The sequence below is a fragment of the Paenirhodobacter enshiensis genome (assembly GCF_000740785.1).
GTDB lineage: Bacteria > Pseudomonadota > Alphaproteobacteria > Rhodobacterales > Rhodobacteraceae > Rhodobacter > Rhodobacter enshiensis.
Genome location: NZ_JFZB01000002.1, coordinates 1 through 56,839, shown reverse-complemented (window position 1 = coordinate 56,839; position 56,839 = coordinate 1). Strand labels below are relative to the sequence as shown.

The window sequence follows — 56,839 nt, the reverse complement described above, 5'->3', positions numbered from 1 at the left end:
GAGCTGCGCCTTGAGGAAGGCGCGCGGGAAGTTGCGATCCCACCCCATGACTTCGCCGGTCGAGCGCATTTCCGGCCCGAGCAGCGTATCGACACCCGGGAAGCGGGCGAAGGGCAGCACCGCTTCCTTGACCGAATACCAGGGCGTGATCGGATCGGCGAGGGTGAGCGCATCGGCGAGCGGCAGGGCCGTTTCCGGGCCGACGCCGGCCGGGTAGGGGGCGCGGTGCGGGAAGGCCGACATCGGCTCGCCGGCCATCAGCCGCGCGGCGATGGAGGCGATGGCGCTGTCGGTCGCCTTGGCGACGAAGGGCACGGTGCGCGAGGCGCGCGGGTTCACTTCGAGGACGTAGATGTCGCCATCCTTGATCGCGAACTGCACGTTCATCAGGCCGACCACATGCAGCCCCTTGGCGAGCTGGATGGTCTGGCGCTTCACCTCGGCGATCAGCTCGTCCGACAGCGAGTAGGGCGGCAGCGAGCACGCCGAGTCGCCCGAGTGGACGCCGGCTTCCTCGATATGCTGCATGATGCCGGCGACATGGACGGTCTCGCCGTCCGAAAGGGCGTCGACGTCCATCTCGATGGCGCCCGACAGATAGCTGTCGAGCAGCACCGGGCTGTCGCCCGAGACCACCACGGCGGTGGTGATGTAGCGCTTCAGCTGGTCGAGGTCGCGCACGATTTCCATCGCGCGGCCGCCGAGCACGTAGGACGGGCGGATCACGATCGGGAAGCCGATGCGGCCGGCGATCTCGAAGGCCTCGGCCTCGCTGTGGGCGATGCCGTTCACCGGCTGACGCAGGCCGAGCTGCTGCAGCAGATGCTGGAAGCGCTCGCGGTCCTCGGCGAGGTCGATGGCGTCGGGCGTGGTGCCGAGGATCGGGATCCCCTCGGCCTCGAGCGCATTCGCCAGCTTCAGCGGCGTCTGGCCGCCGAACTGCACGATCACGCCGTGCAGCGTGCCGTTCTCCTGCTCGACGCGCAGGATTTCGAGAACCGATTCGAGGGTGAGCGGTTCGAAATACAGCCGGTCCGAGGTGTCGTAATCGGTCGACACGGTTTCCGGGTTGCAGTTGACCATGATGGTTTCATAGCCGGCATCGGAGAGCGCGAAGCAGGCATGGCAGCAGCAATAGTCGAACTCGATGCCCTGACCGATGCGGTTCGGACCGCCGCCGAGGATGACGACCTTCTTGCGATCCGAGGGCCGCGCCTCGCATTCGACATCGCCCATCGCCGGGGCTTCGTAGGTCGAATACATGTAGGGGGTCTGGGCCTCGAACTCGGCCGCGCAGGTGTCGATGCGCTTGAACACCGCCTTGACGCCGAGGTTGCGGCGCGCGCGGCGCACCTGGGCCTCGTCGCGGCCGGTCAGCTTCGCCAGACGCTTGTCCGAGAAGCCCATCATCTTCAGCTTGCGCAGGCCCTCTTCGGTGAAGGGCAGGCCGGACTTGCGGACCTCGGCCTCGGCATCGACGATCTCGCGGATCCGGTCGAGGAACCACGGATCGAACGAGGTCACGTCGTTGATCTCGGCATTGGTCAGCCCGAGGCGCATCGCCTGGGCGATGTAGCGGATCCGGTCGGGGTTGCGCAGCGCCAGAACCTTGACGATGGCGGCCTTGTCGGGCGCGCCGGGGATCTCGATCTCATCGAGGCCCGACAGCCCGGTTTCCAGCGAGCTGAGCGCCTTTTGCAGCGATTCGTGGAAGGTGCGGCCGATGGCCATCGCCTCGCCCACGGATTTCATCGCGGTGGTCAGTTCGGGCTTGGCGCCGGGGAACTTCTCGAAGGCGAAGCGCGGGATCTTGGTCACGACATAGTCGATCGAGGGCTCGAACGAGGCCGGCGTCACCTTGGTGATGTCATTGTCGAGCTCGTCGAGCGTGTAGCCGATGGCGAGCTTCGCTGCGACCTTGGCGATCGGGAAGCCGGTGGCCTTCGAGGCGAGCGCCGAGGAGCGCGACACGCGCGGGTTCATCTCGATCACCACCATGCGGCCGTCGGCCGGGTTGATCGCCCATTGCACGTTGGAGCCGCCGGTCTCCACGCCGATCTCGCGCAGAACGGCGATCGAGCCGTTGCGCATGATCTGATATTCCTTGTCGGTCAGCGTCAGGGCCGGGGCGACGGTGATCGAGTCGCCGGTGTGCACGCCCATCGGATCGACGTTCTCGATGGCGCAGACGATGATCGCGTTGTCATTCTTGTCGCGCACCACCTCCATCTCGAATTCCTTCCAGCCGAGGAGGGATTCGTCGACGAGGATCTGACCGACCGGCGAGGCGTCCATGCCGTTGTGGCAGATCTCGATGAAGTCGTCGCGGTTGTAGGCGATGCCGCCGCCGGTGCCGCCGAGGGTGAAGGCGGGGCGGATGATCGCCGGCAGGCCGATGTGATCGAGCTGCGCCAGCGCCATCTGCACGCCCTTGTGCAGATCCTTGTGGCCCTTCTCGTCCTTCGGCGCGGTGATGATGGTGGCCTTCGGGTTCTCGAGGCCGATGCGGTCCATCGCCTCGCGGAACAGCGCGCGGTCCTCGGCCATCTCGATGGCGTCGCGGTTGGCGCCGATCAGCTCGACGTTGAACTTGTCGAGAATGCCCATGTCGGCAAGCGCGAGCGCGGTGTTCAGGCCGGTCTGGCCGCCCATCGTCGGCAAGATCGCGTCGGGGCGTTCCTTCTCGATGATCTTGGCGACGACCTCGGGGGTGATCGGCTCGATATAGGTCGCGTCGGCCATGTGCGGATCGGTCATGATCGTCGCGGGGTTCGAGTTCACCAGGATGACCCGGTAGCCCTCTTCGCGCAGCGCTTTGCAGGCCTGGGCGCCGGAGTAGTCGAACTCGCAGGCCTGACCGATCACGATGGGCCCGGCGCCGATGATGAGGATGGACTTCAGGTCTGTTCTCTTCGGCATGATGGGCCCCTTTGATCGGTTGGCAGCAAGAAGCGCAGGGCCCGGCCAGGCTCTGCGCAAATTGATGGGGGTTATAGTCAGGGAACGGCTTTGTGCAAGGGCCAAAGGGGCATTCCGGGGGTCATTCGCCGGGCTTTCGTTCCCGGGGCGGGTCGCGGCGCAGCAGCAGCGCGACGGCAAGAGCGCACAGCCCGGTCCAGAACGCGCTCTGCACCCAGGTGAAGGTGCGCAGCGACAGAAGCTGCGTCGCCGCCGGCGTATCGAGCGCGATTGCCCCGAGCAGAACGGCCGTGGCCGGCAGTGGCGCCATACGGGCGAGGATCGCCGGTGCGATCAGCATCGGCACGATCATGTAATGCAGCCAGCTCAGCGGTCCGAGCAGGAAGATCCCGATGCTGAGCGCCAGCAGGCCGAGCGTCATTTCGGTCTGTCCGCCGGCGCCGCGGGCACGCCAGGCCAGCGCGGTGGCGAGCGTTCCGGCGAGGGCCACGATCCCGGCCCCGGTGCTCACCGGCGCGGAGGGATGACCGAAGGCCAGCCATGCCTGGTCGAAATGAAAGGTCTCTGCCAGCCCGAAATGCGCCAGCAGATCCTGCACCGCGATCCGTGGCGCGGGGTTCATGTAGCCCCACACCATGTTCTCCGATGCCAGCGCCAGCTGATCGAGGAAAGCCCGGTGCAGTGGCCAGCCGAGCCATGCCACCGACAGCACCGCGAGTGCCGCGGCGGTCGCCAGACAGGCAGCCAGAGCCCCGAACCGGCGTCGGGGCAGGAACAGCAGGCACAGCGCGATGGGCAGCAGCTTGATCGCCGCGGCAAGGCCGAGCAGCCCTCCCGCCAGCCGCGGATGCCGGTCGAGAAGGGCGAAACAGGCAAGCGTCAGGAACGAGATCAGGATGTTCGGCTGATTGTAGGCCAGAGCGATCTGCGCCGGCAGAGTGATTGCCAGAACCGCGACCCCCCAGCACCGAAAGGCGGAGCGCGACAGGATGCGGGGCCGGGCGATCCGCTCGGCGAGCAGCACGCAGCCCGCGAGCATCAGCACATTCGCCACCATCGCCAGATCGAGAAACCGCTGCGCGCTCAGCTCGCGGCTGACCGGGGCCATCAGCCCGGCCCAGACCGGCGGATAGGCATAGGAATAGACGACCGCCGCCGGGCGGCCCCGCAGTTCGGCGTCAAGCAGCGGCTGCCATGCGGGCGGGGTGCCGCCGAAGAAGCCCGGTGGGGCGGCATAGACCAGATCGGGCTGCCCCGCGGCGAGGAAATGGCCCGCGAACCACAGTGCCGCCATGTCGCCGCCCCATTGCCCGATGTTGCCGGCGATCGCCAGCACGACCCAGCCCAGAAGCAGCGCCGTCCCGGCGTGATCGCCCACCAGCCCCGCCAGGGTTCTGCCGGTTCCGCGCAAGCGGGCATCCGGGGGTATCCGTGTCGTCATCGTCCGATCCGTCGTTTCGCCTGCGCGCCCCCCGGGGGGCAGTCCGTCCTTCGTGTCGTGTCTGCGCGCAGGCCGGGCGTCACTGCGCCGCCATGCAGTCCGGCCCCGCCGCCTCTCTGGTATCGCCGGCCGGTTCGGTGTCCGGCACGGTATAAAGGTAGTCGCGCGTCAGCGGCACGTCGGTCACCTCGTGGCACAGCTGATACTGAAATACCACCTCGCCGGCATGGCGAAACGCCATTTCGGACGCGATCAGGTAGAACCGCCACATCCGGGTGAAACGCGCATCGTAAAGCGCGCGTGCCTCGTCGAGATGCGCCTCGAACCGGGTCAGCCAGGCGCGCAGCGTCTCGGCGTAATGCACGCGCCAGACCTCCAGATCGGCGATGATCAGCCCCTCTTTCTCGACCGCGGCCGAGGTCTCGGACATCGCCGGGCAATAGCCGCCCGGGAAGATATACTTGCGTACCCAGTCCGAGGTTACCCCCGGCGGATCGGCCCGGCCGATGAAGTGGATCAGCGCCACTCCACCCGGGTTCAGCATCTGCTTCACGTGCCGGAAGTATTCGCGGAAATGCGGGATGCCGACATGCTCGAACATGCCGACCGAGACGATGCGGTCGAACCGTTCTTCGAGGTTGCGATAGTCGCACAGCCGGATGTCGATGCGGTCTTCGAGTCCCGCCTCGCGCACCCGCTGGCGGGCAAGGGCGTGCTGTTCGTGCGAAAGGGTCACGCCGACCACCTGTGCGCCGTAATCGCGTGCGAGCGTCAGCGCCATGCCGCCCCAGCCGCAACCGATGTCGAGAACCTTCATCCCCGGCCGCAGCAGCAGCTTGCGCGCGATATGGGCCTTCTTCGCCTCCTGCGCCTGTTCGAGCGTCATGCCGGGGCGCGGGAAATAGGCGCAGCTGTATTGCCGGTCGGCGTCGAGAAACAGATCGTAAAGCTTGCCCGACAGGTCGTAATGGCTTTCGACGTTGCGCGCGGCGCGGCCGCGCGGGTTGAACTGCGCGAGGCCCCGGGCGAGGAATTTCAGCGCCCGCATCGGGCGCTCGAACCAGGGCATCCCGGAAGGGCGCATGTTGGTCATGATCAGTGCGAGGAAGCCCGACAGGTTGTCGTCGCCAAGCACGAAGGCCTCATCCATGTAGCCCTCGCCGATGCCGAGGTCGGGGTTCAGCACGATCCGTTTCGTCAGCGCGGGATCGCGGATCGTCATGCCGATCGCGGGCCCGGTGCCGTCGCCATAGCCGATCCGGGTGCCGTCGGAATAGGTGACGTCGAGCGTGCCCTTGCGGATCAGGTGCCGCGCGAGGCGGTCGGTCAGCTTGTCCCAGAAGTTCATTGTCCGTCCTCCGTCCTGCGCCGCCGGCTGCCTTCGGTTGCGGGCCGGCGCGCGGGCGGGGCGGGAGAGGCGGGCGTGGGCGGGCCACGCGCCCGTCAGACCGTCCGCGGCCCCGGGGCGCGCGGCAGCGAAACAAGGCGGCAACGATGAAGAGAATGTTAACGGCAGACGGACCTTTGACGAGTCCGATGATGTGTCGAAATGCGTGTATTGGGCAGGTTTTTGCCACCGTGTGGTGAAACGCGCCCAAAAATCCGGCAGTTCCCTTGCGTTTCCGGCCCGATCCCGGAGAGCGTCGCCCCCCGCCACGGGGCCCCCGCACCGTTCCGGCCTTGACTTTCGCCCCCTGTGCGGGTGTATCGGCCCGATGCGGGATCCGCCCGTGAAACCTTGGGGAAATACGCCATGCACGCCTATCGCAGTCACACCTGCGCCCAGCTTTGCGCCGCCAATGCCGGCGAGACCGTTCGCCTGTCGGGATGGGTGCACCGGGTGCGAGATCACGGCGGCGTGCTGTTCATCGACCTGCGCGACCATTACGGCATCACCCAGATCATCTGCGACGCCGACAGCCCCGCCTTCGCCGCGCTGGAGAAAGTGCGCGCCGAATGGGTCATCCGCATTGATGGCACGGTCAAGCTGCGCGCCCCCGAGCTGGTGAACCCCAAGCTCTCCACCGGCGAGATCGAGGTCTACGTGACCGATATGGAAGTCCTCGGCGCCGCCGACGAACTGCCGCTGCCGGTGTTCGGCGATCAGGATTATCCCGAGGAAACCCGCCTCGCCTATCGCTTCCTCGACCTGCGTCGCGAGGGGCTGCACAATAACATGATGCTGCGCTCGAACGTGGTGCGCAGCCTGCGCAACCGCATGTGGTCGACCGGCTTCAACGAATATCAGACGCCGATCATCACCGCCTCCTCGCCCGAGGGCGCGCGTGACTTTCTGGTGCCGTCGCGTCTGCATCCGGGCAAGTTCTACGCGCTGCCGCAGGCGCCGCAGCAGTTCAAGCAGCTGATCATGGTCGCGGGCTTCGACCGCTATTTCCAGATCGCGCCCTGCTTCCGCGACGAGGATCCGCGCGCCGACCGCAGCCCGACCGATTTCTATCAGCTCGATATCGAGATGTCCTTTGTCTCCCAGCAGGACGTGTTCGACACCGTTCAGCCGGTGCTGACCGGCCTGTTCGAGGAATTCGGCAAGGGCCGTCCGGTCAACAAGGAGTGGCCGCAGATCGCCTATCGCGATGCGCTGATGTGGTATGGCTCTGACAAGCCCGACCTGCGCAACCCGATCAAGATGGCCGATGTGTCGGAGCATTTCCGCGACTCGGGCTTCGCGATCTTCGCCAAGCTGCTGGAGACCGAGGGCACCGAGGTCCGCGCGATCCCCGCGCCGACCGGCGGCAGCCGCAAGTTCTGCGACCGGATGAACGCCTTCGCTCAGGCGAACGGCCTGCCGGGCATGGGCTATATCTTCTGGCGCCACGGCGATGCCGGCATGGAAGCGGCCGGCCCCATCGCCAAGGCGCTCGGCGCCGAGCGCACCGAGGCGATCCGCACCCAGCTGAACCTGAAGGAAGGCGATGCGGTGTTCTTCCTCGGCGGCAAGGCGGAGCATTTCGTCGCCGTCGCCGGCAAGGCCCGCAACGAGATCGGCCGCGAGCTGAAGCTGACCGACGAGAACAGCTTCCAGTTCTGCTGGATCGTCGACTTCCCGATGTATGAGAAGACCGAGGAAGGCACGCTCGATTTCAGCCACAACCCGTTCTCGATGCCGCAGGGCGGTCTCGAGGCGCTGAACGGCGATCCGCTGAAGGTGCTGGGCTATCAGTATGACCTCGCCTGCAACGGCTACGAGCTGATCTCGGGCGCGATCCGCAACCACGATCTGTCGATCATGTACAAGGCCTTCGAGCTGGCGGGCTATCCGAACTCGGAAGTCGACAAGCGGTTCGGCGGCATGGCGAAGGCGTTCCGTTACGGCGCTCCGCCGCACGGCGGTTGCGCGATGGGCATCGACCGCGCGGTGATGCTGCTGGCCGATGAGGTCAACATCCGCGAGGTCATCATGTTCCCGATGAACCAGCGCGCCGAGGATCTGATGATGGGCGCGCCGTCCGAGCCCACCAACGAGCAGCTGCGCGAACTGCGTCTGCGGGTGCTGCCGAAGGAAGACTGATCCTTTCAGGGGGGCTCTGCCCCGCAGAAAAGTTGAAGTGAGGGGGCTCTGCCCCCTCGGGCCTTCGGCCCTCACCCCCGGGATATTTGGGGCGAATCGAAAGCGGGGGCGGTTTCGCTCCCGCTTTCTTTTTGCGGATCGCCTGCTCAGGCCGAGACGGCGAGTTCGGTCATCATCCCGGTGGCGAGATGGCCCATGTGATGGCAATGCAGCATCCAGGGCGCGGCCTCGCCGGCGTCGAAGGCGATAGTCACGCTGCCCATCGCGGGGACATGCACCGTGTCGCGCATCGCGCCCGAGAACCGCTTGCCGTTCAGTGCGACCACCTGGAAGACATGGCCGTGAAGGTGCATCGGATGCGCCATCATCGACATGTTGTGGAAGGTCAGCTCCACCCGGTCGCCGGATGTCACCGCGACGGGCTGGCGGTTTTCCCAGGTGCGCCCGTCGATTGTCCAGACATAGGGCTGCATCGAGCCGCTGAGCATGACCGTCCGGGCCGCCTGCACCGGACGCGCGGCGAGAGGGGTGAGAGCGCTGAGTGCGCTTTCCTGACGCATGTCGCCCGAGACGGCGGGATGGGCGGTGTCGGACAGCGCCGCGATGCGCGGGATGGCGGCGCCCTTCGGGGCGAGGACGATGCCAGTGCGCTCGCGCGCCCCCTCGCGCAGCGCGAGGACCGGCAGTGCCTTGCCGTCTGTGGGCATCTCCAGCTCGATGTCGAGCCGCTGCGCCGGAGCGGCGGAGAAGCGCGTGCCGGCGAGGGGCACGACCGGCTCGCCGTCGACCGCAACCAGATGGCCGGTGACACCGCCGAGGTCGATCCAGAAAGCGGTCATCGCGGCCGCGTTCAGCACCCGCAGCCGGATCCGGCCGCCCGGCTCGGTGCGGATCACATCGGGGTCGTCGAGGGTGCGGTCATTCGCGAGATAGGCGTCGAAGTCGAAATCGTTCAGATCCATCGCCATGCCCATTCCCGAGCCCATTCCCGAGCCCGACATGTTCATGCCCGCCATTCCGGAACCGGACATGTTGCCCATGCCCTGCATCCCCGACATGGCGCCACCCTGCATGGAGTGCCCCGACATGCCGCCCATCCCGGGCATCGCGGCCATGCCGCCCGCGGGCGGGGCGGAGTGATCCATCGTCATGTGATCCGGTGCGGTGCCTCCGGTGACGCGGGCAAGGACCTCCTGCGGGGTGAGGAACGAGAAATCGTGCAGGAACATCACCACCTCCTGCCGGTCTTCGGAGATGTCCTCGGGCCGGTGCACGATCAGCGGTGCGGCGAGCAGGCCGATCTCCTGTTCGGGGAGGTGGCTGTGCATCCAGAACATGCCGGGGCGGGGGGCGAAGTCATAGGCGCGGGTTTCGCCGGGCTTCAGCATAGGGTTGGTGTTGGGCACGCCGTCCTGGGCGTTGGGCGGGATCTGGCCGTGCCAGTGCACGATTGTGTCGATGTCGAGGGCGTTGCTCAGCGCGGTGCGGAACCGCTCGCCGGGGGCGAGGGTCAGGCCGGGGCGCCCCTGGGCATTCAGCAGCCCCATGACGGTGGCGGCGCGGCCGTTCACCTCGATGGTGCGGGTGGTGGCGGTCAGCGAGAAGCCTTCGGGCGCCGCGCGAAGGCGGGCGGGAACGGCAAGCGATGCGGACAGGGCCGCGGAAGCGGCGAGAAAGCCGCGGCGGGAAAAGCGGGTCATGATGATCTCCGGTGAAGACGAGGGTGTCGTTCGGGACGGGGATCAGGCGCGCGGCGGGTGGCGTTCGGGTTGCGGTGCGCGCGAAGGGGCGCTTTCGGCGACGGACAGGGCCCAGACCGGCGCGGTCCTGCGCGCCGGAAGCGCCGCGGTTGCCGCTGGCACGGGCAACCCGAGACCGAGACAATGCTGAACGCAGGCCATGTCCGGCGGCATCTTTGCCGGGGCGGGGTGGTCAGCCCCGTCATGCGGACAGGCGGGATCGGCGGCGGGCATGTGGGCGGTCATGGCTTGTGCCGGCATGGTCATGCCCGACATGCCGGTCGCTGCCTGTGCCGGCAGCCCGAGACCCACCGCGAGGGCGGTGACGATCAGAAGGCGCAGACAGGCGGACAGAAGCGACATGATCCGAGGCTAGCGCAGGGGATCGGACTTGTCAGGTGACATTTCCGGCATCTGCGGGGGGGGGAAGGGGGCTTCGCCATGCTTGCCGCGATGGAGACGAGGCGGTGCGCCGCGGTATTCCGGACCGCATGTCGTTGAGGTCGTCAACCGCACCGGGCCCATCGCATGTCATGGGCAGCGCCGGAACACCCTCTGAACTCCGCATGGGCGAGCCGGATGCGGGGGGGGGCAGCGGAATGACAAATGATCATTTTGGCGGCAGGCGGAATGAATTTCGATCATCCTGGCGTCATTGCCGGTTCGCAAGGCCGTATCGGGGGGGTGTTTCCTTGCCCCTGTTGGCCGGCCGCGGCATCAGCAAGGCAGATCCAGTGACGGATCCGGTTGTCGGGATGACCTGCCTTGCGTCGTTTTCTTCCTTCGCTTTCCGCCCTTCAGGCGTTCGATTCCGCCGCGCGTCATGTCAGTTTCACCCGCGCGGCCGAGGATCTGATGCTGACGCAGAGCGGTATCAGCCGCCAGATCGGCAATCTGGAAACCTATCTTGGGGTGCGGCTGTTCGAGCGTGTGGGGTCGCGGCTGGTGCTGACCGATGCCGGGCGCAGCTATGCCGCGGATATCGAACAGACGCTCGACCGGCTGGAGGAGGTGTCGATAGACGCGGTGCGCGGGCGGCGGGCCAATGCCGCGCTGATGATCGGCACGCAGGCGAGTTTCGGCGCGCGCTGGCTGTTGCCGCGGATCGGCGATTTCATGGCTGCCCATCCCGAGATTCCGGTCGAGGTCGTCGAGATCGACACCGAGACCGATCTGGCCGCAGCGGGGGTGGACGTTGCGCTGCTGCGCGGGCTGGGCAGCTGGCCCAATGCGCGCACGATCGAGCTGTTCGAGGAACGGCTGGCGGTGTTCGGGGCGCCGGATCTGCTGAGCGGGATCGACACATCAGGCGATATCGACTTTGCCACGATGCCGACCTTGCAGAACGCACATCGGGCGAGTCTGTGGCTGAGCTGGCTGCGGGCCTCGGGGCGGACGTTCAACGGTGCGATTCAGGGGCTTCGGCTGCCACACAGCGAGATGGCGATCCGCGCCGCGGTCGAGGGATTGGGTCTGGCCGTTCTGCCGACGCATCTGGTGGCGCGCGAGGTGGCTGCAGGTCAGCTGGTGCAGTGTTTCGGCGAGCCGGTGCGCTGCGGCGAAAGCTATTGGCTGGTGATCCCCGAGGAGCGGGTAAATCGCATCAACGTCGGGCATTTCCGCAGCTGGTTGCGTCGCGCGGGGGTGACCGTCTCTCGGCCGGCGGCCTGAGCAGGGGCGCGGCACGCTCAGGGACGGGGGCTGTGCCCCGCCGAAAAGAAAAGAGAGGGGGCTCTGCCCCCTCGGGCCTGCGGCCCTCACCCCCGGGATATTTGGGGCGACGCGAAAGCAAGAGCGCGGGGCGCGGCGCTTCAGTCGAGCGGGATCGGGCCGTAGGTGGGGTAGAGATCGCCGGGACCGGGGTTGTCGGGCGCGGTGGTGCCGCCGAACTGATGCGCGATGCCCCAGACCGCATTGAGAGCGGTCTGCACCGCACCCTCGACCCAGGCCGGGGTCCAGCTGACGCTGTCGCCGGCAATGAAGATGCCTTTCTGTTCCGGCGGCAGCGCGTCTTGCATGAAATGGCCATACATGCGGTGGTTGTAGCGGTAATGACCCGGCAGCGCGCCCTTGAATGCACCGAGGAAGTTCGCGTCGGTCTCCCAGCTGACGCAGATCGGGTTGCCGCGGATGTGGCTGGCGATGTCGACGTCCGGATAGATGTGGCTAAGCGCTGAGAGGGCGAGTTCCACCCGCTTCTCGGCATCGTGGGGCAGCACCTTGAGCGCGTCGGTCATCCACGAATAGGACAGGCAGATCACGCCGGGCTTGTCCGGGCCGTTGTCGAAGAAATAGGTGCCGCGGGTGATCCGGTCGGTGAGGGTCATCGACAGGAGCGGCCGGCCGGTCGCCGGGTCGATGTCGTTCCAGAACGGGCGGTCGACCATCACGAAGGTCTTCGCTGCCTGCATGTAGCGGGTGCGGTCGAGCGCCATCCACAGCTTCTGATCGAACAGCGATTCGTCGGTGTCGATGGCGGTGGTGAGAAGGTGGCTCTGGCAGGTGACGAGGACAGCGTCATAGCTGTCGGTGCGGCCCCAGCAGTCGGTGACGGCGATCCGGCCTTCGGCGTCGCGCCCGATGCGCACCACGCGCGAGCGCGTCGCCCCGCCGTTCAGCGCGGCAAGCGAGCGCCGGCCCCAATGGGCGCAGTCGGTTTCGAGCTGCCACAGACGGTGCAGAACCTGCTCGACCCCGCCGACGATGTAGCGTTGATTGTCGTCGAGGCCGCACAGGTTGACGCGCAGGATCTCCAGCATGGAGTTCGGGAAATCGCTGTCCCAGCCGCCGGTGCCGAAGCCGACCTGGCCGAAGACCTCGCGGTGGCGGAAGCTGAGCTTGCGGAACGCCTCGGAGGAGGTGACGAAGTCGTAGAAGGTGCGCTCGTCCCACTGGCTGACGAGGCGATCCCAGATTTCCTTCACGCGGGACGGGTTGCGGGCGCGCATCGCGGCCTGAAGGTCGGAGAAACGCGCGCCTTCCTCGAGCGCCGCGTCATAGGCACGGGCGACTTCGCGGTAAAGCTCGGGCAGGTCGTCGAGGCTGCGCGCGAAGAGGGTTTCGCCTTCGAGGTCGATGACGGTCGAGCCTGCCGCCGCGGTCAGCGGGTTGGGGAAGGGGGCGCTCTCGGATCCGGTGAGGTCGACGTAGTGATAGAACCCGCGCGAGGAGACCGGGAAGCGCATACCGCCGAGTTCGGCGATGACGTTCTCGGTGCCCTCGAAGGTTTCCGAGCGCAGTCGGCCGCCGAACTTTCCCGATTCGTAAAGCACCGGATCGAGGCCGAGCTTCATCAGCTCATGCCCGGCGATGATGCCTGCGGCGCCGGCGCCAATGACCGCGACACGCGCGCCGTGCTGCCGGGCGGGGATTGCGCCGAGGCCGGCGGGATGGGCGATCCAGTCGTCATAGGCGAAGGGGAAGTCGGGTCCGAAGGCGGAAAGGTCGGTCATGGGGCTCCGGGGGCAGGCGGTTGCGGTTCGGGGCGGGTTGGTGTCAAGCTGAGCCCACACATAACAGGCGGATGAGGGCGGCGTGAAACTGATCCTGTCACAGGTTAGGCCGACGGACGGCGACATCGAAGGCGCTTTTCGTCATGTCGCCATGCTTTTTGATCTGGCGAGGGCTGTGGAAGCTGATGTCGTGCTGCTGCCGGAGCTGTTCTGGCCGGGATACAACCGCCCCGATCTGCATGAGGAACTGGCGCAGCCGCTCGACGGGCCCTGGGTGCGGCAGCTGCAGGCGATGGCGCGGGACGCGGGCTGCGCTCTGGTGACGGGGATGGCCGAGCGCGCCGGAGCGGATCTTTACAACACCGCGCTGGCGATCGGGGCGGATGGCGGTCTGCTTGCCCGCTACCGTAAGATCCAGTTGTTCGGACCGATGGAACGGGCGGTGTTCCGGCCGGGCGACGATCTGCCGCCGGTCTTCGCGCTGGGCGGGCGCAAGGTCGGGCTGCTGATCTGCTATGACATCGAGTTCGCCGGCCATGCCGCGGGGCTGGCGGCGCGCGGGGCGGAGACGATCCTGGTCCCGACCGCCAATCCCGTCGGGTTCGAGCATGTGCAGGATACTCTGGTCGCCGCGCGGGCCGTCGAGAACGCGATCACGGTCGCCTATGCGAATTATTGCGGCACCGAGGCCGGTCTGGCCTTCGGCGGCGGTTCTGTCGTCGTGGGGGCGGATGGGCGGGTGCTCGCGCGTGCAGGCACGCGCGAGGCCATGCTGATCGTCGATCTTCCGGGGTGCGCGGATTATCCGCAGGAGATATTGTCCACCCAGAGGCAGGATTACCGGGCGCTGTAGGCGGCCGGGCGGGGGCCGTTCCCGAAGCCTGAGGGGGGCCTGCGCGGTTTCCCGTTCCGCCGCTCCCCGGAGGGCGGAACGGGCCGCCCGATGGCGGTTCGTCCTGATTGCCTCTGTCCGTCAGTCACGTTAGCGTCGGACCGTCACACCCCGCCGTGCCGCATCGGGGTCGCCAACAGGAGAGATCATGTCCGACAAGCGCTTCGGCGAGCCGATGCCCGACTGGGCCCCGCCGCCCCCTCCGGGAGAGCCGCTGCTGACCGGCCGCTATGCCCGCCTCGAACGGCTGGAGGAGCGCCACGCCCACGAACTCTATCGCGCCTTTGCCGAAGACGACGGGATTTGGGATTATCTGCCTTACGGGCCCTTCCCCTCGGAGGTCGGGTTTCTGCGGTGGGTGCGCGACATGACGCTGCGCGACGATCCCTGGTTCTATGCGGTGATCGATCAGGCGACGGGGTTGCCGGGCGCGGTGATGTCCTATCTGCGCATCGCCCCGCCGATCGGCACGATCGAACTCGGGCATATCAACATCTCGCCCCGGTTGCAGCGCAGCCGCGTCGCCACCGAGGCGATGGCGCTGATGATCGGCTGGGCCTTCGAGGCGGGCTATCGCCGCTTCGAGTGGAAATGCGATGCCCTCAACATCCCGTCGCGGCGTGCGGCGCAGCGGCTGGGGTTGAGCTACGAGGGCACCTTCCGTCAGGCGACCATCGTCAAGGGCCGCAACCGCGATACCGCCTGGTTCGCCGCGACCGACAAGGAATGGCCCGGCCTTGCCGCCGCTTATGATGCCTGGCTGGCCCCGGAGAATTTCGGCCCCGACGGATTTCAGGCCGAACGTCTGTCCGATCTGACGCGGCTGGTGCGGGTCAGCGCGGATCCGGTTCTCGGGTCCGGCGACTGAGCCTTCGGGGGACCGGCGGGGCGGGGGGCTCGACAGCATGTCCATCGTGGCAAGCCGCGCCTCGAGCAGGCCACGCGCCCGGCTGAGCGCCGCCACCGCCGAAACATCGCGCGACAGCGCCCGTGCCGCGGCATGGAGCGCCTCGTCATGTGCATCGCGCGCCACACCGGCCAGAAACCGCGCGGCATAGCCCATCCCGGGGCGCCCCCGGTCCAGAAGTGCCGCCGCGTGGCTGAGGTCATCGGCGAGCGCGGCCGGATCGGGGGGCAACGGGGGGCCGTCGACACTCGGTTCGCCGGCGGGGCGGTCTTGCTTCAGCAGTTCGAGCACGGTGCGCTGGAACAGCGCGAGGCTGGCGATGGGCTTCGTCAGGAACCGGTCGGCGCCGGCGTTCAGGGCCTCCCCGGCAAGGTCGGGGTCGCCCGAGAGCCCGATCACCGGCAGCGCGCCTGCCGGTGCAGTGCGGATCATTGCGATCAGGTCGGCCCCGTTGCCGTCGGGCAGGCCCATGTCGACGATGATCGCGGCGGGGCGATAGGTCTGCAGGTGGCGCTGCGCCGCGCGCAGGCAATCGGCGCGCCGGATCCGGGCGCCGGAGCGGTAGCACATCAGGCGCAGCGCCTCGGAGGCGAGGCGGCTGTCCTCGACCACCAGAATGGTCTGGCCCCGCAGCGGCAGGTCTGCCGTCGGTCGCAGGGCCGATGCGGGGGTGGCGAAATCGTCGGTCATGGCAGTCTCCCTGGCAGAGGATTGCGATCTTCCGAGTTAACCGCGATTCTCCCTAACAAGGGTTTAACGATGCTGCTCCGATGTCCTGCCGCAACGGCGGACTTGCCTTGTGCGCACGCCCCTCCTATGCCCGAAGTCCTACGGAGGAGTTATCATGATCGGACGTCTCAACCACGTTGCCATCGCGGTGCCGGATCTCGAGGCCGCCATGGCGAAATATCGCGACACGCTCGGCGCCAAGGTGTGCCCGCCGCAGGACGAGCCCGACCACGGCGTGACTGTGGTTTTCATCGAACTGCCGAACACCAAGATCGAGCTGCTGTATCCGCTTGGCGAGAACAGCCCGATCGCCGGGTTTCTGGAAAAGAACCCCTCGGGCGGCATTCATCACATGTGCTTCGAGGTCGAGGACATCATCGCCGCGCGCGACAAGCTGAAGGCCGATGGTGCGCGCGTTCTGGGCACCGGCGAGCCGAAGATCGGCGCGCATGGCAAACCCGTGCTGTTCCTGCATCCGAAGGATTTCAACGGCTGCCTGATCGAACTGGAACAGGTCTGATCGCGATTTCCTCGCGCCGGGTGACGGCGCGGGGGAGGCTCAGTGCCGGGCGAGACGGTGGAACAGGTGGGTGAAAGCCGCCGCGCCGACCACCGGCACCACCAGATTGACGAAGGGCACCGAGAGCGGCAGCGCCATCAGCACGCCCATCGTCCAGATCGCCGGCCGGTTGCGCAGATAAAGCGCGCGGGCCTGCGCTTCGGTCATACGCCGCTCTGCCGCCATCTGGAAATACTCGCGCCCCAGAAGATAGCCGTTCAGCGCCAGAAACAGCAGCGGCGCGAAGGGGATGACGAACGGGTAGATCAGCAGCGCCAGCAGGTTCGCCGCGATCACCACGCCGAAGAATTTCAGCGTCTTCACCAGCGAATCGAGCAGTGGTTGCGGCGCCACCTTGGGCAGCGTCGGGTAATGCGCGCCCTCGACCAGCTCTGCCACGTCCTCGAGGAAAAAGCCGGTGAAGATCGAGGCCACCGGCACCATCAGGAACACCGAGGCGAAGACCACCAGCCCGAAGGCGGCCCAGCCGGCCAGCGCATGGAGGGCGTCGGTCTCGCCGATCCAGGGCAGGGAGACGTCGGCCGGCACCACCAGCCCGATCGCCCAGGCCAGCGTGAAGGCCATCACGGTCAGTGCGACGATGGCGAAGGCCACGCCTTTCAGCACGATCCGGAACGCGCCGGGCAGCAGCAGATCCTGCCAGGCGCGCAGTGCAAGCGTCAGGTTCATTCGGCGACCCATGTGGTGAGGGCGGCGACATCGGGGCGCGGGCGCTCGGGCGGCTCGGCCGACTGGGTGCCGATGTGGATCAGCCCGGCGACCCATTCATCCGGCGCGAGGCCGAAGGCCTTGGCGGCGAAGCCCCGGTCATGCGCGACCCAGCCGGTCAGCCAGGCCGCGCCCCAGCCGGCGGCAAGCGCGGCGTTCACGAGGCTCAGGCAAACGCAGCCGGCCGAAAGCATCTGCTCGATCTCAGGTGCCTTTTCCGAAGGTTTGGGCGAGGCGATCACCGCGATGCACAGCGGGCTTTGCGCGAATTGCGATGCGCCCTTGGCGGCGGTGCCGGGGTCGATGCCCTGCGCGGTTGCGTAAACATCGGCCTCGCGGGCCAGACGGTCGAGGGCGGCGCGTTCGAACACCACCAGACGCCAGGGCTCGATCTTGCCGTGATCGGGCACGCGCAGCCCGGCGGTGAGGATCTCGTTCAGCCCGGCGCGGTCGGGGACGGGGGCGTGCAGCGTCTTCGGCGGACGCGAGCGGCGGGTCAGCAGGAAGCGCAGCGCCTCCTCGTTGCGCTGTGCCGGGTTCACGGTTCCGGGGGCGATGTCCATGCCTGTGTCCTTTCCATCGTTCGCGGCCAGATATCGGCACCTGACCGGGCGATTGCAAGCGCCGGACGGCGGGTTGTCGCGCCATTCGCGTCCGGGTAGGCTCGGGATATGACGGATCTGTCCCACCTCGCCGTTTCCGGCACCGAAATCGCGCTTCGGGTGACGCCAAAGGCCTCGCGCAATGCCATCGTCGCGGGCGAAGAGGGGCTGCGCGTCTATGTCACCGTCGTGCCCGAGGACGGCAAGGCCAATGCCGAGGTGACGAAGCTGCTGGCGAAGGCGCTCGGTATCGCGAAATCGCGGCTGGTTCTGCTGCGCGGGCAGACCTCGCGCGACAAGGTGTTCCGCGTCGAATAGGGGACAGGTTCAGTCCTTGTCCTGCGGTTTCGTCTGCAGCCGATAGACGCCTTCGGGCAGGTTCAGCGCCGCCGCCAGCTCGCGCAACTGCGCGTGCGAGAACACGATGCGGTTGATCTCGTCGGTCTGATCGTCGACCTGTTCCAGAACGACGCAATCGTCGAAGGTCTGGATGGTGATGTCTTCCTGAAGGTAGTCGCGCGGATCCTCGCCCTCGTCCACGAGGGTGATGACCGTTGCGTCGAATTCGTGCTCGATGGTGAACATGAGACTCATGCTAGCCGGTTAACCTTCGGTTGCAAAGGGGTTTTCTGGCAAGGCGGCGGGGCGGAGGCGCTCACGGAGATGTTTCAGGAATGCCGCCCGGGGATACCTGCCGTGATTTGACTGTGCCGTCCCTGTCGCTATGTTCGCGGGGTTGTTCCCTTGCGGGGCGCGGCCTTCGCGCCGGCCCGGCATCTCCCGAAAGGCCCCCGGCCCATGATCCGAGTTTCGGCCGCATGCCGCAGGTTGGCCTTTTCGGTGGCCCTGACGGCGCTGACGGCCTGTTCCGCACCAGGGCCTCGTGGCGCTGCGGCGCCGTTGCCCGAGCGTCCCGCCGCACCCGAGGTGCAGCTTCAGACGGTGCCGCCCCGCCTGCCGCCGCGACAGGCCGCGGAGAATTTCGTCGCCGTCGCCCAGGCGATGGAGCCGCGCATCCGCGCCGAATGTCAGGCGCGCACGCAGGGGCATCGCAACTGCGATTACCGCATCGTTGCCTATGACCGGCGCGGCAGCTCTCCCAATGCGTTCCAGATGGTCGACCGCGAGGGCCGGCCGGTGATCGCTCTGAATCTTGCGCTGATCGCCGAGGCCCGTAACCCCGACGAGCTGGCCTTCGTCATGGGCCACGAGGGCGCGCATCACATCCTCGGCCATCTGCAGGCCAAGGCCGCCGATGCGCAGGCCGGTGCGCTGGTGATGGGGGTTCTGGCCGCCGCTGCCGGGGCGGATGCCGATGGCATCGCCGAAGCGCAGGACATCGGCGCCGACGTCGGCGAGCGCAGCTATTCGCAGGATTACGAGCTTCAGGCCGATCATCTGGGCACGATCATCAGTTGGGATGCGGGCTTCGATCCGGTCCGTGGCGCCGAGTTCTTCGCCCGATTGCCCGATCCGGGCGAGGCCTTCCTCGCCACCCATCCGCCGAACCGGCTGCGGCTGAAGCTGGTCAAGCGCACGGTCGAGACGCTGGAGGAAAAGGGCGTGCCCAGGGGCACGCCCCCCGCCGGTCTGAGCTGAGCGGGGCTGAGCTGAGCGGGGCTGAGCTGAGCCACCTCAGCCGAGGGTTGCCAGCCAGTCGCGGGCGATCCGCGCATCCTCGGGCACCGGGGTGTGACCGGCCGCGATGGCGCGATGCGTCACCGAGGCGCCGCGCGTGCCGAGCTGGTCCGCCAGACGCGCCGTGCGGTCGCGCCAGACGTCTTGCGTGCCTGATACGATCAACACTTCGGTGCCGCTCAGATCCGCCTCGGGCGGGGTGTCCAGCACGTCGATCGGACGGAGCAGGATCGCCCGGCGCACCGCCTGCGGATCGAGGAGCAGTGTCGCCGCGGCGAAGCTCGCCCCGTTCGAATGGCCGAGCAGCGTGATCTTGCCCGGATCGAGGCCATAGGCCCGCGGCGCATCCGCCAGAAACGCCGCGAAGGCGCGGGCCTCGGAGCGGATGTCGTCCTGATCGAAGCCGGTCGGCAGCCCGCCCGTCAGCGTGCGGCGATACCAGCGCAGGTTGCCTTCCTCGGTCGCCCGTCCGCGCAGGCCCAGAAGCGTCGCCCCGGGCGCGATCTGCCGGCCGAGCGGGAACAGATCCGCCTCCGACCCGCCAGAGCCGTGCAGCGTCAGCAGCACCTGCCCGTCATCCGTCTCCTCGGGGTCGAGGAAGCGATGCACGAAGGGCAGATCGCGGCGCGGCCGGCGCGGTTCGCCCGGCAGGGCGAAGCGGGGCAGCATCAGCCGGATCTCCTCGGCCGGGACGAAGCTGTCGCCCGGCACGAAGAGCGTCTGGCCAAGGCTTTCGGGGGCCTCGTCCACCGCGAAGCCGGGGCCGTCGGTCGCGTATTCGAACAGCACGCCCGCCGGATCGCGGGCGTAGAGCGAACGGAAATACGTCCGGTCATGCACCATCACCGGCTGCGTTCCGGTCAGTTCGTCGCGCAGCGCCCGCAGCGCGGCGTCGCCCGGGGCACGCAGCGCGATGTGATCGAAGGTGCCGGTGCCGGCGATCCCCTCGACGAAGCCGCGGCCGTTGCGGATGTCGAGCGTGTCGCTGTCCGAGATCAGCCGGATCGCACCTTCGGCCTCGGGTCCTCGGCGATACCCGAGGCGGATGGCGAAGGCCGCCGTCGCCTCCGGATCGGCGCTGAGCAGCGTCGCCCCGGAAAGGCGGGTGGGCGTGGCCGTCGCGCCCGGAACCCCGGTCAGTTTGACGATGATCCCGTCCGGATCGCGCAGCCGCAGCACCGGGGCGCCGAAGGCACGCTCCGGTCCCTCGACGGGCACATGCGCGTTCAGCGCCCGGCCGAGCCAGTCGCCGATGCTGTCGGTCGCGATGGCGAAGGACATTTCCAGCACCTGACCGTGGCCGACACGGCCGGGCGCGCCGTCCTCCCAGTCGAGGAAGGTGACGAGAGAGCCGGGCGCCCCCGTCGCATCGCCGTAGAACAGATGGAGTTGCAGCGCGTCCTCGAACCCGCCGGTGCGCTTGACCAGATGCAGGCCCAGAAAGCCCGCGTAGAAATCGACATTCGCCTGCACGTTGCGGGTGATGGCGGTGAGGTGATGGATGCCGGTGGTCATGGCGCTCTCCTGCTGCGGGTCCGGATCGGGCCCTCGTGCAAGATAGGGGCGCGAAAGCGCAACGGAAGGCCGTTGCCTGTGCGCCGGTGAACAGCAGATCTGGGAGTTGGGAAGAAGTGGTAGCCCGTAGGGGAATCGAACCCCTCTTTTCAGGTTGAGAACCTGGCGTCCTAACCGATAGACGAACGGGCCACTATGCGGTTTCATCCGCTATGTAGAACGATGCGCGGGGAGGTTAAAGCCGTCTCGTGCAACGTTCCCGGAAAAACTTCCGGGATCAGAAGTGGTAGCCCGTAGGGGAGTCGAACCCCTCTTTTCAGGTTGAAAACCTGGCGTCCTAACCGATAGACGAACGGGCCATCCTTCTGGCCGTCCCGGGGCGTGCCCGGCGCGGCGTGACGCGGTGTTTATGTGAGGCTCGGGTGACTCGCAAGAGGGTTTTTCACTTTCCGGCGAACTTTCTTGCGCCGCCTTAAAAACAAGGCCGCGCAAGGGGTTGTTCGGGGAGGTGCCGGGGACGCCGCGATCAGCCTTCGGCGCGGGCTGCATCCTCGAGGCGCAGTTGCACCCGGTTGCGCCCGCCCCAGCTGTTGATTTCCAGCCGTCCCGCAAGGTGAAACCGGGTCGCGCCGCCCTCGGTCAACGCGGGGCCGAGCGGGCCGTCGAAGGCGCCGAAGGCCACGGCGTCGATGCGTCCCCCCATGCCGTCGCCGAGGCTGAACCGCAGATGCGTTTCGCCGATCCGGCGCGGGCCGGTGATTTCCATCCCGGCGAAGGCGAAGCGCGGCGCCGGGGCGCCCTGACCGAAGGGGCCGGCGCGGTCGAGGTCCTCGATCAGCGCGGGCGTCACCGCGCCGGGCATCAGCAGGCCGTCGAGGCGCAGATCGGCCGGGCCCGCCTCGCCCGCGCCCTGTTTCGCCAGAAGTTCCGACAGCCGCGCCATCGCCGCCTCGATCTTGTCCTCGGCGACGGTGAGGCCCGCGGCCATCCGGTGCCCGCCGCCCTTCATCAGCAGCCCTTCCGCCGCCACCCGCTGCACCGAGGCGCCGAGGTCCACCCCCGCGATCGAGCGCGCCGAGCCCTTGCCGATGCCGTTCTCCAGCCCGATCACCACGGCGGGGCGGTTCGTCGCCTCTTTCAGACGGGCCGCGACGATGCCGACGACGCCCGGGTGCCAGCCTTCGCCCGCCGCCCAGACCAGCGGCGCATCGAGGCCGCGTTCCTCGGCCTGCGCGAGGGCCTGTTCGCGGACCCGGTTCTCGATCTCGCGCCGCTCGGTGTTCAGCCGGTCGAGGCGTTCGGCCAGTGCCTCGGCCTCGGCCTTGTCGTCGGTCGACAGAAGGCGCGCGCCGAGATCGGCCGCACCGATCCGGCCGCCCGCGTTCACCCGCGGCCCCAGAACGAAGCCCAGATGATAGGCCGAGGGCGCCTGATCGAGCCGCGCGACATCCGAAAGCGCCACGAGGCCCGGCCGTTCGCGCCGCGCCATGATCTTCAGCCCCTGCCGCACCAGCGCCCGGTTCACCCCGACGAGGGGCGCCACATCCGCCACCGTCGCCAGCGCCACGAGGTCGAGAAGCCCCATCAGATCGGGGCCTTGCGCGCCCTCGGCCCGCATCTGGCGGTTCACCTCGACCAGCATCAGGAACACCACCGAAGCGGCGCACAGGAACCCCAGATCTCCGCTTTCGTCGAGCCGGTTCGGGTTTACCACGGCCAGCGCGGGGGGCAGCGTCTCGGCCCCCAGATGGTGATCGAGGATCACCACATCGGTCGGTGCCGCGGCCGCCACCGGCTCGTGGCTGAGGGTGCCGCAATCGACGCAGACGATCAGGTCGTGATCGCGGGAAAGCGCCTGCATCGCCGGCACGTTCGGCCCGTAGCCCTCGTCGATCCGGTCGGGGATATAGAGCGTCGGGCGTTGCCCCATCGCGCGCAGCCAGGCGATCAGCAGCGCCGCGGAAGAGCCGCCATCGACATCGTAATCGGCGAAGACCGCGATGCGCTGATGCGTCTTCACCGCGTGCAGGAAGCGCGCGGCCGCGGCCTCCATGTCCTTCAGCCGGCGCGGATCGGGCAAAAGCGCGCGCAGCGTCGGTTCGAGGAAACCCTCGGCCTCGGCGGGTTCGACCCCGCGCGCGACGAGTATGCGCGCGAGCGGCAGCGGCAGGGCGGTGTCGCGGGCCATGGCCTCGGCCAGACGGTCGGCCTCGGCCGAGGGGCCGATCCAGCGCCGCCCGGTCAGCGAATGTTCGACGTTCAGGAATGCGGTGGTCATGCCCTGTCCTAGCCGATCGGCCCGGGCCGTGCCAGCGCGCTGTGTGGGGCCTCTGGCCAGTCGGGCGCGCGGTGCCTATGCTGCGCCCCGAGACCGATCTTCGCAGGAACCCGACATGACCCGTCCGACCGCGCTGGCCCTGATCCTTGCCGCCCTTGCCGCCTGCTCGGGCGGGTCTGACGGCTATCCTGCCCTTGTTCCCACGCAGACGATCCTGGCGGGCCGCGCGCCCGAACCCGATCCCGCACCGGATCTGACCGCACGCGGCGATGCGCTGCGCGCCCGGGCCGATGCGCTGCGCGCCGAAATGCCCTGAGCCCCCGGCTTTGCCCCGGTCCGCCGACAGGCGCGTTGCATGAAACGCTCTGCCGGGCTAACAGGACGGGGATCGCCCTATCATGACGAGGTTTCCCATGTCTGTTGCTGATGTTTCGCCGCTGCGCCTTGGTATCGCGGGGCTCGGGACTGTCGGCATCGGGGTGGTGAAGATCGTCCAGGCTCACGCCGATCTGCTGGCGGTGCGCGCTGGCCGGCCGGTGGTCATCACCGCAGTCTCTGCCCGCGACCGCAGCAAGAACCGCGATGCGGACCTTTCGGCCTACGCCTGGGAGACAGATCCGGTGGCCCTTGCCGTGCGCGAGGATGTCGATGTGCTGGTCGAGCTGATCGGTGGCCACGAGGGCGCCGCGCGTTCGGCCATAGAGGCCGCGCTGAGTGCCGGCAAGGACGTGGTGACCGCGAACAAGGCGCTGCTTGCCCATCACGGTCAGACACTGGCCGAGATGGCCGAATCGCTTGGCCGGGTCATTCGCTTCGAGGCCGCGGTGGCCGGTGGGATCCCGGTCATCAAGACCCTGACAGAGGGCCTCGCGGGCAACCGCATCCGCCGCGTGATGGGCGTGATGAACGGCACCTGCAATTACATCCTGACCCGGATGGAAAGCGCCGGTCTGCCCTATGACACCGTGTTCGAGGAGGCCCGTGCCCTCGGCTATCTCGAGGCCGATCCGACGCTCGACGTGGGCGGCATCGACGCCGGGCACAAGCTCGCGATCCTCGCTGCCATCGCTTTCGGCACCCGGGTGAGCTTCGATGACGTTGTGCTTGAAGGTATTGGCCGGGTGTCGATCGACGATATCCGTCGTGCCGGTGACATGGGCTACCGGATCAAGCTTCTCGGCGTGGCGCAGATGACCGGGCGCGGCCTCGAACAGCGGATGATGCCGTGCCTCGTTCCGGCGGCCTCGCCGCTCGGTCAGCTGGAGGGAGGCACCAACATGGTGGTGCTCGAAGGCGATGCGGTCGGGCAGGTGGTGCTGCGCGGCGCGGGGGCGGGCGAGGGGCCGACGGCCTCGGCGGTGATGGGCGATGTGCTCGATCTGGCGCGCGGGCTGCGCATCCCGACCTTCGGGCAGCCGGCCGAAAGCCTGGCCTATGCCCAGCCGGCCGCGGTTTCGGCCCCGGTGGCCTATTATATCCGTCTGGAATTGCTCGATAAACCCGGCGCTTTGGCGAAGGTGGCGACGGTTCTGGGCGAGGCGGGGATCTCGATCTCGCGGTTGCGTCAGTATGGCCATGCCGATCATTCGGCGCCGGTGCTGATCGTCACCCACAAGACCACGCCAGACGCTGTGGACTTCGCGCTTTCGGCCTTCGCCGCGACCGGGGTGGTGATGGGCGATGCCGTCGCGATGCGCATCGAAGAGGTCTGAGCCTTCGGGCTTCGCCTCTCCCCCGGGGGGCTCTCAACGAGAACGGGGCGAGGGGCGCTAGAGGCTCGTGTTCCACACCGTGCGCGCGCCGCGCGGCCGGGTGACCACGAATTCCGAGAAGGTCATCAGCGTTCCCGCCTGCATCGGCCGGTCGCTCAGCACGTTGAACAGCGACCAGTAGTCGTAATAGGTTTCCACAATGACCGCGGTGTCTCCTGCGGCCATGGCGGGGATGCTGGCCGAATGGCCGTTCAGAACGGTCTGTGTCATCGGGCTGTGCGTGCCCGTCGCGTAGGACGAAGCGAGGCTGAACATCTTCGTGGTGCCGTCGCAGGAGTCGGTATTCGCGGTGGCCGAACAGGTGATGATCGTCACCCGCATCCAGGTGGCGGAACTCGAATGCGCTTTTGTCATCTGGTCGAAGATGGTCTTCACGCCGTTGACGAAGGTCGGCCCGATGCCGCCGGCCTGACGCGAAATCAGGTCTGCAACGACGTAAGAGGACGAGTTCACGATCGCCCGGGTCCGGAACGCATCGTAGAACTCGAACGAGAACAGCAGCCAGATGATCAGCATCAGCCCGCCGAACATGCCCTCGACCGGGACCGAGCCGGAGGTTGACGCATCGCTACATGCCCGGTCGCGGCGCAGCCGGAAGCGTTTCAGGATGGCTGTCATGTCCGGTCCCCCCTCAGTTCGTTGCCCGCGGCTCGTTGACGAACACGGTGACCGATGTCAGCGCGAACCGTCCCGAGGCGTCGGTCATCATCGCCCGCGACAGCGGGTCGATGGTGGTCAGCGGGGGCATCTTCAGACAGGCGCGCAGCACGACCATCTGGTTCGAGCCGCCGCGGTTGATTTCGGGGGTGAGAACCTCGGTCGAGGTCGAATCGGTGCACAGGATGCCGTTCGTGTTGGTCAAAGACCAGGTATCGGTATCGACCGGGAAGACCTCGACCGCCATGTTGGCCTCGCAATCCGGAACGAAGTGCATGGCAGTGCAGACCGCGGCCTTCAGTTCGTCATGCGTTTCCAGCGTCGCGGTTCCGAGGCGCAGTTCGCGTGTCGTGACGTCAACGGCATGATCGAGCAGCACCTGCCGGAACGAGATGAACATCATCTCCAGCCCGAAGAACAGGATCAGGAAGAAGATCGGCAGCCAGATGACGGTCGGGATGGTGACCGCCCCGTCCTCGGCACGGGCGGCAAGGCGAAGTCGTCTCAGGAGCATCTCCGGCCTCAGTTCGTCAGTCGAAGCGCGTTGATCGATGAGGCGATCGAGGTGAACGCCGTCGAAAGATCGTTCGAATCGACATCGTAAGCATAGCCTGCGTTCGTCGCGCATTTCTTCAGGATCGCTGCGCCATCGCTCGGGGCGTCGACGGCGACCGTGAAGATGTAGATGTCATGCGAACTGTCCTTGGCCACCGTGCACAGATCGTTGAGCGCAGTGTCCTTGCCGTCGAACTCGGACTTGATCGCCATCGTGTCATAGGCGCTTTGCTTGGTAACCGAGGTATCGACCGAGTGCCACGGCGGATACAGGAACGTCTGGGCCACGTATTGCAGCGTGTAGTTCTTGCCCCAGATCGTTTGCCAGGTGATCGGGTAAAGCGTTCCCGACACCGATGTCGACCAGGATTTGCCGCTCATGCTGTAATACATCCTCCTGGTGGAGTCGTAATAATAGAGCGACGCCCAGTCCGACGTGGAGCCCCAGCTCGCGTAGGTCGACGTCGAGAACGTCGTGGCCGATTTGGTCGAGTAGAACCCGGAGTTCCCGGTGCGATAGGCGGCCTTTGTCGAATAGCTGCGGGTGTTCTGGCCGTCGGTCATCAGCACCATCACCTTCATCGCGCTGTCGTCCTGCGTCGAGGACGTGCTGGCATAGTTGAACGGCCGCCCCGCCAGAGCGGTATCGACGCTGCCCCTGTTGATCAGCGTGGTCAGTGCCGGCTGCGTCGAAGGATCGAGCAGGGCCAGCCCCCAGCGGGCCCCGATGTCGATCCCGGTGTCGCCCGCTGCCGACAGCCCGTTGATCTTGCTGTTGATCTTGGTCTCGTCATTGGCCCAGGCCAGCACCGAGGCATAGCTGTATTCAGGGCAGTTTTTCACGTTGGTGGTTTGCGGGAGCGACCAGGAGGAGCCGGTCAGTGCCAGCTGGCCGGAGTAGTTGAAGCTGTCGCCATACATCGTGCGCTGCAAGGTGGTGGACGGCGAGATGGCGAGGGAACTGGTGCTCAGCATCTCGACATCGGCGCAGGTGTTCTGGGCGTGATCGCTCGACAGGGTGAAGCCCGCTGCCGTCGTGCTGCCAAGCGACACCTGCTGATTGTAGGGCACCACCGAGATCGACAACCGTCCTGCGGGCACATCGGGCCCCTGAACGGAGTCGAACATCTTGCCCACGAAGGTCGTCGCGGCCGAGCGCAGCGCCGCGATGCGGGTGGTGCTTTTGCCGTTCACTGTCACCGTGTCGTTCATCGAGCCGGAGATGTCGAGCACGAGCGAAATTTCGACATTGCCGATTTCCTCGCGGGCCTGGCTGTTGCCCGAAACCCCGAGGGTGTTGATCCCGACCAGCTTGCCGAACATCGTGTTGATCGAATCGTCCGTCGTCGCGGTGACCTGACGCCATTCCATATTCGTGCCCTGTTGCACGACCGTGTTGACCGCCACAGCCCCGAGCCCTGCCTTGTTGAGGTAGTCCGAAACCACCTCGACCGGATCGAGGTCCTGCGACAGCGAGGTCGCGGCCAGCACTGCGCGGTCGAGCGTGTTCTGGATCTTCGTGCGCATTTCCTCTTCGCGCACGAAGTCGATGGCGAGGCCGGTGACGCACATCATGAACACGAACATCATCAGCGCGAGCGGCAGCAGCGCACCGTCTTCCGATGCAAGGCGCGTCTTCAGGGCGGTGCGGATCGCGACGCTGCGCGAGTCGGAACGGTTCCGTCCGGATTTCTGCTGCATCACATAACTCCGCTCTGAGAACCCCGCATCGGGACGTCGCAACGGGCGAAAGCACGCCAGTGCTCCAGAAGTGAGGCCCGACGACGTTGCAAGAGCCTTCAGGGCAACATTATTAACGCTTACCGGGAGTTTGAGTAACTGATTTTTCGCTGTTTTGTCGAGTCGGATCGGGGTTTTGCCCGGCCCGGGGGCCTTTCTTGTACGATATGTCGCAGGCAGGGGGGCGTTCCCGTGTCCGGGCGGCGTGCCCCTCTCGACTTCGGCGTCCCGTGCCCCGATAGTGAAGGCATGAGTCTTCCACCCGGATTCCTTGATGAACTGCGCAACCGTGTCTCGATCTCGCAGGTGGTCGGGCGCAAGGTCGTGTGGGATATGCGCAAGTCGAACCAGGCCAAGGGCGACTGGTGGGCGCCATGTCCGTTCCATCAGGAAAAGTCGGCCTCGTTCCATGTCGATGACCGCAAGGGCTATTATTACTGCTTCGGCTGCCACGCCAAGGGCGACGCGCTGACCTTCCTGCGCGAAACCGAGAATGTCGGCTTCATGGAGGCGGTGGAGATCCTCGCCCGCGAGGCCGGATTGCCGATGCCCGAGCGCGACCCGCGCGCGGCCGAGCGTGCCGACCGGCGTTCGGAACTCGCCTCGGTCATGGACGAGGCGGTGAAATTCTACCGGATGCAGCTGTCGATGCAGGGCGGCTCCATCGCGCGCGACTACATCGCGCGCCGCGGGCTGAGTGCCGAGACCGTCTCGCGTTTCGAGATCGGTTGGGCGCCGGATCATCGGCAGGGGCTGTATAACGCCCTGGTTTCAAAGGGGATCGCCCCCGATCTGATCGTCGAGGCGGGGCTGTGCGCGCGCCCTGACGATGGTGGCGCGCCCTATGACCGGTTCCGCGGCCGGGTGATTTTCCCGATCCGCGACGGGCGCGGGCGCGCGATCAGTCTCGGCGGGCGCTCGCTCGATCCCAACGCGCGGGCGAAATACCTCAACGGCCCCGAGACGCCGTTGTTCGACAAGGGCCGCAATCTCTACAACCACGGCCCGGCGCGCGAGGCCTGCGGCAAGGGCGCACGGCTGGTGGTGTGCGAAGGCTACATGGATGTGATCGCGCTGGCTCAGGCGGGGTTCGGCGGCGCGGTGGCGCCTCTGGGCACGGCGGTGACGGAAGAGCAGCTCCATCTGATGTGGCGCATCCATGACGAGCCGGTGATCGCGCTCGACGGCGATACGGCGGGGATGCGGGCGGCGCTTCGGGTGATCGACCTCGCGCTGCCGCTTTTGGAGGCCGGCAAGGGGCTGCGATTCGCGCTGCTGCCGGGCGGGCAGGACCCGGACGATCTGATCAAGGCCGAGGGGCGTGGCGCGATGGAGAAGGTTCTCGCCACCGCGCGGCCGATGGTCGATCTGCTGTGGCACCGCGAGACCGACGGTCAGGTTTTCGACAGTCCCGAAAGACGCGCGGCCCTCGACAAGCGGCTGCGCGCGGCGATCACCCGGATCAAGGACCCCTCGATCCGCAGCCATTACGGCGCCGAGGTGAAGCGCCTGCGCGAGGAGCTGTTCGGTTTCACCCGCACCCCCGCCCCCCGCAGCGAGGGCGGGGCGGGCGGCTTCGTGCCGTTCACCGGGAAACGCAGCGGGCGCGGGCGCGGCTTCGTGGCCCCGCCCGCGCTGCCCCTGCCGACGACGCGGGCGACGCTTCTGGTGGCGGCTCCGGACGACGGGGTGACCGAGCATCTGCGCGAGGCGCTGATTCTGGCGATCCTCGCTACCCATCCGGTGCTGATCGCGCGCTACGAGGGGCCGCTCGAAACCCTGCGCTTCACCGACCCGTCGCACGAACGCCTGTCGGGGCTGATGCTTCGGCTGGTCGGGCTGCCGGCCGGTGAAATCGCCGCACGCCTGTCGGTCGAGGCGGACGGTGACCTTGAAAGGCTGTTCGAACAGCCCCATGTGCGATCTGCACTGGCGACGGGGATCCGCGACGATGCGGAATTCGCCGCGCAGTGTCTGGCCTCGGATCTCGACAAGCTGCTGGCGTTGCGGGCCTGGCGGCGCGAGGTCGCCGAGGCCCGCGAGGAGATCGAAGGACTGGCCGACGAGGGCGTGACCTGGCGCATTGCACAGGCGACGCAGGCCCTTGAAAAGGCACTGAAACCGCAGGAAGCCGCCGACCGCGCCACGGTGCGGGCGCAAAACGGCGTCGAACTCGACAGGGAGGAGCTTGAACGCAGCCGGGCCTTTTTCGATGCGATTGATTACAGTCGCGGCGGCCGCGGAACGCGGCGCAATTAGGCACGGTCCGGTTTCCGGCCGGTTCACTCCCGGAAAGGGCCGATTCGGCCCTGTGATTCGCCGGAGCGATTCGCTACAACGCCCGGTGACGATTCGATTCCGTCGCGCCGCAATCCCCGCGGCGCGCCGTTTGCCCGAATAGCCCCTGCAGGAGCCCCCATGGCCGCCAAGGACATCGACGATACCAAGCCCGAGAACAACGTTGACGAGGATACCTCGTTCGACATGAGCAAGGCTGCGGTCAAGCGCATGATCGCAGAGGCGAAGGAACGCGGGTTCATCACCTACGATCAGCTGAACGCGGTGATGCCGCCCGATCAGGTCTCGGGCGACCAGATCGAGGACGTGATGTCGATGCTCTCGGAAATGGGCATCAATGTCGTCGAGGCCGAGGAGACCGAGGAACCCGAAACCCCCGTGGCCACCACCGGCTCGGGCAACGGCTCGCATGCGCTTGCCGTCGCGTCTTCGACCAACGAGACGCTCGACCGCACCGATGATCCGGTGCGGATGTATCTGCGCGAGATGGGTTCGGTCGAGCTTCTGTCGCGCGAGGGCGAGATCGCCATCGCCAAGCGCATCGAGGCCGGCCGCAACACGATGATCGCCGGGCTGTGCGAAAGCCCGCTGACCTTCCAGGCGATCACGATCTGGCGCGACGAGTTGCTGAACGAGGACATCCTTCTGCGCGACGTCATCGACCTCGAGGCGACCTTCGGGCGGTCTCTCGAAGGCGAGGACGATCTCGAAGGCCCGGTCGAGGGGATGGTCATCGAGACCGGCGAGGCCGCTTCGGCCGGTCCCGCCGCGCCGCGCCGCGCCGAACCCGAACTCGATGCCGACGGCAATCCGATCCGCACGGAGGAAGAGGACGAGGACGACGAAGGGTCGAACATGTCCCTCGCCGCGATGGAAACGGCGCTGAAGCCGAAGGTGCTCGAAACCCTCGAGGCGATCGCGGGCGATTACGCGCGTCTCGCCGAGATGCAGGATCTGCGCATGTCGGCGACGCTGAACGAGGACGGCACGTTCTCGGTCGCCGAGGAAGCCGCCTATCAGAAGCTGCGCTCGGAAATGGTCGCGCTGGTCAACGAATTGCACCTGCACAACAACCGCATCGAGGCGCTGGTCGATCAGCTTTACGGCATCAACAAGCGCATCATGTCGATCGACTCGGCGATGGTGAAGCTTGCCGACACCGCCAAGGTAGCGCGCCGCGAGTTCATCGAGGAATACCGTAACTACGAGCTCGACCCGACCTGGGCCGAACGGATGAAGGCCAAGGGCGGCCGGGCCTGGGCCACGCTGTTCGAGAAGTCGGGCGACAAGGTCGACGAGCTGCGCGCCGAGATGGCGCAGGTCGGCCAGTATGTCGGCGTCGACATCTCGGAATTCCGCCGCATCGTGAACCAGGTGCAGAAGGGCGAGAAGGAAGCCCGTCAGGCCAAGAAGGAAATGGTCGAGGCGAACCTGCGTCTGGTGATCTCGATCGCCAAGAAATACACCAACCGCGGGTTGCAGTTCCTTGACCTCATTCAGGAAGGCAACATCGGCCTGATGAAGGCGGTGGACAAGTTCGAGTATCGCCGCGGCTACAAGTTCTCGACCTATGCGACCTGGTGGATCCGCCAGGCGATCACCCGCTCGATCGCCGATCAGGCGCGCACGATCCGCATCCCGGTCCACATGATCGAGACGATCAACAAGCTCGTGCGCACCGGTCGTCAGATGCTGCACGAAATCGGCCGCGAGCCGACGCCCGAAGAGCTGGCCGAGAAGCTGCAGATGCCGCTCGAGAAGGTCCGCAAGGTGATGAAGATCGCCAAGGAGCCGATCTCGCTCGAAACGCCGATCGGCGACGAGGAAGACAGCCAGCTGGGCGATTTCATCGAGGACAAGAACGCGATCCTGCCGCTGGATTCCGCCATTCAGGAGAACCTGAAGGAAACCACGACCCGCGTGCTCGCCTCGCTCACCCCGCGCGAGGAACGCGTGCTGCGGATGCGCTTCGGCATCGGCATGAACACCGATCACACGCTGGAGGAAGTCGGTCAGCAGTTCTCGGTCACCCGTGAACGTATCCGCCAGATCGAGGCGAAGGCGCTGCGCAAGCTCAAGCACCCCTCGCGCTCGCGCAAGCTGCGCAGCTTCCTCGACCAGTAAGCGAAACGCCCCCGCAAGGGGGCGTTTTCCTGTCCGGGCCCGCGCGTGCCACCCTGCGCGACGCCCTGCCTTTCATCTTTCCGAAAATATCCCGGGGGAGCTGCGGCTCGCCGCAGCGGGGGCAGAGCCCCCGGCGACCTCTGCGCGAACACCACCTCCGAAAACCGAAACGCCGCCCCCTCGCGGAGAGCGGCGTTCCGGACGGCGGGGCAGAGTCACCCGATCCCCGCCGGTCCGCTTCGGGGCCTCACTCGGCCGCGAACTGGTTCATCGTGTTGGCGTGACCGCCGGCCTTCAGCGCGCGCTCGCCGCCGACCATCTCCTTGAACGTGTCGCCCAGATCCGAGCCCACCTCGTGCTGATGCTTCACCGCCGAGACCCCGCGGCGGATCTCCTGACGCTGCACCGTCGAGACATAGGCCAGCATCTTCTCCTCGCCGAAGTAGCCGCGGCTCAGCTCGTCCATCGACTTCGCGGTCAGATGGAAGGTCGGCAGCGTGATCAGGTTGTGGAACACGCCCGCACGGGTCGAGATGTCGTGCTGGAAGCGCTGCAACCGCGCATCCGCCTCGCGGCCCAGCTCGGTCGCGTCGAAATCGGCCTTCATCAGCTCGTTGCCCTCGGGGTAATCGCCTTCAGCGATCTTGCCTTCGGCGATCCACTGGCTGCGGACCTGCTTGCGCAGGTTCAGCGTCCAGTTGAAGCTCGGCGAGTTGTTGTAGGTCAGCTTCGCGTTCGGCACCGCCTGACGGATCTCCGACACCATCGCGGCGATCTCGTCGACGTTCGGCGTATCGGTCTCGATCCACAACAGATCCGCGCCGCCGAGCGTCAGGTTGGCGATGCAGTCCTCGACCACCCGCGCCCTGCCGGTGCCGGCCTTGAACGGGAACAGGCCGTTCGGCAGGCGCACCGGCTTCACGAACTGACCGTCCTGATACAGCGCCAGCTCGCCTTCACGCATCGGGTTCTCGGCGGTGATCGGATCGGTCTTCAGCCACTTGATGTACTCCGACGCCAGATCGCCCGGATGCTGGCTGACCGGCACCTTCTGCGTCAGACCGGCGCCAAGGCTGTCGGTGCGCGCCACGATCACGCCCTGATCCACCCCCAGCTCCTCAAAGGCCAGACGGCAGGCGCGCAGCTTCTCGATGAAGTCCTCGCGCGGCACGGTGACCTTGCCGTCCTGATGACCGCACTGCTTGGCGTCCGAGACCTGGTTCTCGATCTGCAGACAGCAGGCCCCCGCCTTGACCATCTCCTTCGCCAGAAGATAGGTCGCGTGCTCGTTGCCGAAGCCCGCGTCGATGTCGGCGATGATCGGCACGACATGGGTTTCGAAGCCGTCGATGGCGGCGATGGCGGCGGCGCGCTCGGCCTCGGTGGTGGCGGCCTTCAGCGTCTTGAACAGATCGTTCAGCGCCACCTCGTCGGCCTGACGCAGCGAGACATAGATCTCCTCGATCAGCTCGACCACGGCGGTCTTCTCATGCATCGACTGGTCGGGCAGATGGCCCCAGGTGTTGCGCAGACCGGCGACCATCCAGCCCGAGAGGTAGACATAGGTCCCCCGCGCCGTGCCGCGCATCCGCTTCACCGCCTTGATCATCTGCTGCGCATGGAACCCCGACCAGCAGCCGAGCGACTGGGTGAAGCGCGTAGGGTCCGCATCATAGGCGGCCATGTCGGCGCGCATCACCCCGGCCATCTCGCGCGCGATATCGAGATGCGTGTTCCAGGTGTTCTGGATCTTCAGCTGCACGATATCCTCGACGGTGACACCGCCCGGCGTCTGCCCCGAGGGGTAGCGCGCCCGCGTCTCGGCCTCGAGTTCGGCATAGGTCTTGCGATGGGTCATGATGGTCTCTCCTCCTGAAAGCGTGTTGCCCGTGTTTTCCCCCGGAGCGCGGCGGCCTCCCTTTCGGCTTTCCGCAAATATCCCGGGGGTGAGGGGGCAGAGCCCCCTCGCTTGTCTTCGTGGCGGCTCAGTCGAGCGCGTTGAGCACCTGATAGGCCGGGGTGGTGATGAAGGCGGGCAGGGTCTCGGCGGTGGCCGCTTCCTGCACGATCCGCGCCGCCGAGGCGTAGTGCCCGCGGTGGAACCCGCCGGGACCGAGCCGGCCGAGGATGCGCACGATCTCCGCCTGGATCAGCTCGGCCAGCCAGTCGGGGTTCAGCCGGCGCTCGCCCGCGTCGGTCTGGATCGGCGCGCCGTGCTTCATCCACTGCCACAGCTGGGCACGGCTGATCTCGGCGGTGGCGGCATCCTCCATCAGGTTGTGGATCGGCACCGCGCCGCGCCCCGACAGCCACGCCGCAAGGTATTCGATGGCGACAGAGATGTTGGTGACCAGACCGACCTCGGTGATCGTGCCCTGATGCGGCTGCAAGAGCATCTCGGGCTCGATCCGCCATTCCTGACGCGGCTTGCGGATCTGGTTCGGCCCCGGCATCTCGGCGTCGAACACTTCCATCGCCACCGGCACCAGATCGGGATGGGCGACCCAGGTCCCGTCATGGCCGAGCGTCACCTCGCGCAGCTTGTCGGCACGCACCCTGGCGAAGGCTTCGGCATTGGCGGCATCGTCGCCCTTGACCGGGATCGCCGCCGACATGCCGCCCATGGCGTGGATGCCGCGCCGGTGGCAGACCTTGACCAGACGCGCCGCGTAGCTCGCCAGGAACGCGCGGTCCATGGTGACCTGGGCGCGGTCGGGCAGCACGCGGCCGGCATGGGCGCGCAGCGTCTTGATGTAGCTGAAGATGTAATCCCAGCGGCCGCAGTTCAGCCCGGCGATATGATCGCGCAGCTCCCAGACGATCTCGTCCATCTCGAAGGCGGCGGGCAGGGTCTCGATCAGCACGGTGGCCTTGATCGTGCCGGCGGGCAGGCCGATGGCCTCCTGCGCGAACACGAACACCTCGTTCCAGAACCGGGCCTCGCGGTGGCTCTCGATCTTCGGCAGGTAGTAGAACGGGCCGCGTCCGGTCTCGGCCAGCGCCCGGCCGTTGTGGAACAGGTGCAGGCCGAAGTCGAACAGCGCCGCCGAGACCGCGTAACCGCCCGAGATCACGTTCGCCTCGGCCATGTGCAGACCGCGCGGACGCACGATCATCACCGCGGTCTCCTCGTTCAGCCGGTAGGCCTTGCCGGTCTTCGGATCGTCGAAGGCGAGCGTGCCCTGAGTGTAGTCGATGCAGTTCTCCTGCCCGGCGATCATGATGTCGAAGCGCGGCGCCGAGGCATCCTCGAAATCCGCCATGAACACCTTCGCGCCAGAGTTCAGCGCGTTGATCATCATCTTGCGCTCGACCGGGCCGGTGATCTCGACGCGGCGGTCAATGAGCGCCGGCGGCACCGGGGCGGCCTGCCACAGGCCGCGGCGGATGTCGGTGGTCTCCTCGAGGTAATCGGGGAGCTTGCCGGCGTCGAAACGTTCCTGACGGCGCTCGCGGGCCACCATCAGCGCGTTCAGCTTCTGGCCGAAGCGCGCCTGAAGCGCGCCGATGAAGTCGAGGGCCTCGGGCGTCAGCACGCGGGCCTGACCCGGAACGTCGCGCAGAACCACGGGACGCTCGGCGTTGCGGATCATGTGGGAAGGCGTTGCAAGGTTCATGGCTCGGGCCTTTCTGCTGGATTCGGTCGATACTGTGATGTTAGTAATGTGGCTGGAGGAGTGAATAAGTATTTGTAAAGAAAGGGTAAGTCTGTAACTTTTGTCACCATGGGCCAACGGAGGTTGTAAGGTCTGTCATGACGGAGAGGGGGGAGAAGCTGATCATCGGCGCGCGTCTGAAACGGCTGCGCAGGACGCTGGGGATCACGCAGGCACAGATGGCGCATGACCTCGGGGTCTCGCCAAGCTACGTGACGCTGATCGAGGCGAACCAGCGCCCGATCAGCGCCAAGCTGTTGTTAAGACTGTCGGAAGTTTACGATTTCGCGCCGCGCGACATCGCCGGCGCGCAGGACATGCAGCTTCAGGGAGAGGTGGAGGCCGCGCTGAAAGACCCGGTTTTCGCCGAGACCGTGGCGCGCAGCGAGATCGAGGATGCGGTGAATGCCTCGCCCGGCCTCGCGCGGGCGCTGCTCAGATTGCACGATCTTTACAGGAGCATGGCGCGCGCGTCGGAGGACAGCCCGCTGTCGGATCGCGAGAAGGTCGAGATGCTGGAGCAGTCGGCCCGTCCGGTCGACGAGGTGCGCAGCTATCTTCAGGCGCGCAGCAACCATATCGACAGCCTCGACCGTGCCGCCGAGGCGCTGGCCGAGGAGCTGCCCATCGACCGCACCGAGCCGCAGATCGTGCTGTCCGAACGGCTGCGCGAGCGGCACGGCTTCCGCGTCCGCATCCTGCCCCATGAGGTGATGCCCGATCATCTTCGGCTGATGGACCCGCATCGCAAGCATCTGAACCTGTCCGAGCGTCTGGATCAGCCCGGCCGGCGCTTTCAGATCGCGGTGCAGCTCGCCCGGCTGGAATATGGCGAGCTGATCGAGAAAGAGGTTCAGGCCGCCCGCTTCTCGCCCGAGGCGGTGCCGCTCGCACGGGCGAGCCTGGCGAATTACTTCGGCGCGGCGCTGCTGATGCCCTACAGCCGCTTCCTGCGCAACGCCGAGACCGAGCATTACGATGTCGAGCTGCTCAGCCAGCGCTTCGGCACCAGTTACGAGCAGGTAGCGCACCGGCTGACCACCCTGCAACGGCCCGAAGCGCGCGGCATTCCGTTCTTCTTCGTGCGCATGGACCGGGCGGGGAACGTGTCGAAACGGTTCAGTGCCGGGCGGTTCCATTTCTCGAAATTCGGCGGCTCCTGTCCGCTGTGGAACGTGCACAGCTGCTTCGAACAGCCCGACCGCGTGCAGACCCAGGTGATCGGGATGCCGGACGGGACGGCGTATTTCTCCATCGCACGGACGGTGACGCGCCATATCGGCAGCTATTCGGAACCTGCGGCGCGCTTCGCCATCGGGCTCGGCTGCGACATCGCCTATGCGCCGCGGCTGATCTATGCCCGGTCGCTCGACCTGACGCAGATCCGCCCGACGCCGGTCGGGGTGAACTGCTACCTGTGCGAGCGGCAGAACTGCGCGTCGCGCGCCTATCCGCCGATCAACCGCCCGTTCCGGTTTTCGGAACGCGAGCGCGGCATCTCCAGCTTCCATTTCGAATCGCCGCATGGCGAGGAGGGCGGGAGCTGAGACCCGGCGAGAGGGCAGGGGGGGAATGAGAAAGGCCGCGCCCGGAAGCGCGGCCTTCGTCTTGTCGGAGGGGGCTGTGGATCAGCTCGGCGTGACGCCGCGCAGACGCTCCGAGCGGCGGCGCAGCAGCTCGACCGTTGCCAGCAGCAGGATCGACACCGCCACGAGGATCGTTGCGACGGCGAGGATCGCCGGGCTGATCTGTTCGCGGATACCGTTCCACATCTGCCGCGGGATGGTCTGCTGATCGTGGCCGGCGATGAACAGCACGGCGACCACTTCGTCGAAGGAGGTGACGAAGGCGAACAGCGCGCCCGACACCACACCCGGCATGATCAGCGGCATCACCACGCGGAAGAACGCGGTGCGCGGGTTGGCGCCGAGGCTTGCGGCCGCGCGCACCAGCGACTGATCGAAGCCCGACAGCGTCGCCGTCACCGTGATGATGACGAAGGGGATACCGAGCGCGGCATGGGCCAGGATGATGCCCGCGTAGCTGCCGGCGAGACGCGCGAATTCGATGTGAACCCCGCCATCGAAGGACAGCATCGGCAGCCGCACCCAGGAGTAGAAGAAGAACATGCCGGTCGCCGAGATGATGATCGGCACGATCATCGGCGAGATCAGCACCGCGGTGATCTGCTTGCGATAGGGCATCTCGGGCCGGGTCAGGCCGAGCGCGGCGATGGTGCCCAGAACCGTCGCCAGAACCGTGGCACTGATACCGATGATGACCGAGTTCTTCGCCACCTGCATCCAGGTCGCGTTCTCCCAGAAGTCCATCCAGAACGACCAGTCGCGCGGCGCCTCGGGATGCTGCATCCCGAAGGTGATGAGCTGATCGTACCAGCGCAGGCTGTAGCCGTTCGGGTCGAAATGCAGCATCTCGGTGGTGAAGGTGAAGTAGGGCTGCGCGTTGAAGCTGAGCGGGATGACGATCAGGATCGGCGCCATCAGGAACAGGAAGATCAGCGCGCAGATCGTCAGATAGCTGTAATGCCAGGTGCGTTCCAGCGGCGAGGCGTAGACGGGTAGGGCCATGGTTTCCTCCTCAGCCGAGCTTCATCTTGTCGATGCCGACGATGCGGTCGTAGATCCAGAAGAAGATCATGACGATCACCAGCAGGATGGTCGAGAGCGCTGCCGCGAGCGACCAGTTCAGCGACTTCTGCATGTGGAAGGCGATCATGTTCGAGATCATCTGCCCATCCGCGCCGCCGACGAGGGCCGGGGTGATGTAGTAGCCCATCGCCAGGATGAACACGAGCAGCCCGCCCGCGCCGAGCCCCGGCAGCGTCTGCGGCAGATAGACCCGGCGGAACGCCGTCCAGGACGTCGCCCCGAGCGAGCGCGCGGCGCGCACATAGCTCGGCGGAATGGTCTTCATCACCGAATAGAGCGGCAGGATGGTGAAGGGCAGCAGGATATGCGTCATCGCGATGATCGTGCCGGTCTCGTTGTACATCATTTCCAGACGATGGCCGTTGTCGATGATGCCGAGCCAGACCAGCAGGTCGTTGATCACGCCTTGCTGTTGCAGCAGCACCATCCACGAGGTCGTGCGCACCAGAAGCGAGGTCCAGAACGGCAGCAGCACCAGGATCATCAGCAGCATCGCGTGACGCATCGGGATGTTCGCCAGCAGGAAGGCGATCGGGAACCCGAGCAGCAGGCACAGCACGGTGATCTCGGCAGACATCACGATGGTGCGCCAGAACAGCTTCTTGTAGACCGCCTGATCCGAGGGCACGGCGACGATATGGCCGTCCGAGGCGCGGGTCATGTCGACGGCGTTCAGGAAGAAGTCGATTGTGTAGGGCGAGGACGCATCGCGCATCGCGCGCCAGACGTTGGGGTCGCCCCACTTGTCGCTCGTCGCGAGGATCGCGTCCTTGTACGGCGGCTTCATCGTGTCGGCCTTGCGCGCGGTCGAGGTGAACAGCGACTGCGTGCCGGAAATGTCATAGTTGATGCGGGTGCCGGCGACACCGGCGGTGCGGTCGGCCTTCATCTGCTTGAGGTCGGCGGCGAGCGCGGCATAGGCGCTTTCGTCGATATCCGAGCCCTCGGGGTGGTCCTTGAACCAGGCCTGCAGCGTCGGTGCGGTCGAGCTGAAGCCGTCGTTGTGCACGGATTGGAACAGCATCTGTCCGATCGGCACGATGAATGTCACCAACACGAACAGGAGAAGCGGCGCCACCAGCAGGAGCGCCTTCTTCCGGCGGGTTGCGAGCGAAGCGGCGAGCGCGGCCTTGAGCGGCTTGCCGTCCGAAGTGGTGAGCGAGGCAGTTTCCGTCATTCCTGATCCCATCGGTCTGTCGGGGTGGGGGCGGGCGCGGGGGCGCTCCAGTCAAGACCCCGGAGGCCCGGGGCCGTCAGGCCCCGGGTGCTGCGGGGAAGGCAGAGCCTTCCCCGGCTGGTCGTGACGTCAGTCTCAGTTCGCCGCGAGCCAGGCGTTGAAGCGCTCGCTCAGCTCGGTCTGATGGTCGACCCAGAACTCCATCGAGGTTTCGAGGGCGTTCTTCATGTTGCCCGGATAGGTCGGCAGGTTCGGCAGCATCTCGGTCTTGCCGTCGTGGAACAGCAGGTCTTCCTTCAGAGCCGACTTGCGGGCCGGGCCGTAGGAGATCCACTGCGCCGAGCGACGCAGACCTTCGGTCGAGGTCGAGTAGGTCAGGAACTTCATCGCGTCCTCGGCGTGCGGCGCACCCTTCGGGATCGCGAACATCTCGTTCTCGTAGACCTGGCCGTCCCAGACGATGACGAAGGGCTTGTGCTCGTCGGCGACGGCGTTGAAGATACGGCCGTTGTAGGCGGTGGTCATGACGACTTCGCCATCGGCGAGCAGCTGCGGCGCCTGCGCACCGGCTTCCCACCACACGATGTCCTTCTTGATCGTGTCGAGCTTCTTGAACGCGCGGTCGAGACCTTCCGGCGTGGCGAGAACCTTGTACACGTCGGCGGCCGGAACGCCGTCAGCCATCAGCGCGATTTCCAGAACCGCCTTCGGGCGCTTGTTCACGCCACGCTTGCCGGGGAACTTCTTGGTGTCGAAGAAATCGGCGATGGTGGTCGGCTTTTCGCCCGGGAACTTGGTCGAATCGTAGGCGTAGACGTTCGCCCAGATGTCGGTCGAGACGCCGCAGTCGGTCAGAGCGCCGGGCAGGAAGTCCTCGGTTGCCGGGGTGCCATCGGGCGCCGGAGCCAGCTTCGAGGCGTCGATCGGCTCGAGCAGACCTTCGTCGCACATCCGCACCGCGTCAGCGTATTCGAGCGAGGCGATGTCGACCGAGACGTTGCCGGCCTCGACCTGCGCCTTGATCGGGGTGGCCGGGTTGTCGGCGTCGATCATGGTGGTCTTGATGCCGAACTTCTCGGCGAAGGGCTTCACGTAGGCTTCGGTCTGCGCCTTGCCGTAGCTGCCGCCCCAGCTCATCACGACCACGTCGGCCTGAGCGGCCGCGCCCATGCAGCAGGTCAGCGCCGTGGTGAGGATCAGTTTCTTCATTCGTTCAACTCCCGGTTGCATTGTTTGTTGGTATTTGGTGCCGATCATTCGATCGGGTCGAGGGCGCGGGCATCCGCCGGATGCCAGCCGATTTTCAGCTTCTGGCCCGCGGCAAGACGGGTCTGACCCATCGTGTTGCGGGATTTCATCACGAAATCTTCGGTTCCGGCGACCCGCATCCGGGTGCGGAAGATGTCGCCCATGTAGATGACCTCGATCACTTCGGCGTCGATCATGTAGGCGCCTGCGGGGATCATCTCGGACTTGTGTTCCACGCGTTCGGGACGGATCGAGACCAGAGTCTCCTGCCCGACGTGACGGATGTTGACGGGCGTGGCGGTGATCAGCTCGCCGGTCTGCAGCCGAACGGTGCAGTGATCGCCGTCCAGCGCCTCGACGGTGCCCGGCAGCTTGTTGTTCTCGCCGATGAACTGGGCGACGAAGCTGTTCTTCGGACGCTCGTAAAGCTCATCGGGCGGGGCCAGCTGCTGGATGCGTCCGTCGTTGAACACGGCAACGCGGTCCGACATGGTCAGCGCTTCGCCCTGGTCATGGGTGACGTAGACCACGGTGATGCCGAGACGGTCATGCAACGCCTTGATCTCGTATTGCATGTGCTCGCGCAGCTGCTTGTCGAGCGCGCCGAGCGGCTCGTCCATCAGCACCAGTTCCGGATCGAACACCAGCGCCCGGGCCAGCGCGATACGCTGACACTGACCGCCCGACATCTGGCCGGGACGGCGCGCGGCGAACTTGCCCATCTGCACCATGTCCAGGGCGCGGGTGACTTTCTCCTCGCGCTCGGCCTTGTCCATGCCGCGCACTTCCAGCGGGAAGGAGAGGTTCTCCGCCACCGTCATGTGCGGGAACAGGGCGTAGTTCTGGAACACCATGCCGATGCCGCGCTTGTGCGGCGGCATTTCGTTGATGTTCACCCCGTTCAGCAGAATCTGCCCGCGCGTCGCGGTCTCGAAACCGGCGAGCATCATCAGGCAGGTGGTCTTGCCCGAGCCCGACGGCCCGAGCATGGTCAGAAATTCACCTTTCCCGATGGAGAGGTTGAGGTCCTTCACGACCAGATTTTCGCCATCATAGCTCTTCTGGACATGATCGAATACGACGAAAGGTTCGCCGGTCTGGATAGTCGACAACGCGGGCTCCCCATGGATTTTGTAATTAGTTGTTCCCGTGAACCGAAGACTAGACGGGCCTTACACAAGAATTCAACTGTTCATGAACATTCCTGCGGGTTGGCGTCTGTCGGGGCGGCAAGAAAACCGGAAAACCGCCCGGTCGCGACCTTCGAAGACCCAACAGCGACAGGGGGTTCCGGGGGTGGCGATCATTTCTTCGGCAGATTTTGAACAATGCTGTCCGGAATGTGCGTGTATATGCCAAAATGCGGGATGAAATGTCGATTGTGGCGAAAAATACGCAGACGAATCATCCGTCGTCCCTGCTGATTCGGAGTGGATTCGTGCGTGGCAGAGGGTGATTCCCGCAGTTGTCTGCCTCCCGGCGGGTCAAACCGGCGCGCGACGGAGGGGGGCGGGCCACTTCGGGGGGGCGCCATTTGCTCCCCTGTCCATCCCCGGGTCTTCCCATGGGTTATCCCCGTATATTGTGTCTGCCCCCTGAGTTATCCACGACAAATGGCTTTACAGCCTTCCCCCCTCGTCTCACGATATATGGTATGAGCGGCGCAACCAGACGCCGGTATTTGTGGGACACCGCCGAAAACGCGCCTCGGTCGCGGGCCTGGCGGAAGAACGGGGAGAGGGCCGGATGGCTGCGACGGAAGACTATCTCGAGGTCGGCGATCTGCATCCGATCGACGTCGTGGAGGACCTCGCTCAGGCCCACGAATGGGATTTCGACCGCGTGGCCGACGATCAGATCGCGATGATGGTCGAGGGTCAGTGGCGCACCTATTCGATCACGCTCGCCTGGTCCGAACAGGACGAGACCCTGCGCCTGATCTCGACCTTCGAACTCGACGCCCCTGCCGAGCGGCATGGCGCGTTCTACGACCTTCTCAACCGCATCAACGATCAGTGCTGGATGGGGGCTTTCGCGCTCTGGCCGGATCAGAAGATGATGGTGTGGCGCAATGGGCTGTGCCTGGCGGGCGGGCAATGCGCCTCGACCGAGCAGGTCGACCGTATGATCGGCGCCGCCGTCGTCGCGGCCGAGCGCTTCTATCCCGCGATGCAGCTGGTGTGCTGGGCGGGCGAAACCCCGGCTCAGGCGATGAAGGTCGCCATTGCAGAGGCCTATGGCCGTGCCTAATGTCGCCCCCTGAAAGGGGAACGACATGGATTTCAAGGCGATCGAGGCACGTGGTCTGGTCCTTCTGGGGCATGGCAAGATGGGCGGGGCGCTGCTTTCGGGCTGGCTGCGTCAGGGGCTGAATCCGCAGGCGGTGCAGGTGATCACGCCGCACCCGTCCGAGGCGCTGAAAGCCACGGGCGTGCGCATCGGCGGCCCGGTTCCCTCGGATGCCGCGGTGGCGGTGGTCGCGGTCAAGCCGCAGAAGATGGCCGGTGCGCTGCCGCAGCTCGCACCGCTCGGCGGGGGCAGGACGCTGTTCGTGTCCGTCGCGGCGGGGATCCGCCTTGCCGCTTATGAGGCGGTTCTGGGCGCCGGCACCCCGGTCGTGCGCGCCATGCCCAACACCCCGGCCGCGATCGGTCAGGGCATCACCCCGATCATCGGCAATGCCTCGGCCTCCGAGGCCGATCTCACGCTCGCCGAGGGGCTTCTCTCCGCGGTCGGTCAGGTGGTGCGGCTCGATGCCGAAAGCCAGATGGATGCGGTGACGGCGGTTTCGGGCTCCGGCCCGGCCTATGTGTTCCACCTGATCGAGACGCTCGCCGCCGCCGGCGTGGCCGAGGGGCTGTCGCCCGAGCTCGCGCTGACGCTCGCGCGCGCGACGGTCGCCGGGGCGGGGGCGCTGGCGATGCAGTCGCCCGACGATCCGGCGCAGCTGCGCATCAATGTCACCTCGCCGGGCGGGACCACGGCCGCCGCCCTCGCCGTGCTGATGGAGGCCGAGACCGGCTTCCCCGGCCTGCTGAACCGCGCCGTCCATGCCGCCGCCGAACGGGGAAGGGAACTCGGGAAATGACCGCGACCTATGACGACTTCCTGAAACTCGACATCCGCGTCGGTGTCATCGTCAAGGCCGAGGCCTTCCCGCAGGCGCGCAAACCCGCCTACAAGCTGACCATCGACTTCGGCCCCGAGATCGGCGAGCGCCGGTCTTCGGCGCAGATCACCGCGCATTACACGCCCGAGAGCCTGATCGGGCAGCAGGTGCTGGGCGTGGTGAACTTCCCGCCGCGCCAGATCGGGCCGTTCATCTCCGAGGTGCTGACGCTCGGCCTGCCCGACGCGACGGGCGAGGTCGTGCTGATCGGTCCGAAATCCGATGTGCCGGTCGGAGGGAAGCTGTTTTGATGAAACTTCTGGTCACCCGGGCGCTGACCCCTGCGGTCGAACGCCGCGTCGCCGCGGAATTCGACACCACCTTTCGCAACGGATCGGTGCCGCTGACCGAGGCCGAGGCGCGCCAGGCACTGGCGGACTATGACGCACTTCTGGTCACTCTGGGCGACAAGATGACCGCAGCGGCCTTCGAGGGAACCCCCCGGGCGCGGATCGTCGCGAATTTCGGCGTGGGCTACAATCACATCGACGTCGCGGCGGCGAAGGCGCAGGGCATCGTGGTGACCAACACGCCCGGCGCCGTCACCGACGCCACCGCCGACATCGGCATGATGCTGATCCTGATGAGTGCGCGCCGCGCCGGCGCGGGCGAGCGTTTCGTGCGCGCGGGTCAGTGGACCGGCTGGACGCCGACGCAGTTCCTCGGCCACCATGTCAGCGGCAAGACGGTGGGCATCATCGGTTTCGGCCGGATCGGCGCGGCCATCGCGCGGCGCTGCCATTTCGGCTTCGGGATGAGCGTGCTTTACCACAACCGCTCGCCGCGCGCGGCCGATTTCCCCGCGCGGCAGGTGAGCCTGGACGAGCTGCTCGGCGGCTCGGATTTCGTGGTGGTGGCGGTGCCCGCCTCGCCCGAGACCCGGTACATGATCGGCGCGGAGGCTTTCGCCAAGATGCAGCCGCACGCGCATTTCATCAACATCGCGCGCGGTGACATCGTCGACGAACCGGCGCTGATCGCCGCGCTTCAGGCAGGCCGGATCGCCGGTGCCGGCCTCGACGTGTTCGAGCGCGAGCCCTTCGTCCCCGAAGAACTTCGCGCGATGGAGAACGTCACCTTGCTGCCGCATCTCGGCACCGCAGCGCTCGAGGTGCGCGATTCGATGGGGTTCATGGCGCTCGACAATCTGATCGCCTTCCGCGACGGCCTGCCGCCGCCGAACGCTGTCTGAGACGGATTTCCCGGGACCGTCCGGCCTGTTTCGCGCGGGCCGGGCGTGTTTTCCTTGACTTTCATGCGCTCAGGCCCCATGTGCCGGAAGTCCGAGATCCGCTGCCCGCGTGAGCAGCCGCCCCCGTAACCCGGCCAGAGCCGAGACGACAAGGGGGACAAGATCCGGATATCAGGCCTCAGATCACGCGGGGGGCCAGCGGGAGACAACCCCGCGCCCGCCCGCCTGCCGTGCCTTCCCGCGCGGCGATCCGTTTCGCGCGCTGCCGCGCGCCATGAAAGAAAAGATTTGGAAAACTTCGACAACCTCGGCCTCGCGCCGATCCTTTTGCAGAACCTCGCGGGCCTCGGGCTGATCAAGCCGACGCCGATCCAGGAACAGGGCATCCCGCATATCGTGCGCGGCCGCGACCTGCTGGGTCTGGCGCAGACCGGCACCGGCAAGACTGCCGCGTTCGGTCTGCCGATGCTGACCCGCATCATCGCCTATGGCAAGCGCCCGGCGCCGAAGACGGTGCGTGCGCTGGTTCTGGCGCCGACGCGCGAACTGGCGACGCAGATCCATGACAACCTCGCCGCCTTCGCCAAGGACGCGCCGGTGCGCATCCAGCGCGTGGTGGGCGGTGCCTCGATCAACGCGCAGTCGGAAAAGCTCGCCAAGGGCACCGATGTGCTGATCGCGACGCCCGGCCGTCTGCTCGACCTGCTCGAACGCCGCGCGCTGGTGCTGTCCGAGACCAAGTATCTGGTCCTCGACGAGGCGGACCAGATGCTCGACATCGGGTTCATCCATGCGCTGCGCCGCATCGCCAAGCTGATCCCGGCCGAGCGTCAGACCATGCTGTTCTCGGCCACCATGCCGAAGCTGATGGAAGAGCTGGCGCAGAGCTATCTGACCGATCCGGTGCGGATCGAGGCCGCGCCTCCGGGCAAGGCCGCCGACCGTATCGAGCAGGGCGTGCATTTCACCACCCAGGGCGACAAGGCGGCGCTGCTGGCGGAATATCTGTCGAAGCATGTCGACGAGCTGTCGATCGTGTTCTCGCGCACCAAGCATGGCGCCGACAAGCTGGCGAACCTTTTGGAAAAGTGGGGCTTCTCGGTCGCCGCGATCCACGGCAACAAGTCGCAGAACCAGCGTGAGCGCGCGCTTGCCGCGTTCCGCGCCGGCGAGATCAAGGTGCTGATCGCGACCGACGTGGCCGCGCGTGGCATCGACATCCCGCAGGTGGCCTTCGTCTACAACTACGACCTGCCGAACGTGCCCGACAACTACGTGCACCGCATCGGGCGCACCGCGCGTGCGGGCCGGGCCGGCACCGCGATCGCCTTCTGCGCCCCGGCCGAGATGGACGAGCTGAAGTCGATCGAGAAGACCATGGGTCAGAAGATCCCGGTGATCGGCGGCGAGCCCCATGCCGCGGCCGAGGTCGCTCGCGCCGCGCAGCAGCAGCCCAAGCAGGGCCGCAAGCCGCATCGCGGTCAGGCTGGTCAGGGCCAGCGCCCGCCGCGTGCCGAAGGGGCCGCGTCGAAGCCGCGTGCCGCCAAGCCCGCGCCGAAGCCGCAGGCGAAGCCCGCCGACGGCGGTGCCGCCCGTCCGCGCCGTCGTCGCCCCGCGACCGCTGCCGCTGAGTAAGTCTGGCGCGGAACACCTCCGGTGATCTGAACCGATCTCGCGAAAGGGCCCTTCGGGGCCCTTTCTCATGTCCCGGGGGCGGGTGGCGGCTTGCTCCGCGCGGGCCTTCGCGCTACCCCGCCGCGCATGGCCAAGCTGTATTTCCATTACTCGACGATGAACGCCGGCAAGAGCACGATCCTGCTCCAGGCCTCGCACAATTATATCGAGCGGGGGATGCAAACCTTCCTCGTCACCGCCGGGTTCGACGGCCGCGCCGGCACCGGCCGGATCGCCAGCCGCATCGGCATCGGCGCCGAGGCCGCCTGTTTCGACGCCACGACCGACATGTTCGCGATGATCTATCGGCGCCTTTCCGAAGGCCCCTGCGCCTGCGTCTTCGTCGACGAGGCGCAGTTCCTCAGCCGCGAGCAGGTCTGGCAGCTCGCCCGCGCGGTCGACGACCTCGACGTGCCGGTGATGTGCTACGGGCTGCGCGTCGATTTCCGGGGCGAGCTGTTTCCCGGCTCGGCGGCGCTTCTGGCGCTCGCCGACGAGATGCGCGAGGTCCGCACGATCTGCCATTGCGGCCGCAAGGCGACGATGGTGGTGCGCCTCGGGCCGGACGGTCAGGTGGCACGCGAAGGCGCGCAGGTGCAGATCGGCGGCAACGAGACCTATGTGGCGCTGTGCCGCCGTCACTGGCGCGAGGCGATGGGCGACTGATCTCGCCCCGGATCAGGCCCGGTCGGCGGTATCCATCCAGATCGTGATGGGGCCGTCGTTCAGCAGGCTCACCTTCATGTCGGCGCCGAACTCGCCCATCTCGACGGGCAGCGAGAGTTCGCGCAGCGCCGTGGCGAAGCGCTGATAAAGCAGGTTGCCCTGATCGGGCGGCGCGGCGGTGGAGAAGCCCGGGCGGTTGCCCGAGGACGTATCGGCCGCGAGCGTGAACTGGCTGACCACCAGGCAAGACCCGCCGACGTCGAGGACCGAGCGGTTCATCTTGTCGTTCTCGTCGCGGAAGATCCGGCATTTCGCGACGCGCGCGGCGAGCTTGTCGGCCTGCACCTCGGTATCGCCCTGCATCGCGCAGACGAGGATCAGCAGCCCCGGCCCGATCTGGCCGGTGATGCGGCCCTCGACCTCGACCCTGGCATGGGCGACGCGTTGCAGAAGGGCTCTCATGTCTCGGACTCCGACAGTTCGTGTTTCCAGGGAGGGTTGGCGCCGGCGCGGGTGACGTTGACGGCGGCGGCCGCGACGCCAAGCGCCAGCGCTTCGGCGATCAGCCTGTCCGGCGCGGCATCGAGTGCCGCGCGGTCAAGCGCCCCGGCCGCTGCAAGCGATGCCAGCAGCCCGGCGTTGAACGTGTCGCCCGCGCCGACGGTATCGACGACCTGCGCGCGGCGTGCCGGCACCCGCACCTCGCCCGCCGGGCGCAGCGCCACCGCGCCTTCTGCGCCGCGGGTCAGCACGATCAGGCCGGGGCCGAGCGCCAGCAGCCCGCGCGCGCGGTCGGTGGCCTCGCCCTCGGGGCCCGAGATCCAGTCGAGATCGTCCCCGGACAGTTTCACGATATCGGCGAGCGCCATCAGCCGGCCGAGCCTTGCGCGGAACGCCGCCTCATCGGCGATGAAACCGGGGCGGATATTCGGGTCGAGCACGATCAGCCGCCGGCCGGCCTCGCGCCGGGCGAGGGCCTCGTAGGCGCTGGCGCAGGGCTCGACCGCGAGAGAGATGCCGCCCAGAAACAGCGCGCCGCCCGTGGCATCGGGCGGGGGCAGGGCGGGGATGTCATCAGGGGTCAGCATCCGGCCCGCGGTCGCCTCGTCATAGAAGGCATAGCGCGCCTCGCCATCCGTCAGCGTCACGAAGGCGAGCGTGGTGGGGCGCGCGCTGCGGATCAGACAGCCGGTTTCGACACCCGAGGCGGTCAGCCCCCCGGCCAGCATCGCGCCGAAGAGATCGTGCGACACCCCCGAGATCAGCGCCACCCGCGCCCCGAGCCGGCCGAGCGCCACCGCCGTGTTGAACACCGAGCCGCCGGGATGGGGCACGAAGGCCGTGTCCCCCGCATCGGTCCGGCCGGGCAACATGTCGATCAGCGCTTCGCCGGCGCAGAAGATCCGGGCCATCAGCGGTTTCCGTTCATGTAGTAAAGCACCCCGGCCACGATCAGCACCGCCGCCACCGCCGCGGCGATCTTCCACGGCGACCACGGCCGGTCGCCCTGCACCTGCCCGGTCTGGGCGTTGACCACGAAGGTGAAGGCGCGGCCCTGGAAGCGATAGGCGGCGGTCCAGATCGGCAGAAGGATGTGCTTGAACGTCTCGTCCGAGAAGCGCGGATCCATCGCGTCGATCTGCTGGCGGTCGCCGCCGATGTCGCGCCGGATGTCGGTCTGGATCACCGCGACCATTTCGGCGGTGGCCTGCTCGTGGCCTTCGGAGAGCTCCTGCGTGTAGCCCTCGGCCGAGAAACCGGCGAGGTAATCGGTGCGGTAATCGCGCAGCGCCGACAGATCCCAGGGGCTGAGACCCGCGACATGATCGGGCGCAAGGGTCTTCGCCGCATAGATCAGCACGTCGTCGAAATCGCGCGCCACCGCGCCCGAGACCGCGGTCCAGCGGATCCGCTCGACCTGCTCGGTGCGCATCTGCGGCCGGCCGTCGACCATCACCTCGACGGTGCGGGTCTCGTAATAGACATCGCCGCGCTGGCCGTCGTAGCGGGTGTGGGTGCTGGCGTCGAAGGTCCAGAACGGCGCATAGACGCCGGTCATCCGCCGCCCCTTGCGCGCGTATTGCGCCAGCCCCGATGGGGCGAACCACAGCGAGCCGAGCCAGCGCGTCAGCGCCTCGCGCGCCTGTTCCTCGCTCAATACGAAGGGCAGCACGCCCTGCGGCTTGATCCGGCGCCGGGTGCCGGTGTCGGTGACGACGGGGGTGGCGCAGAACGGGCAGGTGGTGGCGTGCTCGGCCCCGGAAAGGCCGATCTCGGCGCCGCAGTTCGGGCAGCGCAGCGCGCGTGTTTCTTCGATGTCCTCGGCGGGCAGGTCGTTGCGCAGGCCCTGTTCGAGGGGCAGCTCGACCAGACGCGACTGGCCGCGCCCGACCGCGCTCGGGATCGCCTGCTCATGGCCGCAATGCGAACAGACCAGCCGGTCCTGTCCCGGCGCGAAGGTCAGATCGGCACCGCAGGCCTCGCAGGGGAAATGTCGTTCGGTGTCGGTGGCCGATGCCGCGGCGCGGCGGGGCACTTTCGGGATCTGGATCATGGCCGCACGGTTCCCGGCTGTCGGACGTTCTCGGTTCGCATCGTCACATGACTGTCAACGAAACCGCTTATCGCGGAGGCCGACAGATGCGACGAGAGGATTTCCATCATGAAGACGGCATTCATTCTTTGTGCCACGAGCGCGCTGGCCTCGGTCTGGCTGGCGGGCGCGGCCCGGGCCGATGAGGTCCAGATGCTGGACGCCCCAGTCATCCCACTTGCCGACGTCACGTTCAAGAGCGGCCAGACGACGGCGCTGAGCGTGGGTTACGGTTCGGGCGCGACGCACCGGGCGGGCGAGGACGCGGGGCTGATCTACACCATCACCGACCGCGGCCCGAACATCGCCTGTGACGAGGCGAAGGATCTGACCGGCGCCGATACCGATGCGATGTGCGCGGGCGACAAGGACGGCAAGATCTTCCCGGTGCCGGGTTTCGATCCGACGATCTACGCGCTGCGCATCGAGGGCGAGAAGGTGTCCGTCGCGGGCGCCTATCCGCTTCTCGGCACGGACGGCAAGAAGCTGAGCGGGATCTCGGTTCCGCTGGCGAAGAACCCGACCGAGAAGCCCTATGCCGCCGATGGCAGCCTGATGGCGCAGAACCCGAACGGCTTCGACAGCGAATCGCTCGCCCGTCTGGCCGATGGCAGCTTCTGGATCTCGGATGAATACGGCCCCTCGATCTCGCATGTGGCGGCGGATGGCAAGGTGCTCGACCGTCTGGTGCCGGCCGGGACCGAGGGCGATTATGCCCAGGCGGATTACCCGGTTCACGGCAAGCTGCCGGCGATCCTCGTCAAGCGCGAGCTGAACCGCGGTCTCGAATCCATCGCCGTCTCGCCCGACGAGGCGACGCTGTATTTCGTGATGCAGAGCCCGCTCGCCAATCCGGACGAGGCGGCGTTCAAGTCCTCGCGCCTGCTGCGTCTGTTCAGCTTCGACCGCAAGGCCGAGGCGGTGAAGCACGAATATGTCTATCAGATCGACACGCCCGACGCCTTCAAGGCCGACAATGCCAAGAAGGCGCGCAAGCAGGGCGACGTGAAAGTGTCCGAGATGGTGGCGATCGGGCCCGATCGTCTGCTGGTGCTGGAACGGATCTCGAAGACGACGCTGCTTTACGAGGTCGATCTGGCCGGCGCGACGCCGCTTCCGGCGCGGTTCGACGATGTGGCGACAAAGCCGAGCCTCGAACAGCTGAAATCCGAGGATCTGGCCGCCGCCGGCATCGTGCCGCTGAAGAAGACGCTGATCTTCAACAGCGACGATCACGCCGGGATGCCCGACAAGATCGAGGGCGTGGCGGTGATCGACCCGAAGACGCTGGTTCTGGTGACCGACAACGATTTCGGCATCGACGGGGCGAAGACGAAAATGGTGCGCGTCACCCTCGACAAGCCGCTGAACTGAGGCGGTTTCGTCGCGATGACATGGCAAGGGGCGGCTCGTCGGAGCCGCCCCTGTTGCGTTTCCGGGGGTCTCGTCAGGCCTGCGGCACCGGGGGCACGGGCGGCACGGGCGGCGGCTGGAGGGTGAACAGCGGGGCGAGTTCGGCGATCTCGCCGGCGGCTTTCCAGCCGTCCTGACCGGGCGACCAGACCAGCGTGTCGCGGCTCAGCTCGCCCGAGGTGACCTGCTGGCCGAGGGCCGCGCGGCTGTAAGGCCCGCTCGCCTGACCGTTCACCGCGACATGCCAGACCGTCTCGGCCGGAACCGGCGGCGGGACGGCGACAGGCTGGGCGGTGGGCTGGGCGGCGGCCTGCGGGGCGATACCGGGCGCCGCGCCCGGCGTCTGTCCCCAGGGGCCCCACCCTTGCGCCATCTGACCTTGGGCCATCTGCGATCCCATCGCCATGCCCATGCCGGCACCGATCCCGGCGCCCATCGCCGTTCCCATCCCGGCCGAGGCGCCGGACCCCGGCTGCCCCATCGCCTCGGCGGCATTGAACTGCATGTAGCGGTTCAGATCGCCCACGATCCCCATCGAGGTGCGCTTGTCGAGCACCGCTTCGACCGCATCGGGCAGCGAGATGTTCTCGACGTAGAATTCCGGGATCGACAGGCCATAGGCGGCGATGGTCGGCTCGATCGCCTTTGTCACCAGCTTGCCGAAATCGGCGGTGTTCGCCGCCATGTCCAGCACCGGCACCTGAGACGAGGCGACGACGCGGCTGAACTCCTGCACGATCACGTTGCGGATCTGGAAGCTGATCTCGTCGGCGGTGAACTCGCCATCGGTTCCGACGATCTCGGACATGAATTTCGCCGGGTCCGCGACGCGCATCGAATAGCTGCCGAAGGCGCGCAGCCGCACCATGCCGAATTCGCTGTCACGGCAGATCACCGGGTTCTTCGTGCCCCATTTCTGGTCGTTGAACCGGGTGGTGTTGACGAAATAGATCTCGGACTTGAACGGCGAGTGAAAGCCGTGGTCCCAGTGCTGCAAGGTGGTCAGGATCGGCATGTTGTTGGTCTCGAGCTGGTAGAGACCGGGCTTGAACACGTCGGCGATCTGGCCCTCGTGGACGAAGACGGCGGCCTGCCCCTCGCGCACGGTCAGCTTGGCGCCGTATTTGATCGCGTGATCGTAGCGCTCGAAGCGCCAGACCATCGTGTCGCGGGTGTCGTCGGTCCATTCGATGACGTCGATGAACTCGCCGGACAGGAAATCGAGAATGCCCATCATGTCCTCCTAGGGATGTGCGCCGCGCGGCCCGGTTCGGGTCGGGCCGATCAGCCCGGTGGCGATGTCGCTGACCACGGGGCGGGCCTGGGTTTCGGTCATGCCCGGGCGCAAGGCCGGGTCGTAAAGGATGCGCAGCAGCATTTCGTCGTGTCGGGTCAGGCGCGAGAATTCCTCGTCGTCGTTGAAGATCGAGGGTCGCGCCTCGGGGCTGTCGTTCGCGAGCCCCATGCCCTGCGCCAGCTCCTCCTCGATGCAGGAGCTGCGCAGCCGCGCCGGCAGCTCTGCCCGGATCACCGCAATGGCGCGCGAATAGTCGTAACGCACCGGCGGCGAGAAGGCGAAGACCACGCAGAAGTTCGACGGCGCCAGATCGGTGATCGCGCGCAGCGAGGCCCGGTCGATCCCCGGCACCAGCGTCTTCAGTTGCGGGCCGAGCGCGCGGCGCTCGTCCTCGTTCAACACGAAGACGGTGAAATTGCCCCCCTCCGGCACCAGCGAAACCGGATGCCCCGAGGCGCGCTGCAATCGTGTGGCATAGGCGCGGATCTCGGCGTCCGTCGCGCGACGCTGTGCCTGAGGCACCGAGGCACCGTATTGCGTCACCATCCGCACCGGCTGTTCCCAGCGGCGCAGATGGCTCGGCGTCAACCGCGCGATGAACCCACGCCCGGCATCGGCATATTCGTCGTAAAGCGCGATGCGCAGGAAGTCCCCGATCAGCCGCTCGCGGGTGAGCGGCGCATCCTTCGGCGCGATCTCGGTGCGCATCAGCCCCTGTGCGCGCAGGCTGCGTTCGACATCGGCATAATAGGCCCTCATCGCGCGGCTGAGCACTCCGGGCGGCAGGGGTTTGCCCTCGGCATCGGTCGGGGGTTCTGTCTCGGCCAGAGTGGAGACGGGCGTTGCGGCGGGCGGATCGGCGGCGGGGACGGCGGCGCATCCCGCCATCCAGACGGCCAGAGCCCCCCACAGCCCCCGCCGCAGTGCGGGGATCAAAACGGCCATCGCGCGTCAGGCCGCAGGCTGCGCGGGCGCATCGGCATGGGCCTTCGCCGAGGTCAGCGTTTCGCGCAGCTTGCCTTCCATCTCGGTCAGATCCTTTTCGGCTGCGGCGCGGCGCGCCTTGCCCTCGTCGGCGATGCGCAGGCTGTCTTCGATGGTGGCGATCAGCTCGGCATTCGCGGTCTTCACCGCCTCGATGTCGAAGATGCCGCGCTCCATCTCGGTGCGCACGGCCTGATTGGCCTGACGCAGGTTCTTCGCGTTCGCGGTCAGAAGCTCGTTGGTCAGATCGGCCGCCTGTTTGACCGCGCCCGCCGCCTCGGCCGAGCGCTGGATCGTCACCGCCTGAGCGAGCTGCGTCTCCCACAGCGGGACGGTGTTCACCAGTGTCGAATTGATCTTGGTAATCAGAGACTTGTCGTTTTCCTGCACCAGCCGGATCGAGGGCAGGGCCTGCATCGTCACCTGACGGGTCAGTTTCAGATCGTGCACCCGGCGCTCCAGATCGTCGCGGGCCGAACGCAGATCGCGCAGCTCCTGAGCGCGCAGGATCTTCTGATCCTCCGGCGCGGCCTCGACCTCGGCTTCCTTCGCCGGCACGACGGTCGCGTCGATCTCGGCGAGCTTCGCCTCGCCCGCCGCGATATAGAGCGCCAGCTCGTCATAGAAACCGAGCGTCTTGCTGTAGAGCTGATCGAGGCCCTTCACGTCCTTCAGCAGCTTCATCTCGTGCGATTCGAGCTCGGCGGTGATCGTGTCGATCTGGTCCTGCACCTTCTCGAAGCGCGACAGGAACCGCGCGAAAGGCGCGGCGCGGCCGGTGATCTTCTCCCACAGGCTGCGCTCGCGCCGCACGTCGAGTTCCGACACCGAGAAGCCGCGCAGCGCGGTCACGATCTGCCCGAGGCTGTCGCCCGCCGGCCCCAGATCCTTGTTCTTCACATCGCCCAGCATCTGCTGGCTGATGGTCTGCAGCTCGGTCTGCGCCTTCGCGCCGAAATACAGCACCGAGCCCGAATCGCCGAGCGTCACCTCAGCCATCCGGGCGCGGATCTCGGCCGCGACGGGGGCGGGGGCCTCGGCCAGGGGAACGACGGTGCTGTTCGGCGGCGGCAACGCGGTGTTCGCGACGGCTTCGATCTCGGCGACGGTCCCGGCGGATTGGGCGCGGACGGTATCGGTCATGCGGTTTTCCCTTCTGGGCGGTGGCGGAACGGCCCGCCGGCATTCGTGAAGCGGTATCGGTGAAGCGGTTTTCGTCGAAGTTGTGCCCCGTTCGGAGCGCTCCGGTGCATATTCCCCCGCAGTTCGGGGCAGAACAACCGAAACTTTCGTGTCTCAGCTCTCGGGCGGGGGGGGCGTTTCGGCGACGGGGTCCGCGCGCAGACCTTCGCGGCTCAGCCGCTCGCGCAGCACCTCGATTTCCAGGGTGAGATCCTGCCGGCCGCCCTCGATCAGGGTGCGGGTGCGGGAGGCGAAATCGGTTTCGAGGTCTGTCAGCAATGCCTCATAGGCGGTGCGGGCGGCGGTGTCGCGATGCGCGATCCACAGCTCGACGAAGCGGCTCGTCGCGTCGCGGGCCCCGTCGAGGTAGACGCCCATATAGCGCCGCGCGAGCGCGAGATCGCCCGGATCCTGTTCGACGGCGCGAAACAGCGCCTGCGCGCCCCGGGCGAAACGCTCCACCCGGTCGCTCAGCGCGATGTCGCCGGTGCGCCGGATCGCCTCGCGCATCTCGGTCAGGCGTTTCTCGCCCTCGGCGATGGCGCGGGCGGCGCGGTCGTGCTGGATGCCGTCGAAGCCCTCCATCCCCTTGTCACGCAGCGGGTCGGGGCCGAAGGCGGTCAGCGCGAGGATCGCGGCCACCGCTCCGATGGCGATGGCACCGAGCATCCCCGCCTGTCCCGCGCCGAGCCCGAGGCCCAGCCCGAAGACGATGGAGCCGAGGATCTTGCGCGGCAGGACCGGGCGGCGGGCGGCGCTGCGCGCCTGCCATGCGGCTTCGGCCTTCAGCCCCTCGCGGATGAGAAATGCCGCGCCCGCGACCAGCGCGAAGGCGCCGAGGCCGCGGATCAGCGCGCCCGGCCCGCCGCCGAAGGCCGAGGGCAGAAACGGGATCGCCGCGACGATCAGCCAGACCGGGCGCCGCGCCAGCGGATGCACGGGCTCGGCGGCGGTGACCGTCCGGCCGGGGGCGACGCCGGAGTATCCCGGGCTGTCGGATGTGCCCGCATCCATCGGTTGCGGGCTGTATTTGCCGCCGAACCGCTGCGCCATCTCAGACCGTTCCCTTCAGCGCGACCGAGAGGGTCAGCGCGAAAGCCAGCCAGAAGGCGAGCGTTCGGACGAATTTCAGCGACATCTTGGCCTCCGGGGACGGGATGCAGTTCCCTGAGAGTATGAACTGCATCGCCGCCGATCCAGAGGGGGATCAGTCCTTTTTCGGGCCGCGCTTCGGAGCGCCGCCGCGCGGGCCGGTGCCCGGACCCTTGCTGAACGATCCCTTGCCGAACGAACCCTTGTTGGCCGGGCCCTTGTTGAACGGGCGATCTCCGCGCGGTTTGTCACCGAAGGAGCGCTCGCCACGCGGCTTGTCGCTGAACGGACGATCCCCACGGGGCTTGTCGCTGTAAGGACGGTCGCTGCGCGGTTTGTCACCGAAGGAGCGCTCGCCACGCGGCTTGTCGCTGAACGGACGGTCCCCACGGGGCTTGTCGCTGTAAGGACGGTCGCTGCGCGGTTTGTCACCGAAGGAGCGCTCGCCACGCGGCTTGTCGCTGAACGGACGGTCCCCCCGCGGCTTGTCGCTGTAAGGACGGTCGCTGCGCGGTTTGTCACCGAAGGAGCGCTCGCCACGCGGCTTGTCGCTGAACGGACGGTCCCCACGGGGCTTGTCGCTGTAAGGACGGTCGCTGCGCGGTTTGTCACCGAAGGAGCGCTCGCCACGCGGCTTGTCGCTGAACGGACGGTCCCCCCGCGGCTTGTCGCTGTAAGGACGGTCGCTGCGCGGTTTGTCACCGAAGGAGCGCTCGCCACGCGGCTTGTCGCTGAACGGACGGTCCCCCCGC

The 56,839-nt window shown here is 67.0% G+C and carries 47 protein-coding genes, 2 tRNA genes and 2 pseudogenes (1 of these 51 cut by a window edge); 19 read left to right on the top strand and 32 right to left on the bottom strand.

Going from position 1 to position 56,839, the window contains the following annotated elements:
- The 3 genes from carB to CG50_RS01735 all read right to left on the bottom strand — a co-directional run.
- Positions 1-2,919, bottom strand: partial view of a carbamoyl-phosphate synthase large subunit gene (gene carB, locus CG50_RS01745; RefSeq protein WP_036634508.1) — the 5' portion only. The gene continues 414 nt to the left of window position 1, outside the view; the window shows 2,919 of its 3,333 coding nt (coding positions 1-2,919); it begins with the start codon at positions 2,917-2,919; the stop codon falls past the left edge of the window.
- Positions 2,920-3,040: 121 nt separating this feature from the next.
- Positions 3,041-4,330: a glycosyltransferase 87 family protein gene (locus CG50_RS01740; RefSeq protein ID WP_036634507.1), complete on the bottom strand. Its 1,290-nt coding sequence runs from the start codon at positions 4,328-4,330 to the stop codon at positions 3,041-3,043.
- Positions 4,331-4,439: 109 nt separating this feature from the next.
- Positions 4,440-5,708, bottom strand: a complete 1,269-nt coding sequence (locus CG50_RS01735) for an SAM-dependent methyltransferase (RefSeq protein WP_036634504.1) — start codon at positions 5,706-5,708, stop codon at positions 4,440-4,442.
- A gap of 405 nt (positions 5,709-6,113) precedes the next feature.
- Here CG50_RS01735 and aspS point away from each other — a divergent pair, with 405 nt between their 5' ends.
- On the top strand, positions 6,114-7,889 hold the full coding sequence (gene aspS, locus CG50_RS01730; protein ID WP_036634501.1) for an aspartate--tRNA ligase: 1,776 nt from the start codon (positions 6,114-6,116) through the stop codon (positions 7,887-7,889).
- Between the two features lie 146 nt (positions 7,890-8,035).
- On the opposite strand, the gene CG50_RS01725 is transcribed toward aspS, so the two are convergent.
- Both CG50_RS01725 and CG50_RS01720 read right to left on the bottom strand, forming a co-directional pair.
- Positions 8,036-9,589: a multicopper oxidase family protein gene (locus CG50_RS01725; RefSeq protein ID WP_036634499.1), complete on the bottom strand. Its 1,554-nt coding sequence runs from the start codon at positions 9,587-9,589 to the stop codon at positions 8,036-8,038.
- Positions 9,590-9,631: 42 nt separating this feature from the next.
- Positions 9,632-9,991 (bottom strand): hypothetical protein, encoded by a 360-nt coding sequence (locus CG50_RS01720; protein ID WP_036634498.1) that lies wholly within the window; start codon positions 9,989-9,991, stop codon positions 9,632-9,634.
- Between the two features lie 402 nt (positions 9,992-10,393).
- Here CG50_RS01720 and CG50_RS01715 point away from each other — a divergent pair, with 402 nt between their 5' ends.
- Entirely contained in the window at positions 10,394-11,299 is a 906-nt protein-coding gene (locus tag CG50_RS01715; RefSeq protein WP_036634496.1) for a LysR substrate-binding domain-containing protein, read from the top strand.
- Between the two features lie 140 nt (positions 11,300-11,439).
- Here CG50_RS01715 and CG50_RS01710 read toward each other — a convergent pair whose 3' ends face one another.
- Entirely contained in the window at positions 11,440-13,080 is a 1,641-nt protein-coding gene (locus CG50_RS01710; RefSeq protein WP_036634493.1) for a flavin monoamine oxidase family protein, read from the bottom strand.
- A gap of 82 nt (positions 13,081-13,162) precedes the next feature.
- Here CG50_RS01710 and CG50_RS01705 point away from each other — a divergent pair, with 82 nt between their 5' ends.
- Positions 13,163-13,933 carry a carbon-nitrogen hydrolase family protein gene (locus tag CG50_RS01705; RefSeq protein ID WP_036634490.1) on the top strand — a complete coding sequence of 257 codons (771 nt, stop codon included), beginning with the start codon at positions 13,163-13,165 and terminating at the stop codon, positions 13,931-13,933.
- 187 nt (positions 13,934-14,120) lie between these two features.
- The gene (locus CG50_RS01700; protein ID WP_036634487.1) at positions 14,121-14,840 is read left to right on the top strand and encodes a GNAT family N-acetyltransferase; all 720 of its coding nucleotides are present in this window, start codon (positions 14,121-14,123) and stop codon (positions 14,838-14,840) included.
- A 348-nt stretch (positions 14,841-15,188) separates the two neighbouring features.
- On the opposite strand, the pseudogene CG50_RS17475 reads toward CG50_RS01700, so the two are convergent.
- Positions 15,189-15,569, bottom strand: a pseudogene (locus tag CG50_RS17475) (response regulator); the annotation flags it as partial.
- Between the two features lie 154 nt (positions 15,570-15,723).
- Here CG50_RS17475 and mce point away from each other — a divergent pair.
- Positions 15,724-16,128, top strand: a complete 405-nt coding sequence (gene mce / locus CG50_RS01695; RefSeq protein ID WP_036634484.1) for a methylmalonyl-CoA epimerase — start codon at positions 15,724-15,726, stop codon at positions 16,126-16,128.
- Between the two features lie 39 nt (positions 16,129-16,167).
- On the opposite strand, the gene CG50_RS01690 is transcribed toward mce, so the two are convergent.
- A complete protein-coding gene (locus CG50_RS01690) occupies positions 16,168-16,857 on the bottom strand; it encodes an EI24 domain-containing protein (RefSeq protein WP_051909368.1) in 690 nt (229 codons plus the stop codon).
- Positions 16,854-17,459 carry a nitroreductase family protein gene (locus tag CG50_RS01685; RefSeq protein WP_051909366.1) on the bottom strand — a complete coding sequence of 202 codons (606 nt, stop codon included), beginning with the start codon at positions 17,457-17,459 and terminating at the stop codon, positions 16,854-16,856. The genes CG50_RS01690 and CG50_RS01685 overlap by 4 nt, the downstream gene beginning before the upstream one ends.
- A gap of 108 nt (positions 17,460-17,567) precedes the next feature.
- Here CG50_RS01685 and CG50_RS01680 point away from each other — a divergent pair, with 108 nt between their 5' ends.
- Positions 17,568-17,816: a DUF167 domain-containing protein gene (locus CG50_RS01680; protein WP_036634483.1), complete on the top strand. Its 249-nt coding sequence runs from the start codon at positions 17,568-17,570 to the stop codon at positions 17,814-17,816.
- Positions 17,817-17,825: 9 nt separating this feature from the next.
- On the opposite strand, the gene CG50_RS01675 is transcribed toward CG50_RS01680, so the two are convergent.
- The gene (locus CG50_RS01675) at positions 17,826-18,083 is read right to left on the bottom strand and encodes a hypothetical protein (protein ID WP_036634480.1); all 258 of its coding nucleotides are present in this window, start codon (positions 18,081-18,083) and stop codon (positions 17,826-17,828) included.
- A gap of 315 nt (positions 18,084-18,398) precedes the next feature.
- Between CG50_RS01675 and CG50_RS01670 the strand changes: the two genes are divergently transcribed.
- Positions 18,399-19,097 carry a M48 family metallopeptidase gene (locus CG50_RS01670; protein ID WP_245615556.1) on the top strand — a complete coding sequence of 233 codons (699 nt, stop codon included), beginning with the start codon at positions 18,399-18,401 and terminating at the stop codon, positions 19,095-19,097.
- A gap of 36 nt (positions 19,098-19,133) precedes the next feature.
- Here CG50_RS01670 and CG50_RS01665 read toward each other — a convergent pair whose 3' ends face one another.
- From CG50_RS01665 to recJ, 4 genes are all read right to left on the bottom strand, one after another.
- Positions 19,134-20,651 carry a VOC family protein gene (locus CG50_RS01665; RefSeq protein ID WP_036634476.1) on the bottom strand — a complete coding sequence of 506 codons (1,518 nt, stop codon included), beginning with the start codon at positions 20,649-20,651 and terminating at the stop codon, positions 19,134-19,136.
- A gap of 117 nt (positions 20,652-20,768) precedes the next feature.
- Positions 20,769-20,843, bottom strand: a tRNA-Glu gene (locus CG50_RS01660).
- Positions 20,844-20,935: 92 nt separating this feature from the next.
- Positions 20,936-21,010: transfer RNA gene (locus tag CG50_RS01655), tRNA-Glu, on the bottom strand.
- Between the two features lie 167 nt (positions 21,011-21,177).
- Positions 21,178-22,929, bottom strand: a complete 1,752-nt coding sequence (gene recJ / locus CG50_RS01650) for a single-stranded-DNA-specific exonuclease RecJ (RefSeq protein ID WP_036634474.1) — start codon at positions 22,927-22,929, stop codon at positions 21,178-21,180.
- 115 nt (positions 22,930-23,044) lie between these two features.
- Between recJ and CG50_RS01645 the strand changes: the two genes are divergently transcribed.
- Together CG50_RS01645 and CG50_RS01640 are read left to right on the top strand one after the other, a co-directional pair.
- Positions 23,045-23,245 carry a hypothetical protein gene (locus CG50_RS01645; RefSeq protein WP_036634471.1) on the top strand — a complete coding sequence of 67 codons (201 nt, stop codon included), beginning with the start codon at positions 23,045-23,047 and terminating at the stop codon, positions 23,243-23,245.
- Positions 23,246-23,342: 97 nt separating this feature from the next.
- Positions 23,343-24,641, top strand: a complete 1,299-nt coding sequence (locus CG50_RS01640; protein ID WP_036634470.1) for a homoserine dehydrogenase — start codon at positions 23,343-23,345, stop codon at positions 24,639-24,641.
- A gap of 57 nt (positions 24,642-24,698) precedes the next feature.
- On the opposite strand, the gene CG50_RS01635 is transcribed toward CG50_RS01640, so the two are convergent.
- The 3 genes from CG50_RS01635 to CG50_RS01625 are packed head-to-tail and all read right to left on the bottom strand — an operon-like array spanning position 24,699 to position 27,614.
- Positions 24,699-25,319 carry a hypothetical protein gene (locus CG50_RS01635; protein ID WP_036634469.1) on the bottom strand — a complete coding sequence of 207 codons (621 nt, stop codon included), beginning with the start codon at positions 25,317-25,319 and terminating at the stop codon, positions 24,699-24,701.
- 13 nt (positions 25,320-25,332) lie between these two features.
- Positions 25,333-25,872 carry a TadE/TadG family type IV pilus assembly protein gene (locus CG50_RS01630; protein WP_036634468.1) on the bottom strand — a complete coding sequence of 180 codons (540 nt, stop codon included), beginning with the start codon at positions 25,870-25,872 and terminating at the stop codon, positions 25,333-25,335.
- Positions 25,873-25,880: 8 nt separating this feature from the next.
- Entirely contained in the window at positions 25,881-27,614 is a 1,734-nt protein-coding gene (locus tag CG50_RS01625; protein WP_036634466.1) for a TadE/TadG family type IV pilus assembly protein, read from the bottom strand.
- Between the two features lie 288 nt (positions 27,615-27,902).
- Between CG50_RS01625 and dnaG the strand changes: the two genes are divergently transcribed.
- The gene (dnaG, locus tag CG50_RS01620) at positions 27,903-29,912 is read left to right on the top strand and encodes a DNA primase (protein ID WP_036634464.1); all 2,010 of its coding nucleotides are present in this window, start codon (positions 27,903-27,905) and stop codon (positions 29,910-29,912) included.
- A 159-nt stretch (positions 29,913-30,071) separates the two neighbouring features.
- Positions 30,072-32,075: an RNA polymerase sigma factor RpoD gene (gene rpoD / locus CG50_RS01615; protein ID WP_036634462.1), complete on the top strand. Its 2,004-nt coding sequence runs from the start codon at positions 30,072-30,074 to the stop codon at positions 32,073-32,075.
- Between the two features lie 247 nt (positions 32,076-32,322).
- Here the strand turns inward: rpoD and CG50_RS01610 are convergent, their stop codons facing one another.
- Both CG50_RS01610 and aceB read right to left on the bottom strand, forming a co-directional pair.
- Complete coding sequence (locus CG50_RS01610; protein WP_036634459.1) at positions 32,323-33,933, bottom strand: isocitrate lyase; 1,611 nt, start codon at positions 33,931-33,933, stop codon at positions 32,323-32,325.
- A 127-nt stretch (positions 33,934-34,060) separates the two neighbouring features.
- Positions 34,061-35,692, bottom strand: coding sequence for a malate synthase A (gene aceB, locus CG50_RS01605; protein WP_081880236.1), 1,632 nt, complete (start codon positions 35,690-35,692; stop codon positions 34,061-34,063).
- A gap of 137 nt (positions 35,693-35,829) precedes the next feature.
- Here aceB and CG50_RS01600 point away from each other — a divergent pair, with 137 nt between their 5' ends.
- Positions 35,830-37,278, top strand: a complete 1,449-nt coding sequence (locus CG50_RS01600) for a helix-turn-helix domain-containing protein (RefSeq protein WP_036634456.1) — start codon at positions 35,830-35,832, stop codon at positions 37,276-37,278.
- A gap of 81 nt (positions 37,279-37,359) precedes the next feature.
- Here the strand turns inward: CG50_RS01600 and CG50_RS01595 are convergent, their stop codons facing one another.
- The 4 genes from CG50_RS01595 to CG50_RS01580 form a co-directional block, all read right to left on the bottom strand.
- Positions 37,360-38,319 carry an ABC transporter permease gene (locus CG50_RS01595; protein ID WP_036634455.1) on the bottom strand — a complete coding sequence of 320 codons (960 nt, stop codon included), beginning with the start codon at positions 38,317-38,319 and terminating at the stop codon, positions 37,360-37,362.
- A 10-nt stretch (positions 38,320-38,329) separates the two neighbouring features.
- Positions 38,330-39,577, bottom strand: a complete 1,248-nt coding sequence (locus CG50_RS01590; protein WP_152559398.1) for an ABC transporter permease — start codon at positions 39,575-39,577, stop codon at positions 38,330-38,332.
- A gap of 135 nt (positions 39,578-39,712) precedes the next feature.
- Positions 39,713-40,786 carry an ABC transporter substrate-binding protein gene (locus CG50_RS01585; protein ID WP_036634452.1) on the bottom strand — a complete coding sequence of 358 codons (1,074 nt, stop codon included), beginning with the start codon at positions 40,784-40,786 and terminating at the stop codon, positions 39,713-39,715.
- Between the two features lie 44 nt (positions 40,787-40,830).
- Entirely contained in the window at positions 40,831-41,937 is a 1,107-nt protein-coding gene (locus tag CG50_RS01580) for an ABC transporter ATP-binding protein (RefSeq protein ID WP_036634451.1), read from the bottom strand.
- A gap of 634 nt (positions 41,938-42,571) precedes the next feature.
- Between CG50_RS01580 and CG50_RS01575 the strand changes: the two genes are divergently transcribed.
- From CG50_RS01575 to CG50_RS01550, 6 genes are all read left to right on the top strand, one after another.
- Entirely contained in the window at positions 42,572-43,075 is a 504-nt protein-coding gene (locus tag CG50_RS01575; RefSeq protein WP_036634449.1) for a type III secretion system chaperone family protein, read from the top strand.
- A 25-nt stretch (positions 43,076-43,100) separates the two neighbouring features.
- Positions 43,101-43,913, top strand: a complete 813-nt coding sequence (proC, locus tag CG50_RS01570) for a pyrroline-5-carboxylate reductase (protein WP_036634447.1) — start codon at positions 43,101-43,103, stop codon at positions 43,911-43,913.
- The gene (locus CG50_RS01565; RefSeq protein ID WP_036634445.1) at positions 43,910-44,245 is read left to right on the top strand and encodes a tRNA-binding protein; all 336 of its coding nucleotides are present in this window, start codon (positions 43,910-43,912) and stop codon (positions 44,243-44,245) included. The genes proC and CG50_RS01565 overlap by 4 nt, the downstream gene beginning before the upstream one ends.
- Positions 44,245-45,186: a 2-hydroxyacid dehydrogenase gene (locus tag CG50_RS01560; RefSeq protein WP_036634444.1), complete on the top strand. Its 942-nt coding sequence runs from the start codon at positions 44,245-44,247 to the stop codon at positions 45,184-45,186. The genes CG50_RS01565 and CG50_RS01560 overlap by 1 nt, the downstream gene beginning before the upstream one ends.
- 288 nt (positions 45,187-45,474) lie before the next feature.
- The gene (locus CG50_RS01555) at positions 45,475-46,821 is read left to right on the top strand and encodes a DEAD/DEAH box helicase (protein WP_036634442.1); all 1,347 of its coding nucleotides are present in this window, start codon (positions 45,475-45,477) and stop codon (positions 46,819-46,821) included.
- Positions 46,822-46,947: 126 nt separating this feature from the next.
- A complete protein-coding gene (locus tag CG50_RS01550; protein WP_036634441.1) occupies positions 46,948-47,526 on the top strand; it encodes a thymidine kinase in 579 nt (192 codons plus the stop codon).
- Positions 47,527-47,538: 12 nt separating this feature from the next.
- Here the strand turns inward: CG50_RS01550 and dtd are convergent, their stop codons facing one another.
- From dtd to CG50_RS01535, 3 genes are read right to left on the bottom strand one after another with little or no spacing between them, the layout of a single operon-like run.
- Complete coding sequence (gene dtd, locus CG50_RS01545; RefSeq protein ID WP_036634440.1) at positions 47,539-47,988, bottom strand: D-aminoacyl-tRNA deacylase; 450 nt, start codon at positions 47,986-47,988, stop codon at positions 47,539-47,541.
- Entirely contained in the window at positions 47,985-48,938 is a 954-nt protein-coding gene (locus CG50_RS01540) for a carbohydrate kinase family protein (protein ID WP_036634438.1), read from the bottom strand. Before CG50_RS01540 ends, dtd begins: the two co-directional genes overlap by 4 nt.
- The gene (locus tag CG50_RS01535; protein ID WP_051909362.1) at positions 48,938-50,080 is read right to left on the bottom strand and encodes a primosomal protein N' (replication factor Y) - superfamily II helicase; all 1,143 of its coding nucleotides are present in this window, start codon (positions 50,078-50,080) and stop codon (positions 48,938-48,940) included. Before CG50_RS01535 ends, CG50_RS01540 begins: the two co-directional genes overlap by 1 nt.
- Before the next feature lie 108 nt (positions 50,081-50,188).
- Between CG50_RS01535 and CG50_RS01530 the strand changes: the two genes are divergently transcribed.
- Complete coding sequence (locus tag CG50_RS01530) at positions 50,189-51,493, top strand: esterase-like activity of phytase family protein (protein WP_036634436.1); 1,305 nt, start codon at positions 50,189-50,191, stop codon at positions 51,491-51,493.
- Between the two features lie 73 nt (positions 51,494-51,566).
- Here the strand turns inward: CG50_RS01530 and CG50_RS01525 are convergent, their stop codons facing one another.
- The 6 genes and pseudogenes from CG50_RS01525 to CG50_RS01505 form a co-directional block, all read right to left on the bottom strand.
- Positions 51,567-52,766 (bottom strand): SPFH domain-containing protein, encoded by a 1,200-nt coding sequence (locus CG50_RS01525; RefSeq protein ID WP_036634596.1) that lies wholly within the window; start codon positions 52,764-52,766, stop codon positions 51,567-51,569.
- Between the two features lie 9 nt (positions 52,767-52,775).
- The gene (locus CG50_RS01520; protein WP_051909359.1) at positions 52,776-53,774 is read right to left on the bottom strand and encodes a DUF2927 domain-containing protein; all 999 of its coding nucleotides are present in this window, start codon (positions 53,772-53,774) and stop codon (positions 52,776-52,778) included.
- 6 nt (positions 53,775-53,780) lie between these two features.
- A complete protein-coding gene (locus tag CG50_RS01515; protein ID WP_036634433.1) occupies positions 53,781-54,956 on the bottom strand; it encodes a toxic anion resistance protein in 1,176 nt (391 codons plus the stop codon).
- A gap of 153 nt (positions 54,957-55,109) precedes the next feature.
- Positions 55,110-56,048 (bottom strand): 5-bromo-4-chloroindolyl phosphate hydrolysis family protein, encoded by a 939-nt coding sequence (locus CG50_RS01510; protein WP_051909358.1) that lies wholly within the window; start codon positions 56,046-56,048, stop codon positions 55,110-55,112.
- A 1-nt stretch (position 56,049) separates the two neighbouring features.
- Positions 56,050-56,181: a hypothetical protein gene (locus CG50_RS17470; protein WP_275452228.1), complete on the bottom strand. Its 132-nt coding sequence runs from the start codon at positions 56,179-56,181 to the stop codon at positions 56,050-56,052.
- Between the two features lie 21 nt (positions 56,182-56,202).
- Positions 56,203-56,839 (bottom strand): annotated as a pseudogene (locus CG50_RS01505) (pseudouridine synthase); the annotation flags it as partial.

What these genes read in the sequence shown, in the direction of transcription:
- CG50_RS01735 (WP_036634504.1), bottom strand. Translation starts at nt 5,708, where the DNA reads ATGAACTTCTGGGACAAGCTGACCGACCGCCTCGCGCGGCACCTGATC.
- aspS (WP_036634501.1), top strand. Translation starts at nt 6,114, where the DNA reads ATGCACGCCTATCGCAGTCACACCTGCGCCCAGCTTTGCGCCGCCAAT.
- CG50_RS01725 (WP_036634499.1), bottom strand. Translation starts at nt 9,589, where the DNA reads ATGACCCGCTTTTCCCGCCGCGGCTTTCTCGCCGCTTCCGCGGCCCTG.
- CG50_RS01720 (WP_036634498.1), bottom strand. Translation starts at nt 9,991, where the DNA reads ATGTCGCTTCTGTCCGCCTGTCTGCGCCTTCTGATCGTCACCGCCCTC.
- CG50_RS01710 (WP_036634493.1), bottom strand. Translation starts at nt 13,080, where the DNA reads ATGACCGACCTTTCCGCCTTCGGACCCGACTTCCCCTTCGCCTATGAC.
- CG50_RS01700 (WP_036634487.1), top strand. Translation starts at nt 14,121, where the DNA reads ATGTCCGACAAGCGCTTCGGCGAGCCGATGCCCGACTGGGCCCCGCCG.
- mce (WP_036634484.1), top strand. Translation starts at nt 15,724, where the DNA reads ATGATCGGACGTCTCAACCACGTTGCCATCGCGGTGCCGGATCTCGAG.
- CG50_RS01690 (WP_051909368.1), bottom strand. Translation starts at nt 16,857, where the DNA reads ATGAACCTGACGCTTGCACTGCGCGCCTGGCAGGATCTGCTGCTGCCC.
- CG50_RS01685 (WP_051909366.1), bottom strand. Translation starts at nt 17,459, where the DNA reads ATGGACATCGCCCCCGGAACCGTGAACCCGGCACAGCGCAACGAGGAG.
- CG50_RS01680 (WP_036634483.1), top strand. Translation starts at nt 17,568, where the DNA reads ATGACGGATCTGTCCCACCTCGCCGTTTCCGGCACCGAAATCGCGCTT.
- CG50_RS01675 (WP_036634480.1), bottom strand. Translation starts at nt 18,083, where the DNA reads ATGTTCACCATCGAGCACGAATTCGACGCAACGGTCATCACCCTCGTG.
- CG50_RS01665 (WP_036634476.1), bottom strand. Translation starts at nt 20,651, where the DNA reads ATGACCACCGGCATCCATCACCTCACCGCCATCACCCGCAACGTGCAG.
- recJ (WP_036634474.1), bottom strand. Translation starts at nt 22,929, where the DNA reads ATGACCACCGCATTCCTGAACGTCGAACATTCGCTGACCGGGCGGCGC.
- CG50_RS01645 (WP_036634471.1), top strand. Translation starts at nt 23,045, where the DNA reads ATGACCCGTCCGACCGCGCTGGCCCTGATCCTTGCCGCCCTTGCCGCC.
- CG50_RS01640 (WP_036634470.1), top strand. Translation starts at nt 23,343, where the DNA reads ATGTCTGTTGCTGATGTTTCGCCGCTGCGCCTTGGTATCGCGGGGCTC.
- CG50_RS01635 (WP_036634469.1), bottom strand. Translation starts at nt 25,319, where the DNA reads ATGACAGCCATCCTGAAACGCTTCCGGCTGCGCCGCGACCGGGCATGT.
- CG50_RS01630 (WP_036634468.1), bottom strand. Translation starts at nt 25,872, where the DNA reads ATGCTCCTGAGACGACTTCGCCTTGCCGCCCGTGCCGAGGACGGGGCG.
- CG50_RS01625 (WP_036634466.1), bottom strand. Translation starts at nt 27,614, where the DNA reads ATGCAGCAGAAATCCGGACGGAACCGTTCCGACTCGCGCAGCGTCGCG.
- dnaG (WP_036634464.1), top strand. Translation starts at nt 27,903, where the DNA reads ATGAGTCTTCCACCCGGATTCCTTGATGAACTGCGCAACCGTGTCTCG.
- rpoD (WP_036634462.1), top strand. Translation starts at nt 30,072, where the DNA reads ATGGCCGCCAAGGACATCGACGATACCAAGCCCGAGAACAACGTTGAC.
- CG50_RS01610 (WP_036634459.1), bottom strand. Translation starts at nt 33,933, where the DNA reads ATGACCCATCGCAAGACCTATGCCGAACTCGAGGCCGAGACGCGGGCG.
- aceB (WP_081880236.1), bottom strand. Translation starts at nt 35,692, where the DNA reads ATGAACCTTGCAACGCCTTCCCACATGATCCGCAACGCCGAGCGTCCC.
- CG50_RS01600 (WP_036634456.1), top strand. Translation starts at nt 35,830, where the DNA reads ATGACGGAGAGGGGGGAGAAGCTGATCATCGGCGCGCGTCTGAAACGG.
- CG50_RS01595 (WP_036634455.1), bottom strand. Translation starts at nt 38,319, where the DNA reads ATGGCCCTACCCGTCTACGCCTCGCCGCTGGAACGCACCTGGCATTAC.
- CG50_RS01590 (WP_152559398.1), bottom strand. Translation starts at nt 39,577, where the DNA reads ATGACGGAAACTGCCTCGCTCACCACTTCGGACGGCAAGCCGCTCAAG.
- CG50_RS01585 (WP_036634452.1), bottom strand. Translation starts at nt 40,786, where the DNA reads ATGAAGAAACTGATCCTCACCACGGCGCTGACCTGCTGCATGGGCGCG.
- CG50_RS01575 (WP_036634449.1), top strand. Translation starts at nt 42,572, where the DNA reads ATGGCTGCGACGGAAGACTATCTCGAGGTCGGCGATCTGCATCCGATC.
- proC (WP_036634447.1), top strand. Translation starts at nt 43,101, where the DNA reads ATGGATTTCAAGGCGATCGAGGCACGTGGTCTGGTCCTTCTGGGGCAT.
- CG50_RS01565 (WP_036634445.1), top strand. Translation starts at nt 43,910, where the DNA reads ATGACCGCGACCTATGACGACTTCCTGAAACTCGACATCCGCGTCGGT.
- CG50_RS01560 (WP_036634444.1), top strand. Translation starts at nt 44,245, where the DNA reads ATGAAACTTCTGGTCACCCGGGCGCTGACCCCTGCGGTCGAACGCCGC.
- CG50_RS01550 (WP_036634441.1), top strand. Translation starts at nt 46,948, where the DNA reads ATGGCCAAGCTGTATTTCCATTACTCGACGATGAACGCCGGCAAGAGC.
- dtd (WP_036634440.1), bottom strand. Translation starts at nt 47,988, where the DNA reads ATGAGAGCCCTTCTGCAACGCGTCGCCCATGCCAGGGTCGAGGTCGAG.
- CG50_RS01540 (WP_036634438.1), bottom strand. Translation starts at nt 48,938, where the DNA reads ATGGCCCGGATCTTCTGCGCCGGCGAAGCGCTGATCGACATGTTGCCC.
- CG50_RS01535 (WP_051909362.1), bottom strand. Translation starts at nt 50,080, where the DNA reads ATGATCCAGATCCCGAAAGTGCCCCGCCGCGCCGCGGCATCGGCCACC.
- CG50_RS01530 (WP_036634436.1), top strand. Translation starts at nt 50,189, where the DNA reads ATGAAGACGGCATTCATTCTTTGTGCCACGAGCGCGCTGGCCTCGGTC.
- CG50_RS01525 (WP_036634596.1), bottom strand. Translation starts at nt 52,766, where the DNA reads ATGGGCATTCTCGATTTCCTGTCCGGCGAGTTCATCGACGTCATCGAA.
- CG50_RS01520 (WP_051909359.1), bottom strand. Translation starts at nt 53,774, where the DNA reads ATGGCCGTTTTGATCCCCGCACTGCGGCGGGGGCTGTGGGGGGCTCTG.
- CG50_RS01515 (WP_036634433.1), bottom strand. Translation starts at nt 54,956, where the DNA reads ATGACCGATACCGTCCGCGCCCAATCCGCCGGGACCGTCGCCGAGATC.
- CG50_RS01510 (WP_051909358.1), bottom strand. Translation starts at nt 56,048, where the DNA reads ATGGCGCAGCGGTTCGGCGGCAAATACAGCCCGCAACCGATGGATGCG.
- CG50_RS17470 (WP_275452228.1), bottom strand. Translation starts at nt 56,181, where the DNA reads ATGCAGTTCATACTCTCAGGGAACTGCATCCCGTCCCCGGAGGCCAAG.